The 57,618-nt window shown below is 70.4% G+C and carries 34 protein-coding genes (1 of these 34 only partly in view); 21 read left to right on the forward strand and 13 right to left on the reverse strand.

The features are described 5' to 3' along the window. The 5 genes in view from LX16_RS05130 to LX16_RS05150 are tightly spaced (each overlapping or abutting the next) and all read left to right on the forward strand, a layout consistent with a single transcriptional unit that may run on beyond the window. On the forward strand, positions 1-1,237 hold the 3' portion of the coding sequence (locus LX16_RS05130; RefSeq protein WP_211354292.1) for an extracellular solute-binding protein. Its footprint begins 212 nt before the window's first position; only the last 1,237 of its 1,449 coding nucleotides appear in the window; its start codon lies off the left edge, out of view; the stop codon is at positions 1,235-1,237. Next, positions 1,212-2,183, forward strand: coding sequence for a carbohydrate ABC transporter permease (locus LX16_RS05135; protein WP_147133846.1), 972 nt, complete (start codon positions 1,212-1,214; stop codon positions 2,181-2,183). The genes LX16_RS05130 and LX16_RS05135 overlap by 26 nt, the downstream gene beginning before the upstream one ends. Further along, the gene (locus tag LX16_RS05140) at positions 2,180-3,076 is read left to right on the forward strand and encodes a carbohydrate ABC transporter permease (RefSeq protein ID WP_147133848.1); all 897 of its coding nucleotides are present in this window, start codon (positions 2,180-2,182) and stop codon (positions 3,074-3,076) included. The genes LX16_RS05135 and LX16_RS05140 overlap by 4 nt, the downstream gene beginning before the upstream one ends. Beyond that, a complete protein-coding gene (locus tag LX16_RS05145; protein WP_147133850.1) occupies positions 3,076-4,167 on the forward strand; it encodes an ABC transporter ATP-binding protein in 1,092 nt (363 codons plus the stop codon). The genes LX16_RS05140 and LX16_RS05145 overlap by 1 nt, the downstream gene beginning before the upstream one ends. Then, a complete protein-coding gene (locus LX16_RS05150) occupies positions 4,164-5,375 on the forward strand; it encodes a CehA/McbA family metallohydrolase (protein ID WP_147133852.1) in 1,212 nt (403 codons plus the stop codon). The genes LX16_RS05145 and LX16_RS05150 overlap by 4 nt, the downstream gene beginning before the upstream one ends. Here the strand turns inward: LX16_RS05150 and LX16_RS05155 are convergent, their stop codons facing one another. The 3 genes from LX16_RS05155 to LX16_RS05165 all read right to left on the reverse strand — a co-directional run bounded on the left by LX16_RS05155 (position 5,376) and on the right by LX16_RS05165 (position 7,222). Beyond that, entirely contained in the window at positions 5,376-5,885 is a 510-nt protein-coding gene (locus tag LX16_RS05155; RefSeq protein WP_147133854.1) for an HAD domain-containing protein, read from the reverse strand. It lies immediately after the preceding gene. A gap of 306 nt (positions 5,886-6,191) precedes the next feature. Further along, positions 6,192-6,500, reverse strand: a complete 309-nt coding sequence (locus LX16_RS05160) for an AzlD domain-containing protein (protein WP_147133857.1) — start codon at positions 6,498-6,500, stop codon at positions 6,192-6,194. After that, the gene (locus tag LX16_RS05165) at positions 6,497-7,222 is read right to left on the reverse strand and encodes an AzlC family ABC transporter permease (protein WP_147133859.1); all 726 of its coding nucleotides are present in this window, start codon (positions 7,220-7,222) and stop codon (positions 6,497-6,499) included. The genes LX16_RS05160 and LX16_RS05165 overlap by 4 nt, the downstream gene beginning before the upstream one ends. Positions 7,223-7,288: 66 nt before the next feature. On the opposite strand from LX16_RS05165, the gene LX16_RS05170 reads away from it, so the two are divergent. Then, positions 7,289-7,849 carry a helix-turn-helix domain-containing protein gene (locus tag LX16_RS05170; protein WP_147133862.1) on the forward strand — a complete coding sequence of 187 codons (561 nt, stop codon included), beginning with the start codon at positions 7,289-7,291 and terminating at the stop codon, positions 7,847-7,849. 66 nt (positions 7,850-7,915) lie between these two features. On the opposite strand, the gene LX16_RS05175 is transcribed toward LX16_RS05170, so the two are convergent. Continuing rightward, positions 7,916-9,481 (reverse strand): family 10 glycosylhydrolase, encoded by a 1,566-nt coding sequence (locus LX16_RS05175; RefSeq protein ID WP_147133865.1) that lies wholly within the window; start codon positions 9,479-9,481, stop codon positions 7,916-7,918. 227 nt (positions 9,482-9,708) lie between these two features. Here LX16_RS05175 and LX16_RS05180 point away from each other — a divergent pair, with 227 nt between their 5' ends. The 3 genes from LX16_RS05180 to LX16_RS05190 all read left to right on the forward strand — a co-directional run bounded on the left by LX16_RS05180 (position 9,709) and on the right by LX16_RS05190 (position 12,749). Further along, the gene (locus tag LX16_RS05180) at positions 9,709-11,160 is read left to right on the forward strand and encodes a catalase (RefSeq protein ID WP_147133868.1); all 1,452 of its coding nucleotides are present in this window, start codon (positions 9,709-9,711) and stop codon (positions 11,158-11,160) included. A gap of 147 nt (positions 11,161-11,307) precedes the next feature. Continuing rightward, on the forward strand, positions 11,308-12,303 hold the full coding sequence (locus LX16_RS05185) for a hypothetical protein (protein ID WP_147133871.1): 996 nt from the start codon (positions 11,308-11,310) through the stop codon (positions 12,301-12,303). A gap of 95 nt (positions 12,304-12,398) precedes the next feature. Beyond that, the gene (locus LX16_RS05190; protein WP_147133873.1) at positions 12,399-12,749 is read left to right on the forward strand and encodes a UBP-type zinc finger domain-containing protein; all 351 of its coding nucleotides are present in this window, start codon (positions 12,399-12,401) and stop codon (positions 12,747-12,749) included. A 3-nt stretch (positions 12,750-12,752) separates the two neighbouring features. On the opposite strand, the gene LX16_RS05195 is transcribed toward LX16_RS05190, so the two are convergent. From LX16_RS05195 to LX16_RS05205, 3 genes are read right to left on the reverse strand one after another with little or no spacing between them, the layout of a single operon-like run. Then, positions 12,753-13,262 carry a GNAT family N-acetyltransferase gene (locus tag LX16_RS05195; RefSeq protein ID WP_211354293.1) on the reverse strand — a complete coding sequence of 170 codons (510 nt, stop codon included), beginning with the start codon at positions 13,260-13,262 and terminating at the stop codon, positions 12,753-12,755. 40 nt (positions 13,263-13,302) lie between these two features. Beyond that, complete coding sequence (locus LX16_RS05200) at positions 13,303-13,686, reverse strand: VOC family protein (RefSeq protein WP_147133878.1); 384 nt, start codon at positions 13,684-13,686, stop codon at positions 13,303-13,305. Positions 13,687-13,701: 15 nt separating this feature from the next. Next, entirely contained in the window at positions 13,702-13,959 is a 258-nt protein-coding gene (locus LX16_RS05205) for a DUF6289 family protein (protein ID WP_147133883.1), read from the reverse strand. Positions 13,960-14,138: 179 nt separating this feature from the next. Between LX16_RS05205 and LX16_RS05210 the strand changes: the two genes are divergently transcribed. Next, positions 14,139-15,098, forward strand: coding sequence for a peptidoglycan DD-metalloendopeptidase family protein (locus LX16_RS05210; RefSeq protein WP_147133886.1), 960 nt, complete (start codon positions 14,139-14,141; stop codon positions 15,096-15,098). Here the strand turns inward: LX16_RS05210 and LX16_RS05215 are convergent. Then, positions 15,062-15,415, reverse strand: a complete 354-nt coding sequence (locus tag LX16_RS05215) for a hypothetical protein (RefSeq protein WP_147133888.1) — start codon at positions 15,413-15,415, stop codon at positions 15,062-15,064. The genes LX16_RS05210 and LX16_RS05215 overlap by 37 nt on opposite strands. A 108-nt stretch (positions 15,416-15,523) precedes the next feature. Between LX16_RS05215 and LX16_RS05220 the strand changes: the two genes are divergently transcribed. The 4 genes from LX16_RS05220 (at position 15,524) to LX16_RS05235 (ending at position 18,394) form a co-directional block, all read left to right on the forward strand. Further along, positions 15,524-16,075: a hypothetical protein gene (locus tag LX16_RS05220; RefSeq protein ID WP_147133891.1), complete on the forward strand. Its 552-nt coding sequence runs from the start codon at positions 15,524-15,526 to the stop codon at positions 16,073-16,075. Further along, positions 16,068-16,529, forward strand: coding sequence for a hypothetical protein (locus LX16_RS05225; RefSeq protein WP_147133894.1), 462 nt, complete (start codon positions 16,068-16,070; stop codon positions 16,527-16,529). Before LX16_RS05220 ends, LX16_RS05225 begins: the two co-directional genes overlap by 8 nt. 112 nt (positions 16,530-16,641) lie before the next feature. Continuing rightward, positions 16,642-17,559, forward strand: a complete 918-nt coding sequence (locus tag LX16_RS05230; RefSeq protein ID WP_147133897.1) for a zinc-binding dehydrogenase — start codon at positions 16,642-16,644, stop codon at positions 17,557-17,559. A gap of 142 nt (positions 17,560-17,701) precedes the next feature. Beyond that, a complete protein-coding gene (locus LX16_RS05235) occupies positions 17,702-18,394 on the forward strand; it encodes a hypothetical protein (RefSeq protein ID WP_147133900.1) in 693 nt (230 codons plus the stop codon). A gap of 260 nt (positions 18,395-18,654) precedes the next feature. Here the strand turns inward: LX16_RS05235 and LX16_RS05240 are convergent, their stop codons facing one another. Next, positions 18,655-18,909 (reverse strand): DUF6289 family protein, encoded by a 255-nt coding sequence (locus LX16_RS05240; protein WP_147133903.1) that lies wholly within the window; start codon positions 18,907-18,909, stop codon positions 18,655-18,657. 184 nt (positions 18,910-19,093) lie between these two features. On the opposite strand from LX16_RS05240, the gene LX16_RS05245 reads away from it, so the two are divergent. After that, positions 19,094-20,815 (forward strand): ABC transporter ATP-binding protein, encoded by a 1,722-nt coding sequence (locus tag LX16_RS05245; protein WP_211354294.1) that lies wholly within the window; start codon positions 19,094-19,096, stop codon positions 20,813-20,815. Next, positions 20,812-22,620 carry an ABC transporter ATP-binding protein gene (locus LX16_RS05250; protein WP_147133906.1) on the forward strand — a complete coding sequence of 603 codons (1,809 nt, stop codon included), beginning with the start codon at positions 20,812-20,814 and terminating at the stop codon, positions 22,618-22,620. The genes LX16_RS05245 and LX16_RS05250 overlap by 4 nt, the downstream gene beginning before the upstream one ends. A 46-nt stretch (positions 22,621-22,666) precedes the next feature. Here the strand turns inward: LX16_RS05250 and LX16_RS05255 are convergent, their stop codons facing one another. After that, positions 22,667-23,935 (reverse strand): MFS transporter, encoded by a 1,269-nt coding sequence (locus tag LX16_RS05255; protein WP_147133909.1) that lies wholly within the window; start codon positions 23,933-23,935, stop codon positions 22,667-22,669. Positions 23,936-24,141: 206 nt separating this feature from the next. Here LX16_RS05255 and LX16_RS05260 point away from each other — a divergent pair, with 206 nt between their 5' ends. The 5 genes from LX16_RS05260 to LX16_RS05280 are packed head-to-tail and all read left to right on the forward strand — an operon-like array spanning position 24,142 to position 39,578. Further along, the gene (locus LX16_RS05260) at positions 24,142-24,603 is read left to right on the forward strand and encodes a cobalamin B12-binding domain-containing protein (protein WP_147133911.1); all 462 of its coding nucleotides are present in this window, start codon (positions 24,142-24,144) and stop codon (positions 24,601-24,603) included. Positions 24,604-24,609: 6 nt separating this feature from the next. Beyond that, entirely contained in the window at positions 24,610-25,890 is a 1,281-nt protein-coding gene (locus tag LX16_RS05265) for a methylaspartate mutase (RefSeq protein ID WP_147133918.1), read from the forward strand. After that, a complete protein-coding gene (locus LX16_RS05270) occupies positions 25,887-26,903 on the forward strand; it encodes an asparagine synthetase A (RefSeq protein ID WP_211354295.1) in 1,017 nt (338 codons plus the stop codon). The genes LX16_RS05265 and LX16_RS05270 overlap by 4 nt, the downstream gene beginning before the upstream one ends. Continuing rightward, the gene (locus LX16_RS05275) at positions 26,900-28,129 is read left to right on the forward strand and encodes a glutamate synthase-related protein (protein ID WP_147133920.1); all 1,230 of its coding nucleotides are present in this window, start codon (positions 26,900-26,902) and stop codon (positions 28,127-28,129) included. The genes LX16_RS05270 and LX16_RS05275 overlap by 4 nt, the downstream gene beginning before the upstream one ends. A 43-nt stretch (positions 28,130-28,172) precedes the next feature. Next, the gene (locus LX16_RS05280) at positions 28,173-39,578 is read left to right on the forward strand and encodes a non-ribosomal peptide synthetase (RefSeq protein ID WP_147133922.1); all 11,406 of its coding nucleotides are present in this window, start codon (positions 28,173-28,175) and stop codon (positions 39,576-39,578) included. Between the two features lie 667 nt (positions 39,579-40,245). On the opposite strand, the gene LX16_RS05285 is transcribed toward LX16_RS05280, so the two are convergent. The 3 genes from LX16_RS05285 to LX16_RS05295 form a co-directional block, all read right to left on the reverse strand. After that, positions 40,246-44,214 (reverse strand): non-ribosomal peptide synthetase, encoded by a 3,969-nt coding sequence (locus LX16_RS05285; protein WP_147133924.1) that lies wholly within the window; start codon positions 44,212-44,214, stop codon positions 40,246-40,248. Next, positions 44,211-52,040, reverse strand: coding sequence for a non-ribosomal peptide synthetase (locus LX16_RS05290; protein WP_147133926.1), 7,830 nt, complete (start codon positions 52,038-52,040; stop codon positions 44,211-44,213). Before LX16_RS05290 ends, LX16_RS05285 begins: the two co-directional genes overlap by 4 nt. A 62-nt stretch (positions 52,041-52,102) precedes the next feature. Then, the gene (locus tag LX16_RS05295; RefSeq protein WP_244615686.1) at positions 52,103-57,613 is read right to left on the reverse strand and encodes a non-ribosomal peptide synthetase; all 5,511 of its coding nucleotides are present in this window, start codon (positions 57,611-57,613) and stop codon (positions 52,103-52,105) included. Positions 57,614-57,618 lie beyond the last annotated feature (5 nt).

Raw genomic sequence — 57,618 nt, forward strand, 5'->3', positions numbered from 1 at the left:
CGCCACCTGGATCGAGGACTACGTCATCCCCGAGTTCGAACGCATCCAGGCCGAGAAGGGCGTCACCGCGAACGTCGAGTTCGCGCCGGTGGGGGTCGACGACGCCGACTACAAGAGCAGCCTCGGCCTCGACCTGGAGACCGGCAAGGGCGCCGACATCATCGACATCGACGGGATCTGGGTCGGTGAGTTCGCCGAGTCCGGGTTCATCGCACCGCTGGACGACGTGGTGGGCGTCGAGGCGGTGTCCGCATGGGACGGTTGGGGTCAGATCCAGGAGTCGGTGCAGCAGAACGCCTCCTACAACGGTGAACGCTACGGCGTCCCCACCGGCACCGACGGCCGGGTGATCTTCTACAACAAGGACGTCTTCGAGGCCGCCGGACTGCCCACCGACTGGCAGCCCACGAGCTGGCAGGAGATCCTGGAGGCCGCCGAGACGATCAAGGCCGAGTCGCCCGACGTGATCCCGTTGCAGCTCAACGCGGGCACCGCCATGGGCGAGGCCACCACCATGCAGGGCTTCCTCCCGCTGCTGGCCGGCGCGGGAGCCGAGATCCATGCCGACGACAAGTGGCAGGGCGACACCGAGGCGGTACGGCAGGTACTGGAGGTGTACGAGACGGTGTACGGCACCGGACTGGGCGACCCGACGCTGCAACAGGAGGCCAAGGGACGAGACCGCTCCTTCCAGCTGTTCGCCGAGGGCGAGGTCGGCATGCTGCTGGAGAGCGACTACTTCTGGCGCTCGGTCGTCAACCCCGACCAGGGCGTCGCCCCGATGGAGAACCGGGACGAGGTGGTCGGGTACGCCAAGATCCCCGCCGTGACACCGGGAGCCGGTGTCGGAGGACAGGACTTCGTGTCCATGTCCGGTGGCTCGGCGCGGGTCATCAACCCGAACACCGAGTACCCGCAGCAGGCGTGGGAACTGCTCCAGTTCATGAACTCGGCGGAGGCGACGAAGGAACAGGTCGCCGGTTCGCCCCGCATCACCCACCGCGACGACGTCAACGCCGAGGTCCTGAGCGGTGACCCCATGCTGACGTTCATCGCCGAGGAGGTGGTGCCGTTGACGCTGTTCCGGCCCGGCCGCCTCGAATACGTCGACGTGTCCATCGCCGTCCAGGAGGCCACCTACGCGGTCGTGGAGGGCGCCACCGCCGCCGAGGCGGCGCAGCAGTACCAGGCGGCACTGGAGGACGTGGTGGATGCCGGTGCCATCGCGACGGGATGACGCGCCGGCCACGGCGGTGACCGGACACGCCGACCCCGGTGAGGCGGCGTTCTCCGCCGGAGCGCCCCGCGCGGTCGACTCCGTCGGGCTCGGCAGGGCGCGGGCACTGCTGTTCGTCGCCCCCGCCCTGCTCCTCATCGGCGTGTTCCTGCTGTTCCCCGCGTTGTGGACGCTGTACATCGGGGCGACCAACTTCGAGCGCACCGGCCCCAACCACGTGAACCCGCAGGTCACGTGGTTCGACAACTACGTCGACGTGCTCACCGACCCGTCGTTCTACAACTCACTGTGGTTGACGCTGCTGTTCGTGCTGTTCTCGGCGGTCATCGGGCAGAACGGTCTGGGTTTCTGGCTGGCGTGGTCCACCCGTCGCCTCCACCGCCGGGTCCGGCGGGTCGTGGAGTCACTGGTCCTGTTGGCGTGGATCCTGCCGTCCTCGGTGGTGGCGTTCCTGTGGATCGCCATGCTCGACCAGCGCGGCGGCACCCTCGACGCCCTGCTGGGCAACCCGGGCACCGCCTGGCTGGTGGAGTACCCGATGGTGGCGATCATCGTGTTCAACACCTGGCGGGGCACGGCGTTCTCGATGATGCTGTACAGCGCGGCGCTGTCGTCGGTGCCGCCGTCGCAACTGGAGACCGCCAGGCTCGCCGGGGCGACCGGCGGGCAGACGTTGCGGGACGTCGTCTTCCCCCACATCCGGGGGCACGTCCTCACCAACACCCTGCTGATCACACTGTGGACGTTCAACGACTTCGGGCCGTTCCTCATCACCGGCGGCGGGCCCGGTGACGACACCGAGATAGCGGCCGTCTACCTGTACAACACCGCCATCCGGGACGGCGACCTCGGCTACAGCGGCGCCATCTCGCTGCTGATCCTGGTCGCCAACGTGGTGTTGGCCCTGGCGTACCTGCGGATGCTGCGGAGGCGGGATTCCTCATGAGCCCGAAGCGTTCCACGGCCGCCGCCGACATCGGGGAGGCCGCCGCCCGCAAGACCGCCGTGGCGTTGGCCCGCCGGGTCGGCTTCTACGCCGTCACCTGCCTGATCTCGGTGTTCTTCGCCCTGCCACTGCTGTGGCTGGTGACGGCCCCGTTCGACGCCAGCCCGGCATACGCCATCGAGTTCCCCGAACCGACGTTGCGCAACTTCGAGACCATCCTGTCCAATCCGTACGCGTTGCCGTCACTGCTGAACTCGCTGATCCTGGCGGTCGGGACGGCCCTGTTCGTGGTGACCGGCGCGGCGTTGGCGGCCTACGCGCTGTCGCGGGTGCGGATACCCGGCCGGGACGCACTGCTGTACGTCCTGCTGCTGTTGTCGAGTGTGGTCACCGGTACCGCGGCGATGGTGCCGCTGTTCCTCATGGTCTCGGAGGTCGGCGGCGCGATCCACCCGGTGCTGGGTGTCGACTCGCACTTCTCGGTGACCCTGGTGATGACCGGCGGCCTGCTGCCGGCGGCGATCTTCATGCTCAAGGACTTCGTCGACTCGATCCCGCCGTCGTACGAGGAGTCGGCGCGGGTGTTCGGCGCCTCCCCGTTCCGGGTGCTGAAGGACGTCGTGGTCCCGTTGATCACGCCCGGTCTGGCCACGATCGCGGTGTGGAGCATCGTCAACGTGTGGGGCAACTTCCTCGTGCCGTTCATCCTGCTGCGCGACGCCGACAAACAGCCCGCCGCGGTGCTCATCCGGACGCTGTACACCGAGGCGGGGCAGCCGAATCTGGCCCTGCTGGCGACGTTCTCGCTGTTGTACTCGCTGCCGGTGGTGGCCATGTACCTGTTCGTCTCCAAGAAGTACGGCTTCCGCTTCCACGGAGGGATCAAGAGCTGATGACCCGGATCCGGCTTACCGGCCTGACCAAGGTGTTCGACGGCGGTGTGACGGCACTCGACCGGCTCGACCTGACGGTCGAGCCCGGCGAGTTCTTCGCGCTGCTCGGCCCGTCCGGTTGCGGCAAGACGACGTTGCTGCGCACCATGGCGGGACTGGAACAGGCGACCTCCGGGACGATCCGGTTCGCCGAGCGCGACGTCACCCGGGTGGCGCCCGGTGACCGTGACGTCGCCATGGTCTTCCAGGACTACGCCCTGTTCCCGCACATGACCGTGGTCGACAACATCTCGTATCCGTTGAAGGTGAAGGGCCGGGCGAAACCCGAGCGGACCGCGCGGGCCGAGGAGGTCGGGCGCCAACTGGGTCTGGAGGCGTTGACGGCCCGCAGGCCCTCGGCACTGTCGGGCGGCCAACAGCAACGGGTGGCGCTGGCGCGTGCCGTGGCGTGCCGCCCGGCGCTGTTCCTGTTCGACGAACCCCTGTCCAACCTGGACGCGCGACTGCGGTTGGAGGCGCGGGGCTTCCTGAAGCGGTTGCAGCGGGAACTGGGCGTCACCACCGTCTTCGTCACACACGACCAGGCCGAGGCGCTCGCCCTGGCCGACCGGATCGCCGTCATGGAGTCCGGGCGCGTCCGGCAGCTCGGTACGCCCCGGGAGGTGTTCGCGCGTCCCGCCGACACCTTCGTCGCCAACTTCATCGGTTCCACGCCGATGAACCTGGTTCCCGCCGAGGTCGAGGGCGACCGGCTGCGGGTGGCCGGGGGCGTGTTCGCCGCGCCGCAGGGCGTGGTCGCCGGATCCGCGAAGGTCACCGCCGGGATCCGGCCGGAGTACCTCCGCCTCCACGATGCGGAGCCCACCGACGCGCCGGACGCCCCCACCGGCACTGTGTCCATCCTGGAGAACCTGGGCGCCACCACCCTGGTGACCGTCGACTGCGGCGGTGAGTCCCTATCGGCCGTGGTCCCGGAGGACGCCGAACCGGCGCCCGGATCGCGGGTGTGGTTGACGCCGCAACCCGGCCGTCTCCTGGTGTACGACAACGACTCCGGCGAACTGCTGCCCCGCCGGGACCCGGCCGGATGATCGTCCATACCGGAGAGTGGACTCCGGCCGACCGTGTCGCCTCGCCCTACCGGTACCTTCCGGCGCACGTACCCGACGGGGCGGCGGGGATCCGGGTTCGGCTCGCCTATCCCGCCGACGCGGGCGTCCTCGACCTCGGATGTATCGGACCGGACGGTTTCCGAGGCTGGTCGGGTGGCGCGCGCGACGAGTTCGTCATCACCGCCGGCCACGCGACACCGGGGTACCTGCCGGGACGACCGGAGCCGGGGGAGTGGCACGTGGTGCTCGGCCTGTACCGGGTTCCCGCCCGGTTGCCGTACGAGGTCACCGTCACCGTCCTGTCGGAGGCGCCGGAACCACCGCCGGTGACGGCGCCGCCGGTACCGGACCGCCCGCCGCGCCGGAACCCGCCCGCTCCGCCCGGTCGTAGATGGCTGGCGGGCGACCTCCACTGCCACAGCCACCACTCGGACGGCACGGGGAGTGTCCCGGAGCTGGCCGCCGCCGCCGTCTCGGCGGGCCTGGACTTCCTGGCCGTCACCGATCACAACACCGTCAGCCACCACCGGGAGCTGGACGCGGTCTCCCGTCGCTACGGCGTGCACCTGATCCCGGGGCAGGAGATCACCACCGATCGGGGCCACGCCAACGCCTTCGGCGACATCGGGTGGATCGACTTCCGGGCGTCCGCCGCCGAGTGGTTCGCCGAGGTGGCGAGACGTGGCGGTGTCGTGTCGGTGAACCACCCGATCGCGACCGACTGCGCCTGGCAGTTCCCGCTGGACGCGCCGCCGCCGGCGGCGGAGATCTGGCACAGCACGTGGCACGACACGACCTGGCGCGGCCCGTTGGCGTGGTGGCTGGCCGCCGGTCCCGCGGTGGTACCCGTGGGCGGCTCCGACTACCACTCGCCGGACGGCGCGGCCCCGTTGGGAAGGCCCGTCACCTGGCTGTGCGTACCCGACTCGGCACCGGTCACGACCGAGGCGCTGTTGGACGCCTTGCGGACCGGGGCGGTGGCGGTCGGGGCCGACCGCACCGGACCGGCGATCCTGCCGGGCGACGCGACGGTGAACGTGGCGACGGAGACGCCGGTGGTGCTGGCCGACTTCACCGGGCGGCGCCGAATCGTCCCCGCCGGCACGGTGAGCCTGCCGGCCGAACCGGGGGCGCACTGGATCGAGGACTTCAAGGGGGCCGTCGTCGCACTGTGCCGCGTCGGTTGATCAGTCGTGCGTGCCGGTGGACGGCGCGACGACGAACGCCTCTATGGTCGCCAGGTCGGCGGGCCGCAGTCCGGCCCGGCTGCGCGGCCGGATGGGCAGTACCTCTCCCTGCTCGTGCAAGGCGTCGCGGTCGGCGTCATCGATGGGCACCTCGGTGTCGTCGGTCCAGACCACGCGGTGGCCGGCGCTCAGGTTCTCCCAGACGGCGGCCCACTTCCACATGTCCGCGTGACCGGTCGGCCGCCGTGTGAACGCCCGCGCGAGCCTGGGGAGCCGCCACAGGTCCTCCAGCAGGTGGGCGTCGGGGCACCAGGTGCTGCACCAGACCACGTCCACGGCACCGGACGTGGCCAGGTCGCGGATCCGGTCGACCAGGCGCACCGACCACCGCAGCGGATAGGTGACCCCGGCGGCGGCCACGTCGGCGGTCGCGATCCGGCCGGGCCAGGCGGGACGGGGCGCGTTGATCACACCGTCCACATCGAGCAGCCATACGGTTCTTCGTCTCAAGGGGCACCTCGGAGGAGTCGGATGAGGTCCACCCGGCTCGGTGGCGTCGGGTGAGGACGGCGCACGGGACGGCCGTCCCCGGCGCGGTGGCGGCGGGGGCGGGGGCGGGGTGGAGGGGGAGGTGATGGACATCCTACCGGGGGAGTCGTGGTCCCGCGTCGCGGTGACACGGCGGAGGCCCTCGGCCGTTCACCGGAGGGGAGGCCCGAGTCGACCGTCGGACGAGTGCGAGACGGGCCGCGTGGCGGCACGCGGCCGGTCTGATCGGGGACTACCGGGTGCGCCGCGTGTCCCCGGCGGGTCGACTCAGGGGACGCCGAGCAGTCGGAGCAGGGCGGTCGCCGCGGCGGCGGCGACGACCACGACGACGAACGGCGCCCGCCGCCACGCCAGGAGACCGCCCACTCCCACACCGGCCGGGAGTGCCCAGCCGGCGAACTCCCCGCCGTCCATCACCGCGGCCGTGGCGACCAGGCCCGCCAACAGCACGGTCGCGGCGCGGCGGATCACCGTCTGCACCCGGTCCGACAGGGTGATCCGGTCGCGCAGCAGCGGTCCGGCGAAGCGGAATGCGAAGGTACCCAGGGCCAGCGCGACGATCGCGGTGACGGTCATGCCCTTCCTCCGGTGTCGGCGGGGGTCGCCCGGTCCGGGCCGGTGGCGTGGTCGCGTCGGGGCCATCCGGCGGCGAGTCCGAGCAGCGCCAGCAGGACGTTGACGCCGCCGGGCACGAACGGTGTCGTGACGACGGCGATGACCGCGCCGACCAGTGCCGCCCGCAAGGTGGCGTGTTCCCGCAGTGCCGGCAGCAACAGGGCCAGCAGTGCGGCGGGGAAGGCGGCGTCGAGGCCGAGGGCGTCGGTGTCGCTGACGATCCGGCCCGCGAACGCGCCCGCCACGGTGCCGAGGTTCCAGGTGACGAACATGCCGATGCCGCAGGCCCAGTAGGCGGCCCGGGCCGACCGGGGGTCGTGTGCGCGGCCGAGCGCGAACGCGGCCGATTCGTCTATGAGCAGGTGGCTTCCCACGATCCGCCGCCATGGCCCGGTGCCGAGGACGTCGCCGATCGCGAGCCCGAACGGCAGGTGACGGGCGTTGAGGATCAGGCCGCCGACCACCGCCGCCACCGGGCCGCCGCCGGCGGCGATCACGCCGACGGCGAGGAACTGCGAGGCGCCGGCGAACACCAGGACCGACATCAGGCACGGGACCCACCACGCCATGCCGGTGGACACCGCGATGGCGCCGAAGGACGCGCCGATGAACGCGGCACCGGTCGCCAGCGGGGCGACGTCACGCATGACGGCCGGGTCGAGTGTTCGATGTACCAAACGCACGTATCATGTATAGAACGCCACACCGGCGTTTGTCCAATCGAACGAACCGACTGTCAGGGCGAACACATGGTCAATCCCGCCAAACCGCCGCTGGACGTGATCGCCGCCTCACTCCGCCGGGAACGCGCCCGGCTCGGGCTGTCGCTCAGCGAGGTCGCCAAACGCGCGGGAATCGCCAAGTCGACCCTCTCGCAACTGGAGTCCGGCACCGGCAACCCCAACGTAGAGACGCTGTGGGCACTGGGCGTGGCACTGGACGTCCCCTTCGCCGCGCTGGTCGAACCGCCGGTCCCGGCCGTCAAGGTGATCCGCATGGGCGAGGGACCGGGCGTCGCCGCCGAACGCGCCGACTACATCGCCACCCTGCTGGCCGGGTCGCCCGGCCACACCCGGCGCGACCTCTACCTGATCACCGCCGAGCCCGGGGAGCCGCGCTACTCCGACCCGCACATGCCCGGAGTCGTCGAGCACGTCGTGCTCGCCAGCGGGCTCGCCAGGATCGGCCCCGCCGAGGATCCGGTCGAGCTGTCACCCGGCGACTACGTCAGCTACCCCGGCGACGCGCCGCACATCTTCGACGCGCGAGAGGCGGGCACCATGGCGGTACTCGTATCCGAACACCGCTGACCCTCGGCGCGACGACGGCCGCCCCGGTCCGCGGTGGACCGGGGCGGCCGTGGAACTCCGCCGGGATCAGGGCAGCGGCACGAGCCTGGTGAAGTCGGCGGTGGCGATGTCGCCCGGCCGGACCGTCACGACGGCGAGCGGCTTGCCCACCACACCGTCGGGCAGGTCGATCCGCACGAAGTAGACCCCGGGCGTGACGTTGGCGAACCCGAACCAGCCCGCGCCGTCGGCGGTCTGCCGGCGGTCGTCACCGTGGCCGAGGATCGGATCGAGGGTCATCGTCACCTGGTCGAGCGCCGTGCCGTCCCGCAACGCGACGGTGCCGGTGACGTGCCCGGTGGTCGGCGCGGTCTTCCAGGTCATCTCCGGCACTGCGACGTCCTGCGCGAACGGGGCGTCCGGTCCCTCGGTGAGGGCGGCGATCAACGCGGCGCGTTCGGAGTCCTTGGTGGCGGGGTCGGAGACGGCCGTCATGCTGGCGTTGGCGTAGGAGTAACCGGACCAGCCCGCCATGGTGTTGCCCGCCGCCGAGGGCGTCAGCGTGTCGTGCACCTGGGCGACGCTGTCGGGTATCCCGTTCAGGTACAGCGCGGGACCGTTGACGGTGTGCCGGTCACCCTGCCAGTCGGCCAGGACCTCGTTCCACTCGTCGAACATCCGTGCCTGGTCCGGGTTCCACTCCCGCTTGTAGTTCATCGCCACGACGGTGTCCATGATCCCCTCGTCGAGCCAGCCCTTCCAGTCCTGCAGGACCTCCGCGTAGGTGCGGGTGTTCTCCCAGCCGCCGACCGTCTGCGGGCCGAAGCCGTAGGTGATGGCGTCGTGCGACAACCGCAGCAGCGGGTCCACGTCGTACATCGTCAGGTAGATCTTGCGCACGAGGTTGGTGATCTGGTCGCGACGCCAGTCGTTCCACGCCGGATCGTCGGCGGCGGGCACCTCGCTGGTGCCGGTCAACGCCTGGTAGCGGGCCACCGCGACGTCGTTGTAGCCCCAGTCGCTGTGGGTGAAGGTGGAGCTTCCGTCGGGGTAGCGGATGTAGTCCAGGTTGATGCCGTCGACGTCGTACTCGGTGACGATGCTGCGGATGCCCGCCACGATGTACTCGACGGCGGCGGGGTGACCCGGGTCGATGTAGGTGTTGTTGCCGACCTTCTCGGTCCCGTCGGTCTTCTTGTTGAGCCACCGGTCGGCACCGGTGGCGCCGGGACCGTGCTGGTTGTACACGTGGTCGGGGGAACGGGGCGGGGTGGCCGAGTTCCACAGGGTGTTGACGTTGACCCAGGCGTGCACCTCGATGCCGGCGGCGTGGGCCTGCGCGATGACCTCGTCCAGTGGATCGTAGGGCGCGGGGTCGATCGCGGCGTCGGTGCGGGGGTACAGGGCGCGGTTGCAGAAGCAGTCGTAGCGGCGGGCCACCTGCACGATCAGGGCGTTGGCGTTGAGCGCGGTGGCGTCGGCGACCAACTCGGTGACCTGTGCGGGGGTGTAGATGCCCTCGTTGAAGCCGTCCACCCACATGCTGCGCCAATGTTCGGCGGGGGCGTCCTCGGCGGCGGCGGGCGTGGCGGTCAGCAGGGTGGCGAGTAGGCCGCACAGGGCTAGCAGTGCGGCCGGGAACCGTCGTTTCATCATCGTCCTCCGGTGGGCGGTTCGGAGTGGGCGCGGTCGCGGCCCGGGGTGATCGATACCGACAGAGCTTAGGACCACGTCCATAATTTAGAAGAAATCACATATATAAAAACACCATGGTGACGCTCCGGGGTCGTCCCGGCTCGCGCCATTATGTCCGAAACGCTCCTCGCGGACCGCGCCGACACCTAGCATCGGCACAGGGTCGGTGAGGACGGGGGAGCGGCATGGCTCAGCGGGACTACAGCACCAACAGCGTCGGCAACCCGACGGCCAGTGAGGAGCACTCTCTCACGGTCGGACCGGACGGCCCCATACTGCTGCACGACCACTACCTGATCGAGAAGATGGCCCAGTTCAACCGCGAACGGGTTCCCGAACGGCAACCACACGCCAAGGGCGGCGGCGCGTTCGGCCACTTCGAGGTCACCCACGACGTCAGCGCCTTCACCAAGGCCCGGGTGTTCCAACCCGGACAACGCACCGAGGTCCTGGCGCGCTTCTCCACCGTCGCCGGGGAACGCGGTAGCCCCGACACCTGGCGCGACCCGCGCGGCTTCGCCCTGAAGTTCTACACCGAACACGGCAACTACGACATGGTCGGCAACAACACGCCGGTCTTCTTCGTCCGCGACCCCATGAAGTTCCAGGACTTCATCCGCTCCCAGAAACGCCGCGCCGACAACGACTTCCGCGACCACGACATGCAGTGGGACTTCTGGACCCTGTCGCCCGAATCCGCGCACCAGGTCACCTGGCTCATGGGCGACCGGGGTATCCCCAAGACGTGGCGGCACATGGACGGCTACTCCAGCCACACCTACCTGTGGATGAACGACGCCGGCGAACGCTTCTGGGTCAAGTACCACTTCAAGACCGACCAGGGCAACGACTTCCTCACCCAGGAGGAGGGCGACCGCATCGCCGGCATCGACGGCGACTACCACCGGCGGGACCTGTTCGACGCCATCGGCCGCGGCGAATACCCCACCTGGACGCTCCACATGCAGATCATGCCGTTCGTCGAGGCCGCCGGATACCGGTTCAACCCGTTCGACCTCACCAAGGTGTGGCCGCACGGCGACTACCCGCTGATCCCCGTCGGCAGGCTCACCCTCGACCGCAACCCGACGGACTTCCACACCGAGATCGAACAGGCCGCGTTCGAACCCAGCAACCTCGTGCCCGGGATCGGCCCCAGCCCCGACAAGATGCTGCTGGGCCGGATGTTCTCCTACCCCGACGCACACCGCTACCGCATCGGCGCCAACTACAACGAACTCCCCGTCAACCGGCCGCGCGCCGCCGAGGTGCGGGCCTACAACAAGGACGGACACATGCGGCACCACAACCCCGGCGACCCGGTGTACGTGCCCAACTCCAAGGGCGGGCCGCAGTCCGACACCGACCGGTTCGGCGAACCCGCCGGCTGGCACACCGACGGCGAGATGATGCACGCCGCCTACACGCTCCGCCCGGACGACGACGACTGGGGACAGGCCGGGACCCTGGTGCGCGACGTCCTCGACGACGCTTCCCGGGAACGCCTGGTGAACAACATCGTCGGGCACCTGCTCAAGAACGTGACCGAACCCGTGCTGACACGCGCATTCGAATACTGGCGGAACGTCGACGCGGCCCTGGGGGAGCGGGTCGAGAACGGAGTCCGCGGCGCGTGACCCGGGCCGGTGCCGCGAGCCGCGAACCGGTGGCGTCGTGCATGCTTGAATGACCTTCCACGACCGGAACACCGCCGAGGAACGGCCCCGAGCCCGGGACGTCGGCCGTCACCCGGTCACGACGGACATCGGGCGGCGAGGAGCGACGTGACCGAACGACACCCTGTCAGACTTCCGGTCTGCGACACCGACACCGCACCGGCCGACCTGCTCGCCGACGTCGAGGGCTGGGTCACCTCCGCGCCGCTGCGTGACCTGGTACACCGATTCGGCGGACGCCTCCCGGCGGGCACCCTCGACGACGTCCTCACGTACCTCCTGGACTTCTCCGCCGTGCACTGGGACTTCCGGGGCGGCAGGGAACGCGCCGACGCCCGCCGCGCCGTCTTCGACGCCGAGACCGACGCGGCGATCCTCGACGCCGTCCACCGGCTGGGGCTGCGCGGCCCCACCTCCCCACGCCTCGACCGCTACGACCACGTCCTCGTGCTCGGCGGCCTCATCAGGGCCTGCCTGGCCCGCACCTGGTACGCCGCCGAACTACTGCGGACCGGGATCACCGCGCCGGAGGTCACCGCGGTGGGCGGCTTCCGCGTCATGGCCGAGACCGAACGGCGCCTCGCCGACGCACTCGACGCCCCCGGATGCCACTACGAGACCGACTGCCTCGTCGCGGGGCTGCGGCAGGCGTTCGGCGCGGACACCGGCTCCGACGTGCGTGCCGGCGGCGACCCCGCCGAAGACCCGAACCGGGCGTGGAGCGTCGTCACGTTCCGGCCGCCCGGCGCGCCCGTCCTGCGCGCCGTCGCCGCGCCGTCGAGCGAACCGGAACTGCGCAGGGCGCACACCGGGGACTCCATCAGGTACTGGGCCGACGACGTCGTGGGCCTGCCACGGGGCGCGGCCGTCCTCGTCGTGACCTCACCGACCTTCGTCCCCTTCCAGCACTGCGACGCGATCCGCCACATCGGACTGCCCTACGGCTGCCGCGTCGAGACCGTGGGACTGCGCACCGAGAGCCTGCCGCCCCGGTTGCGGGTGGAACCGCCCGACCCGGACCGCTACCTGCAGGAGGTGCGCTCCACAATCTGGTCGATGCGGCGCCTCGCCACCGCCGCCGCGACGTCCACCACAGCCTCCTGAGCCCCGCCACCACCGGCCGCCCCGGGGATCACGCTCTCCGGCGACCGGCAGCCGGGACGCTTCGTCACTGTTACGGTCGGCGGAGGGAGGCGACCATGACCGAACACATCGACCCGAGTGTGCCGCCCAGCGGCACCGGCTGCCGGGAATGCCTCGCGGGAGAGGGCCCGGGATGGTGGGTGCACCTGCGCCGCTGTGCCGAATGCGGGCACATCGGCTGCTGCGACTCCTCACCCGGGCAGCACTCCACCGGGCACTGGAAGGCGACCGGCCACCGGTACATCACCAGTTTCGAGCCCGGCGAGGAGTGGTTCTACGACTTCCAGACCGGCGACACCGTCACGGGCCCGCAGCTGGCCGCGCCGACCTCGCATCCGGCCGACCAACCCGCGCCCGGACCGGCGGGCAGGGTGCCCTCCGACTGGCGGGACCACATCCACACCTGACACTCAGGTCTCGGAGAGCCGCAGCCGCCAGTCGTTCGACGTCAACGTCGAGCCGGGCGGGTACTCGAACTCCACCGGACCCAGCAACGTGAACCCGGCCTTGCGGCACACCGCGTTCGACGCGACGTGCTCCACGGCCGGGAAGGCGTGCAACCACTCGCGGACCGCGACCGGCCGAAGCTCCGCGAGCATCTCGGTGACCGCGACGGTCGCCAGCCCCCGGCCCTGGAACTCCGGCAGTATCGCCCAACCGGTCTCGTAGACCGTGCCGTCACGCCAGACCTTCTCCCAGTAACCCACGGACCCCACCGGCATGCCCGTGGTGTTCTCCACCCGGAACATCACGCCGCTGCGGCGGTCGGTCATGGAGAGGTACCGGCGATGCCGCGACAACAGTTTGGCGTGCGACTCCGGACCACCGAGGAAACCGGTCATCTCCGGGGAGTTCGCGGCGATCAGTATCGGCAGGTCCGATTCCGACCAGGGGCGTAGTCGCAGCGTGTCGGCGGTCATGACCGCCATGGTGCCACGGGCGTCCGACAGCCGGTGCGGTTCACCGCATCAGGCAGAACTCGTTTCCCTCCGGGTCGGCCAGCACGGTCCACTCCGGCAGCTCCGCGAGCACCCCCGCCCCGAGCGCGGTCAACCGGTCGAGTTCGGCGACCGGGTCGGCGGCGACCAGATCGAGGTGGAGCCGGTTCTTGCCCCGCCTCGGCTCGGGCACCGCCTGGAACCACAACCGCGGGCCGCCGCCGTCGGTGCGTTCCACCAGTACCGTCGGATCGCCCTCGGGGGAGCCGATCCCCAGCGACCGCAACCGGGCCAGCTCGGCCTCGTCGTAGGGAGCGACCCGGTGATCGTCCAGGGCCGCCGCCCAGAAGCGCGCGAGCGAGGCGGGATGGACCGAGTCGACCACGACGTCACGCAGTTGCGCCATCCCTCGACGGTACCGTCAGCAGCGGTGGCGGCTGTGGGTCATGTAGGGGCCGCGCTCTCCCCAGTCGACGGTGTAGCCGTAACAGTCGGTCCACTCGCCGCCGACCGCCTGGGTCTTGGCCGAATCGGAGTACCACGTGGTCTGGCAGTCGTAACCGAGTGGACAGGCGTTGGCGGCGGCGGGTGTGGCGGTGGTGCCGATCACGACGGCCGCGGCGGTCACGCCGGCCACCGCGAGAACCTGGATCCGCCTCAGGACGGGGGATGTGGACATCTGTGACTCCTAGGGGAGTGGGGCGCCACCAGTATGACCGGTAGCGGGGCCGGCACGCAACCATGCGTCACCGGCGGATCCACCTCCGATGAGGAATTCGTGTCCATAAGAACCTGGCGCGCCCCGGTTAGGCTCCGCATGACTCACGCCCCGAGTCATGCCCACTGGAAAGGAACCTCATGAACCGGCACGAGAACACCGGCGGCATCGGCCGCCGACGGCTGCTGATCGGACTGGGAGCCGGACTCGCGGCGACGGCACTGCCCGGTGTCGCCACCGCGGAACCGACCCTGCTCGCGGGTGCCTGGAGCAACCCCGCGTACGGCACCATCACCTCCGGATTCCGGACGCCCAGCCGACCCACCCACAGCGGCACCGACGTCGCCAACTCGCAGGGAACGGCGATCTGGGCCGCCAACGGCGGCACCGTCGTGGGGGTGCGCACCAACTCCTACCCCGGCGACACCCGGCCCGGACTGCTGCCCGGCAGGACCGGAAACGCGGTGCTCATCGAACACCACAACGGATACCGCACCTACTACGGGCACCTGTACAGCGCGTCCGTGGTCCGCGGGCAGGTCGTGACGGCCGGCCAGACCATCGCCAAGATGGGCACCACCGGCAACTCCACCGGACCGCACCTGCACTTCGAGGTGCTGGCCAACGGCTCCCCGATCAACCCGTACACCTTCCTGGCCAACCGGGGGATCACCCTGGGCCGGACCCGGCCCGCCGGCGGCGGAGGCGGCTGGCCCTCCGTCGAGAACGGGGAACGCAGCGAGGTCGCCCGAGTCGTCCAACACCTGCTGACCGCGCACGGCCACTCCGCGGTCGCCGACGGATACTTCGGATCGGCGTCGGTCGCGGCGGCCAAGGCGTTCCAACGCGCCGAGGGACTGGTCGCCGACGGCGTCATCGGCCCGGTCAGCTGGCCGCACCTGATCATCGACGTGAAGCAGGGTTCGCGTGGCTCGTCGGCCAAGGCCGCGCAGGTCGCGTTGAACCGGCACGGCGCCGGCCTCGTCGTCGACGGTGACTTCGGTTCCGTCAGCGTCCGGGCGGCCCGGAACTTCCAGTCCGCCAAGGGCCTCGTGGTCGACGGCTACGTCGGCCCCCTCACCTGGCGCACCCTGGTCTGAGCCGGCGGTGACGGCTGGGCGGTGGCCGCCCAGCCGTCACCGAACAGCGTCGGTTGCACCGCCGTCCCCGACCACGCCCGTGCGTCACGTGCGAGGCACCGGGGACAGTCGACCGGGGAGTCCGTGGGTTCCATCGTCGCCAGTTCGCCGCCCGGCTCGGCGGAGTGGCACGCGGCCGTGGGGATGCGGATCCCGGCCCGCCATACGACCACACCGACCGTGTGCACCACGCCACCACGGCGGGCGTTGCGACCGTCGAAGCGCGCGACGCGCGCGGCGGCGAACGACCGCCACTGCCGCAGCAGACCGTCGTCCATGTTCCACAGTCTGCCGCAGACCGCCGCCGGGTCACGGTAACGCCACCACGCGACCGGCGCGGTTGGCCCGGCGGCCCACCGGGTAACCCCTCCACGAAGGAGGAACCCATGACACCGACACAGATCTTGGCAATCGCGCTCATCGCGGTCGTCGTGGTGGCGATCCTGGCCGGTGGCTGGTATCTGGTCCGCAGCCACCGGCTGCGCCGCAGGTTCGGCCCCGAGTACGACCGAGTGGTCGCCGAAAGCCCCGGCAGACTCGCCGCCGAGCGGGAACTGCGCGAGCGGGAACGGCGGCACGCCGGGCTCCACCTGCGTGACCTCACCCCCGCCGAGCGGGAACGCTACGAACAGGAGTGGCGCGAACTCCAGGCGCGGTTCGTCGACGAACCGGCCCGGGCCGTCGTCGAGGCGGACGCGCTGGCCACCCGACTCATCGCCGAACGCGGCTACCCCATCGAGAACCGGGACGCCGGTCTCGCCGTGCTGTCGGTGGACCACGCCCGCGCCGTCTCCGGGTACCGGGACGCGCACGCGGTCTCCGGTAAGGCGGAACGGGGAGAGGCGGACACCGAGGAACTGCGGATGGCGGTCGTCCGCTACCGCGCGCTCGTCGCCGACCTGCTCGGCCGCCGGAAGGGCGGTGTCGTCCATGCGTGACACGAGAGAAGGCGACGACACGGTCGTCCACGGCGTCACACCCCCGTCCGACGACCACCGCCACCGGGACGAACCGCACGAACGCCCTGAAGGCTCCGTCGTCGACACACCGCTCGACGTCGACGACCTCCGGCATCACCCCGAACCGGACGACGACGACTCCCCGGCGACCGGATACACCGACGCCGTCGTCCGGTCCGACCCCGAAACGGCCGACCCCGAGGAGGTCGCGAACCGATGGCGCGACATCCAGCTCACCTTCGTCGACCGTCCGCAACAGGCGGCCGAGATGGCCCGTGAACTGGTGGACGAGGCGGTACGGTCCCGCATCGCCGCGATCACGACCCGGCAGGCCGAACTGGACGGGTGGAGCCTCACCACCGCCGACACCGAACTGATGCGTCAGGCGGTCCAGCGCTACCGGGACTTCTTCCACCGGATGCTGACCCACTGAACGCACGACCGTGCCCCGGGCCCAGGCCCGGGGCACGGTCGTGCGCGGGGCCGATTGCGGTGAATTTCGCCAAACCGGAATCCGATTCCGGCGTAGCCGGTTGCATGGGGGCATGAAAGCGATGACACTTTCCGAATACGGGGCGGCACTGCGGTTGACCGAGGTCCCCGACCCCAAGGTGGGACCGAGCGAGGTACGGATCCGCGTCAAGGCGGCGGGAGTGAACCCGGTCGACTGGAAGCTGGCCTCGGGTGGGCTGGATCCGGTGATGGAGGTCGGTTTCCCGCTGATCTCGGGTTGGGACGTCGCGGGGATCGTCAGCGACGTCGGCGCGGACGTACCCGAGTTCGACGTCGGCGACGAGGTCTTCGGGTACATCCGCAAGGACTGGGCCCAGTTCGGCGCGTACGCCGAGCTGGTGACCGCCAACGTGCGGATGCTGGCGCGTAAACCGGCGGCGCTGGACTGGAGGCAGGCGGCGGGACTGCCGTTGGCCGGCCTGACCGCGCACCGTTCACTGCGGCTGGCGCGGGTGTCCGAAGGGGACACCGTTCTCATCCACGCCGCCGCCGGTGGAGTCGGGTCACTCGGCACCCAGATCGCGGTCGCCGCCGGTGCCAAGGTGATCGGCACCGCCAGTCCCGCCAACCACGAGTTCCTCGCCGACCTCGGCGCCACACCGGTGGAGTACGGCGACGGCCTGGTCGAACGGGTGCGGGGACTCGCCCCCGGCGGGATCGACGCGGTCCTCGACTTCGTGGGCGGCGGTGTGGCCGCCGACTCCGTCGGGCTGCTCTCCGACCCGTCGAGGCTGGTGTCCATCGCCGACCCGCAGGCGGCCGAACTCGGTGGCCACTGGGCGTGGGTGCGCCCCGACGCCGACGGCCTGACCGAACTCGCGGCATTGGCGGAGTCGGGGGACCTGACCGTGCACGTCGCCGAGTCCTATCCGCTCGCCGAGGCGGGTAAGGCGTGGGAGGCCAGCCGGACGGGCCACACCAGGGGCAAGATCGTCCTCACCGTCGATTGAGGCGTGTGCCCGGTCCCGCTCCGCGCGGGGCCGGGCGACCGGTCGGGAGACCGCTTGCCGTCGTGCGCGCCGACATGGGTAACATCCTGCATTTCGTACCCCCCAACGGAAGCGAGCACGGCGCCCCATGTATCCGCACTGGATGATCGCTGACCTCGAGTTCCCCGCCGGTGGACTGACCGTGCAGTTGGCGGAAGCCCGTGCGATGCTGCCGGACGGCCTCCTGGAGGAGTCCGGTTGGGCCGACGAGCTCGCCCAGTGCATGGAGTCCGAGTACCGCCACCTCACCATGGACGCCCTGCAGATGATCGGCGTCCACGCCGAGGCCGAGGGACGCGACTCCGAACTGCCCGCCGAATACTGGCTGAGGATCGCGCAGGCCGCCCATCAGATGGACTTCCCGGCCTTCGTCCCGTACTGCCTGGGCAAGGCCCGCCGGCTCCCCCGCCAGGACCCCGCCGACGTCATGGCCGCCTACGCCACGATGCCGCGGGTGATCGACGTCGACGACGCCCTGAGGAAGCCCTGTGCGGTGGCGGCCGAGACGATCCGCCGAGACGACCCGGCGGCGGAGGAGTGGCTGGAGACGCCCGACTTGACGGCACTGGCCCGTCACCTGCGGGACGGGGCGTTCGACCGGATGGGGCGGGAACTCAGTGAGTCCTTCTCCGGGGTCTTCGACGACCTGTTCGCCGCCGTCTGCGACCCCGACTTCCCGGCCGACCGCTCCGGTCACGGGTGGGCCGTCATCGGCGCCAACCCGTTCCGGGTCGTGTTCTCCGACGGGCTGCTGCCCGTGTCGGAGGCCGAGGTGTGGTGGCGGGCGCGAGACTGAGGCTCCGATGTGGTCTCGGCGCCCGCGTGTGTGGGGGGGCCGCCACTCCTCCTCCCCATGGCGTCGAGCCTATGGGTGCCGGTGCGGTCGGGGCAAGGCGCGCCGGACGCGCCTGTGGACAACCGGGGTGTTGTGGACGACGGGGATCGTGGGCGAGGTGGAGCCACGCAGCCGTTCGGGTGGTTCGGCCTCCTCGTCCGGAAGGCCGGCCTGGTCGGCGCGCCCGGTGGCGGCGGCCGGGCGCGCGGTGATGCGGTGATTCAGCCGCACTGTACGGTGTGGAACGCCAGGTAGGACGTCTGGCGGCCGAAACGGTCGGAGGTGCCGTCGCAGAACAGTGTCATGCCGCCGGCGACGGTGTCCCGGTCGGCGTCGGTGTACCAGGTGTAGGTGCACTGGTAGTCGTAACGGCACGCCGGGATCGCGGCGGCGGGTGTGGCGGCGGCGATGGCGACGGTCGTGGTGCACGCGGCGACGGCGGCGGTGGCGATGAGGCGTCGGGCTAGGGTGGGCATGACGGGCTCCGTTCGAAGTGGTGCCGACGACGGACGACACCGCAAAACGTTTGGCGGATTCAGTATCGCGCCGGACGCGACGATGCGCAATGCCTTCTCCACCCGAACGCCGCCCGGCCGGGTTGTGACCCGGAGCATGAGTTAGGTTGACCTAACCTCTACCCTGCGTCCGGAAGCCGATCACGTGCGAGACGACTCCACCACCGCGCGCCGCCCCGTGGCCGCCCTGCTCACCGGCATGATCTGGCGCCGCCGCGGCCGCCTGGCGGTCAGTTGGCTGTTGATGTCCCTGCACCAGGCGTGCGAGGCGGCGGTGCCCGTCGCCATCGGCGTCACGATCGACGTCGCCGTCGCGACCGGAGACTGGACGGCCCTCGCCTGGTGTGCCGCCGGAATCATCGTGCTGTTCACCGTCCTGGCGCTGGCGTGGCGCTTCGGTTCCCAGCAGGGCGTCATCGCGCAGCAACGGGAACTCCACGACCTGCGGGTCGCCGTCGCGCGGCGCGCGCTGGACCCGCGTGGCACCGACAGTTCGCTGAGCACCGGCGAGACCCTCACCGTCGCCACCTCCGACGCCGAGAAGTCGTCGCTGATCCTGCGGGCGGTGTCGATGGGGATCGCCGCGGTCGCGGGCATCGTGGTCTCGGCGGTGACGCTGTTGCTCATCGACGTGCCGCTGGGCCTGGGAGTCCTGCTCGGCGTCCCACTGCTGCTGGGCGCGCTGCAACTCATCGCGCCGCGGTTGAGTCGCCGCAGTGGTGCCGCGCAGGCCGCCACCGCCACCGCCACCGGCCTGGCCACCGACTTCGTCACGGGGTTGCGCACTCTGCGGGGCATCGGCGCCACCGGTCGTGCGGCCGAACGCTACCGGCGCGCCAGCGACGACGCGTTGCAGGTGTCGCTGCGGGCGGCCTCGGTGACCGGCGTGTACCAGGCCGTGACCACCGTGCTCGGTGGACTGTTCCTCGCCGCGGTCGCCGGAGTCGCCGGTTGGTTCGCGCTCAGCGGACGACTGACGGTCGGTGAACTCATCACCGTCGTCGGCCTCGCCCAGTTCATCGCCGAGCCCATGCGTACCCTCGGCTACTGTGGACAGATCGCGGCAGTCGCGCGCGGTTCCGCCAAGCGGGTCGCCGAACTGCTGGGCACGGCACCGCTGACCCGCGACGCGGGAGAACGGTCCCGGCAGGACACCACTCCCCGGCTCACCCTCACGGGCATCGGATACCGGGGCCTCACCGAGGTGGACGTGACCGTCGCACCCGGTGAGTCCGTCGGCGTCGTCTGCCACGACCCCGCCGACGCCGACGCCCTGCTGGCGATACTGAGCCGCCGCGTACCCGAATCCGACTACCTGGGCACCGTGACGTGCGACGACGTACCGGCCGCCGAGATCCGGCTCGCCGAGTACCGGCGCGTGGTCCACGTGGAACCGCACGACACCACGCTGTTCGAGGGCGACATCTCCGAGAACCTGACCGCCGGGATGCCCGCCTCGGCACGCGCCGGAATCGAAGCGGCCGTCGCCGCCGCCGCCGCGACGGACGTCGTCGCCTCCCACCCCGACGGCATGAACCGTCACATCAGCGACCGGGGCCGGAGCCTGTCGGGTGGGCAACGGCAACGGCTCGGCCTGGCCCGGGCCCTGGCGGCCGATCCACCGATCCTCGTTTTGCACGATCCGACCACCGCCGTCGACGCCGCGACCGAGGAACTGGCCGCCCAAGGACTGGCGGCCTTCCGGTCGGCGCCCGACCGTTCCACCCTGCTCGTAACGAGTTCCCCGGCGTTGCTGGGCAAGACCGATCGCGTGATCGTGCTGGAGTCGGGACGGGTCACCCGTACCGGCAGCCACACCGACCTGCTCGACTCCGACCCGGCCTACCGTAAGGCGGTCCTGCGATGAGCCTCGCCACCGAATCGGTGACCGACTCCTCCGTCACTCGTCAACTCCTGCCGGTGGCCGGCCCCGGCGAGACGTGGCGGCTGCTGTGGGGGGAGCTGAGGAGCCACCGGGCCGCGCTGGTCGCCACGCTCGTCGTGTCGGTGCTCGCCGCCTCGGCCGCCCTCGTCGCCCCGTGGATGCTGGGCGTCCTCGTCGACGAGGTCGACCGCGCCGGCACCGGCGCCGACGTCTGGACCGTCGTCGGCGTCCTGGTGGTGTCGGCCGTCGCCGCCGCCGTGCTCACCGGGTGGAGCGCGGTCCTGTTGGCGCGACTGGGTAACACCGTGCTGGCGAGACTGCGGGAGCGGGTCCTGGAGAAGACGCTGCGACTGCCCACCGCCACCGCGGAACGGGTCGGAAGCGGCGACCTGTTGTCCCGCGTCGGCGACGACGTGTCGGTGGTGTCGGAGGCCGTCATCACCACCGGACCTCAGGTGGTGTCGTCACTGTTGACGGTGGTCCTCACCGGTGCCGGCCTGTTCGCGCTCGACTGGCGGCTCGGTGTCGCCGGGTTGCTGGCGGTGCCCGGTTACGCCCTGTCCCTGCGTTGGTACCTGCCGAAGGCGGCGCCGTTCTACGCGCGGGAACGCGAGGCGATGGCGGAACGCTCCCACGTCCTCGTCGGGTCGCTGCACGGCGTCGAGACGGTGCGCAGTTACCGGTGGGAGAGCACGCACGAGGAGCTCATCGCGCGGCGTTCGGCGGCGGCCATGGACCTGACGGTCGGGGTGTTCAAGTTCTTCACCCGGTTCGCCTCCCGCAACAACCGGGCGGAGTGCATCGGCCTGCTCGCGGTGCTGGTGGTCGGTTTCCTGCTCGTGGACGCCGACGCCGTCACCGTGGGGGCCGTGACCGCGGCCGCCCTGTACTTCCACCGGCTGTTCAACCCGTTGGGCGCGTTGGTGACCGTGTTCGACGACATCCAGTCGGCGGGTGCCAGCCTGGCCCGGCTCGCCGGTGTGGCGTCGCTTCCCGACCCCGTCGAGCCCGCCGACCCGCCCGCGCCCGCCGACACCGGACTGACCCTGACCGGGGTCGCGCACCGCTACGACGGCGGCCCCGAGGTGCTGTCGGACGTGTCGTTGTCGGTGGCGCCGGGTGAGCACGTGGCCCTGGTGGGCACCAGCGGCGCGGGCAAGACGACGCTGGCCGGGGTGGCGGCGGGCGTCATCGAACCGGTCGCCGGGAGCGTCCGGCTGGGCGGCGTGGAACTGTCCACCCTGGGGGACGCGGTGGTGCGGGGCCGGATCACGTTGTTGAGCCAGGAGGTCCACGTCTTCACCGGCAGCCTCGCCGACGACCTGCGGTTGGCGGCGCCCGACGCCGACGACGCGCGCCTGACCGCCGCGCTCGCCACCGTCTCTGCGGACGGCTGGGTGCGTGCGCTGCCCGACGGCCTGGACACGAAGGTCGGTGAACACGCCCACCCGTTGACCGCCGCCCAGTCGCAACAGCTCGCGCTCGCCAGGGTGGTGCTCGCCGATCCCGACGTGGTCATCCTGGACGAGGCGACCGCCGAGGCGGGCAGCGCGGGCGCGCGGCGGCTGGAGGAGGCGGCGGCCGCCGCCACCGAGGGACGCACCACGATCATCGTGGCGCACCGGCTCACCCAGGCACAACAGGCCGACCGTGTCGTCGTGATGGAACACGGCCGGATCGTGGAACAGGGCTCGCACACCGCACTGCTGGCGGCGGGCGGCCGGTACCGGCAACTGTGGGACAGCTGGACCGGCCTGACCGACGCCGGCGCAACGGGAGGGCGGTAGTCCGCGTTCCCTCCCGCCCGCCCGGCGGCGTGACCGGTCATGACCGTCAGGCGGAGACACCGGAGGGTTCCGGCGTGGGCGCCACCGGCAGCCTTCGCATGGTGCGAAGCGGTGACAGCAGGGTGGGTACGAACGACAGGCTCGCCAACGCCGCGGTGATGAGGAGGGTCTGAGGCGCCCCCAGCCAGCCTCCCAGCACTCCGCCGAGGACGCCGCCCAACGGCAGGGTGCTCCAGTTCAACACCCGCATGGTGGCGTTGACCCTGCCCAGCAGGTGGTCGGCCGTCATCAGTTGCCGAGCGCTGGTCTGAGCGACGTTGACGACCACCATGGCCGCCGACGACAACGAGAGGGCGACCGCCGCCGGCCACACTCCCCAGTCCGGGGCCAGCAGCGGCAGTCCCAGGTAGAGCGGGGTCCCGACGAGCCGCAGGATCCACAGGCACCTCCCCTCGCCGAGCAGCCCCATGACCCGGCGCGACCAGAACGCGCCGACCAGGCCACCCACGCCGCACACGCTGAGGAACATCCCGATACCGCCGGCCGAGAGGTCGGCGACCCGGGCGAGATAGACCAGCATCATCGCGCTGTAGGCGGCGATCCACAGGTTGGCCCAGCCGGCGCTGGCGGCCATCGCGCGTAGGATCGGATGCCGCGCCACGTAACGCAGCCCCTCGGCGATGTCGGCGCGCAGCGTGGCCGGCGCGGCGGCCCGTTCGGGGAGGCGATCGAGTCCGTCGAGTCGGCGCAGGAACAGGGCCGACGCCCCCAGCGCGACGGTGCTGATCAACACCGACACCGGTGCGCTCAACCAGCCGATCAGCTGGCCGCCCACGGCCGGGCCCACCAGGCGGGACGACTCGCCGACGCCCCCGATCTTGGAGTTCGCCTCTACCAGGTTGTCCCGGCCCACCAGCCTGGGCAGGCAGGTCTGTGAGGCCATGTCGAAGAAGACGGTGCACACGCCGACCGCGAGCACCACCAGGTAGAGCTGCCACATCGACAGCGCGTCGAACCACCAGGCCACCGGCAGTGTCGCCAGCAGGGCCGCCCGCGCCAGATCGCACACGACGAGGACCCGACGCAGCCGCATCCGGTCGATCAACGCGCCGGCCGGCAGGCCGACGAGCAGGAAGGCCGCGGTCGACAACGCGGAGACGACCCCGACCTCGAACTCGCTCGCCGCCAACGACTCGAGGGCGATCAAGGGCATCGCCAGCTGCAGTACCTGTGTACCGCCCGCACTGACCACGTAGGAGGTGAAGAGGTTGCGGTAGTTGCCGTCCCGGAGCAGCCCGAGGGAGAACTTCGACATGGCGTCCAGCCTAGGAGTGCCGCCGAGACGCGGACAGTGGCACAAAGTGCCGCCGGGCGGCCGGGGGCACAACTGTCCAGTTACCGCCACGGCCCGGGCTCGGCAGCATGGTGCCACCGGGCGTGTCCGGTGGATCACCCGCCGGGCACGCCACCGCCCGAACCCCTCCGCGCCGCGCGAAGGCAGCGGTCGAGAAAGCGACAGGTATGAGCCACATCCAGCCTTCGACGCCGGAAGGGCCGGCGCCGCACGCGATCCTCAGCAGCATCCCGTCCGACTCCCACACCTGGAACCTGCTGTTCATGCAGTTGCTCCTGAGTGAACAGAACTGGTCGGTCACCAACCTCGGTCCCTGTGTTCCCGTGGAGGTCCTGCGGGACGAGGCCGTCGCCCGGCAGCCCCGTCTCATCGTGATCAGCACCGTCAACGGACACGGTTGCCAGGACGGCGTCCGGCTGGCACGCACCCTGCGTGCCGTTCCGGCACTGGCCACGGTACCGATGGTGCTGGGCGGCAAGCTCGACGTCGACGGTTCCAAGGCCGCCACGATGACGGGCGAGCTGCGTGACGCCGGATTCGACGAGGTGTTCGTGGGCGGCTCGGCGGTGACCGACTTCCTGGGCTACCTGCGCCGCATGGCACCCGCGACCGCCACAGAGCGGACGTGACGGGCGATGACGATTCGTCCGAACGCCCGCACCGGCCGGTTCCACGACTTCATGGTCGCGGCCCGACGCGACCGGAGACTCGTCGTGCAGCCGAGGATGGGATTCGACCATCCCGCCGTCATGCGTTCCGGCCTGATCGCGACCCGTGGCGCCCGAGCCACCACCGTCGGCACCCTCACGTTGGACAGTTTCACCCGGGTCGGTGACTTCGCCGCGGTGGACCGGGCACTGGACGCCGGTACCCGCCTCAACGGCTACCCGATCGTGAACTACGGCCCGGCCTTCACCCGGGCGATGCTCGACGGCGTCCTGGGGGCCGACTTCCCGATCCAGGTGCGACACGGGTCGTCGCTTCCCGGCCGGATCTTCGAGGCGTTGATCGCCTCGGGCATCGACGCCAGTGAGGGTGGCCCGGTCTCGTACTGCCTGCCGTACGGCCGTACTCCGCTCCGGCGGACCGTGGCCGCGTGGCGTGCGGCGGGCCGAGGCTTCGCCGCACTCCGCGAGCAGGGCGTCGAACCGCACATCGAGACGTTCGGCGGTTGCATGCTCGGGCAGCTCTGTCCGCCCGCCATGCTCGTCGCCATCAGCGTCCTGGAGGGCCTGTTCTTCGCTCGGCTCGGTATCGCCAGCGTGTCACTCAGCTACGCCCAGCAGACGCACCCGGGGCAGGACGCCGAGGCGATCGCCGCACTGGGTTCGTTGGCCGCCGAACTGTTGCCCGGTGTGGAGTGGCACATCGTCCTGTACACGTACATGGGCATGTACCCCGAGACCCGGCACGGCGCACTGGGACTGGTCGCCGACGCCGCCCGGCTCGCCGCAGGCACCGGCTGCTCGCGACTGATCGTGAAGACGGCCGCCGAGGCCGACCGGATACCCACCATCGCGGAGAACGTCGAGGCACTGGAGGTGGCCGCCCGCGCCGCCGAAGGGGCTCCGCCGATCCCGTCCGGTACCGACACCGGAATCCTCGACCAGGCGCGACGCCTGGTCGATGCGGTCCTCGGCCTGTCGGGGGACGTAGGTGCCGCGCTCATCGAGGCGTTCGCCAAGGGCTACCTGGACATCCCGTACTGCCTGCACCCCGACAACGCCGGCGACACCGCCAGTCTCATCACCGGGGACGGGCGGCTCGAGTGGTCGCGAACCGGCGCCCTGCCCATTCCCCGCCCCGGTCCGGCCCGGCGCGACCGACTCACCTCTCGGGGACTTCTCGACGCACTGTCCCACGTCAAACGTCGTTACGACGCGCGAATCCCACCCCAGCCCAAGGAGATCCCATGACGATGCAATCCGTACTGTCCCGTGTGGATACGGAGACGCACCCGCTGCCCACTCCCCGTGATCACATCACCTCCGAACGCACCCGGTCGATGATCCGCATCCAGCAGGCGCTGTTGGCCGGAGCCCGCGAGGCACTGGCCCGTGAGGGGGCCGTCGAGCTGCTGCACCCGGTCATAGGGCCGGTCACGGACCCCGGTTCACGTGGTGCCAAACAGGTCGACGTCGACTACTACGGCAACCGTTACAAGCTCATGACGAGCTCCATCCTGTACAAGCAGACCTCCCTGCTGGCCTTCGACCGGATCTTCCTCATCGCTCCCAACGTCCGGCTGGAACCGATCGAGACCAGCTCGACCCGGCGCCACCTCACCGAGTTCCACCAGATCGACGTCGAACTCGCCGGCGCCACCCGGGACGACGCCATGGCGGTCGCCGAACGGCTGGTGCGCCATGCCGTCGCCACGGTCGTCGACCGGCACTCCGGTCTGCTGGAGAGCCTCGGGCGAGACCCGGAGGTGCTGTCGGCCTTCGCGGCGCGACCGTTCGGGCGCGTCACACACGCCGAGGTGGTGACGGAGCTTCATCGGATCGGCCACTCGCAGTCCACCGGCACCGAGATCGAATGGGACGCCGAGGAACTGATCTCCAGCACCGCGAACGGCCCCTTCTTCGTCACCGACTATCCGAAGGGGTCGCGCGGGTTCTACGACCGGGAGAACCCCGAGGAGGCGTCCCGGCTGCTCAACTTCGACCTGATCGCCCCCGAGGGCTGCGGTGAACTGTGCAGCGGCAGCGAACGCGAGTACGAGTACGCCAAGATCGTCACCCGGATGCGGGAGACCGGTGAGAACCCCGCCAAGTACGCCTGGTATCTGGACGTGATCAGGCAGGGTATACCCGCCAGCGCCGGATTCGGCATCGGGCTGGAGCGGCTGACCCGCTGGGTCGCGGGTCTGGACTCGGTGTGGGAGGCCAACGCCTACCCCAAACTGCCCGGTGTGGTGTCGCCGTGAACACGTTGCACGCCCCCGGATTCCCCGAGGCGGAGGTCCGCGACCGGGCCGCACGCGGTGCCGCCGCGGTCTTCCCGCCGACGAACCGGTACGGCACCGCCGTATTCGGTGAGGACCCCGACGACCGTTACGGCGGCGACGCTTTGGACGCGATGCGGCTCGTGCCGCCGGTGTTCATGCCCCACCGGTTGGCCCGGCTGATCGAACTCGGCCGTGAGCCGCTGTTCTCCGACGTGAGCCTGGAGTGCCGGTTCGGCGGGATGCGTTCGCCCGTTCCGGTATACGTGTCGGCGCTGGGGTCCACCCGGGTCGCCGCCGACGGCGTCGACCTCGCCCGGCAGGCCGGGCGGATCGGGCTGCCGATGGTGATCGGCGAGAACGTCGCGCCGATGAACGGCTTCCGGCCCGAGCGCGACGCGCAGCACAAGACGCTGTCGGCGCGCATCCAGGCGTACACCGAGGAGCTTCCCGACGGGGTGGGCGGCGTATGCGTCCAGCAGAGCACCGAGGACGCTGACACCGAGGTGTGGAACTTCCTCTACAGCGACCCGGTCGTCGAGCCGTTGCTGTCATCCGGGAGGCTGGCCTTCGAACTGAAGACCGGCCAGGGCGCCAAGCCCGGTCTCGGGGGACTCACCCTGGTCGACGACGCCACCGCGGAACGCCTGGGGGGCCGGTTCGCCGTGGAGTCCCTGGGGGAGGACGGTCCCCTGTTGCGCTGTGCGAGCCCCGGGACGTTCACCGAGGAGATTTTGCGGCAACAGGTCCACCTGATCCGCAACAACTATCCGCGGGCCCACTGCTGGGTCAAACTGCCGCCGGCGCGGGACGTCGCCGAGGCCGCCGAAGTCGCCTGGCGCGCGGGTGCCGCCGCAGTCACCGTCGACGGCGCCGAAGGCGGCACGGGTTGGGCGCCTTCGGGGTTCCTCCGGCACGTGGGCCTGCCGTTGGCGCAGGTCCTCCGGCGGATCGGCACACCCGCGGGCGATCTGCTCGCCAGCGGACGCGTGTGGGAGGGAACCCGGACGGCCAAGCTCCTGGCGTCGGGGGCCGCCGCGGCCGGGCTCGGTAGGGCCGCCCTCCTCGCGGTGTCCGAAGACCCGGAGGCCGGGTTGTGCCGCCTCATCGACGCCCTGGCACTGGAACTGCGGATGCTCACCAGCGCCGTGGGCCACTACGACGTCACCCGACTGTCATCCGACGACCTGTGGTCACCCCACGACTGACCGGTCGCCCTCGAACCGCCTTCTTCCGACGAGGAGCCACACCATGAACCACGACATCTCCACCGCGTCCGGTGCGGCCACCCACGGTCGACGGCGGATGTCCGACACCCACACCCCCGGGCCGGCGTCGCACCACCACCACGACGGCGGCGCCGGCCCGGACCTCACCGCCTCGACCGTTCACCGGCTGGTGGAGGAACGCGCCCGTGCCGTGCCCGACGCGATCGCCGTCGTCCACGGCGACCTGACGCTCACCTATCGGCAACTGGACGCCCGCGCCGACGGGCTCGCCCGCCGGTTGCGCGACACCGGTGTCGGGCGCGGCACCCGTGTCGCGGTGTGCCTGGACCACCGCCCTCACACGGTGGTGGCGTTGCTGGCCGTCCTGAAGGCCGGTGGTGCGTTCGTTCCGCTCGATCCGGCGTATCCGGCGGCGCGCAAGGAGTTCGTGCTGGCCGACACCGCGGCACCGGTGGTGGTGTCCAGTGACGACCTCGCGGACCGGATACCCGCCGGTGACGCCGTCCTGATCTCCGTCGACGACGCGACCGAAGCCGGCTCCGCGCCGCTGCCGGAGGTCTCCGCCGACGATCCCGCCTACGTCATCTACACCTCCGGGTCCACCGGTGAGCCGAAGGGCGTCGTGTTGCGCCACGGGGGCGCCGTCAACTACCTCCGCTGGTGTGCCGACGCGTACCCCGCGCATCCGGGGGTCACCGGCACGTTCCTGTACTCGGCACTCACCTTCGACCTCACGATCACCGCCCTCTTCCTTCCGTTGGTGCAGGGGTCGTCCATCACGATCCCCGTGGTGCCTCCCGGCGGCAACCCCTTCCAGTCCACCGTCGAGGCACTTGTGGAGGGTGCCGCGGCGTCCTTCTTGAAGGCCACCCCGTCCCACCTGGAACTGCTGGTGGCGCAGGCGGAACAGGCGGGCCGACGACTGCGCGTCCACACCCATGTGGTCGGCGGTGAGGAACTGACCGGTGCCCTCACGGCCCGGCTGCTGGCCGTCTCCGATGTGCCGACGACGGTGGTCAACGAGTACGGGCCGACCGAGGCGACCGTCGGATGCGCGAATCACCGGATCGACGCCGACACGCGGTTCGAGCCCGGCGGACTACCCATCGGTACGCCGATCGCGAACACCGAGATGTACGTCGTGGATGCCGACGACCGCCTCGTTCCGGACGGCACCCCGGGCGAACTCCTGATCGGAGGCGTCGGCGTGGCCGCCGGATACCTCAACCGGCCGGAGTTGACCGCCGAGCGGTTCGTGGACAACCCCTTCGGTCCCGGACGGCTCTACCGCAGTGGTGACCTGGCCATACGACGCCCCGACGGCCTGTTCGGATTCCTGGGCCGCATCGACGACCAGATCAAGCTTCGCGGGCACCGCATCGAACCCGGCGAGATCGAGGCGGCGTTGCTGACCCACCCGGCGGTCACGTCCGCGACCGTGACGGTACGAGAGGACGTTCCGGGAGACCGCCGGTTGACGGCGTACCTGGTCGCACCCGCCGGTTTCGACACCTCCGGTCTTCGTGCCGCGCTCGCGGCGACGTTGCCCTCCCACATGCTTCCCGCCGCCTTCGTGGTGGTCGACGCGATACCCCTCAACGCCAACGGCAAGGTCGACCGCGACGCCCTGCCGGCCCCCACGGCGGACGCCGGTGCCACGACGCCCGGGACCGTCTCGGACGACCCGATCGAGGCCGGCATCGCCGAGATCTGGCGCCAGGTGCTGGGGGTCGCCGAGGTCGGCGTCCACGACGACTTCTTCGAACTGGGAGGCCACTCCCTGCTTGCAACCCGTGTCGTGTCCCGGATCCGGGACGAGTTCGGCGTGGAGGTGCCGATCGGGGCGTTGTTCACCTCGCCCACGGTGGCCCGCCTCGCCGGACTGGTGTCGGCCGCCGGTGACTCGGAAGGGGGCCGGATCCCCACCGTGCCGCGTGACGGCGGACTGCCCTTGTCGTTCGCGCAACAGCGACTGTGGTTCCTGGACCAGCTCGAACCCGGTGGCCGCGAATACCTGATCCCGTTCGCGTTCCGGGTCTCCGGTGACTTCGACGTGGCCGCCATGGAGTCCGCCGTGTCGGCGTTGACGGCGAGGCATGAGGTACTGCGCACCCGTTACGTCGCTGGTGACGACGGCGACCCCCTCCAGGTGGTCGATCCGGCCACGCAGGTGACGGCCGCTCACATCGACGCGCCGGACGCCGCGGCCGACACCGACACCGACCGGCGGCACATCACAGAGCTTCTGGCCGGGCAGCCGCCGTTCGACCTCGCCGCCGATCGCCTGTTGCGGCTGACGGTGCTCCGCTACTCCGACACCGAGCACCTGGTGCTGATCGTCATGCACCACATCGTCTCGGACGGCTGGTCGGCGGGCATCCTGGCCGCCGAGCTGGGCGAGTTGTACCGCGCCGCTGTCACCGGCACCGCCCCCCACCTTCCCGTCCTTCCCGTCCAGTACGGCGACTACGCGGTATGGCAGCGTGCGCGGTTGACCGACGACGTGGTCGGGCGGCAGCTCGAATACTGGACCGAGCGGCTGGCCGGCCTGGAACCACTCGAACTGCCCACAGACCGCTCTCGGCCCCCGGTCCGTTCCGGCCGCGGCGGTGCCGTGCGCGTCACCCTGCCGCCGGAGGTGGTGGCGGGACTTCGTCGTACGGGCGCGCGGCGGGGTGCGTCGTTGTTCATGACGGGCCTGGCGGTGTTCCAGCTGTTGATGTCGCGGTACACCCGGCAGACCGACATCGCCGTGGGAACCCCCATCGCCGGACGCAACCACACCGACGTGGAGAACCTGATCGGATTCTTCGTCAACACCCTCGTCATGCGCACCGACCTGTCGGACGACCCCACCGTCGGACAGCTCATCGACCGGGTCAGGGAGCACGCACTGGCGGCGTACCGCCATCAGGACGTGCCGTTCGAACAGGTCGTGGCCGCGTTGGCGCCCGAACGCGACCGCTCCCGCAATCCGCTGGCGCAGGTGGTGTTCGCGTTCCAGAACACCGAGCAACCCACACTGCGGCGGATCCCGGGGGCCACCGTGTCGCCGTCACCGGTGGGCAACGAGCACACCAAGTTCGACCTGACCGTGTTCGCGACCGAACGGGACGGCGGCCTGGAGGTGGAGTTCGTCTACGCCGCCGACCTCTTCGACGAGTCCACGGTGGAACGCATGGCGGGGCACTTCGCGCGGCTCGCCGCCGGCGTCGCGCACGGCGACGAGACGCCGACCGCCGAGTTGGACATGACGTCGCCGTCCGAACGCCGACGGCTGCTGGCGTGGAGCGGCACGCACACCGACTTCCCCGCCGACGCCGTCGTGGACGAACTCGTGGCGAGGCGGGCGGCGACCCGGCCGGACGCGGTTGCCCTCGTCGACGGCGACGTCACGTGGACGTACCGGGACCTCGACACGCGCGCCAACCGTCTGGCGCACCTGTTGAGGCGGGCGGGATGCGGGCATGAGACCCCGGTCGGCGTGCAACTGCCCCCGGGCGGCGACCTGGTCGTCACCGTGCTCGCGATCCTGAAGGCCGGCGGGGCCTATGTCCCATTGGACATGGGGTACCCGCCCGCCCGGCTGGAATTCATGATTCGCGACACCGGCGCGCCACTCGTCGTCACCGGGACCGCCGCCCCGGTGAGCGGCCTGTCGGACATCCCGGCGCGGTTGTTGTCGTGGGAGGCCGTCGAGGCGGAACTCGCGGCTCAACCCGAGACACCTCCTGACCGTGTCACCACGGCGGAGAGCCTGGCCTACGTCATCTACACCTCCGGTTCCACCGGTACCCCCAAGGGCGTCCAGGTCACACACCGCAACATCAACCGCCTCACACACGGTGACTACGCGCCGCTGGCACCCGGCGACACGGTCGCGCAGATCTCCAACACCGCGTTCGACGCGTTCACCTGGGAGTGTTGGGCGACCCTCACCCACGGCGCGACCCTGGCGATCCTGCCGAGGGAGACCGTGCTCAGCGCCGCCGCCCTGGCGACGGAACTGCGACGCCGACGCGTCACCGCCCTGTTCATGACCGCGGCCCTCTTCCACCAACACCTGCTGGAGCGGCCGGACCTGTTCGACGGAGTGCGTACCGTCATGTTCGGCGGTGAGACCGTCGAGCGGTCGGTCGTCGACCGGCTGGTCGCGCGGGAGCATGGTCCCGGCGCGGTCGTCAACGGATACGGCCCCACCGAGACGACGACGTTCGCCCTGACCCACACCGTGGTGCCGGGCCGGCACGCCGACGCCAGGACGATCCCGATCGGACGGCCGATCGCCGACACGGACGTGTACATCGTGGACGCCACGGGACGCCCGGTCCCGGTGGGTGTCCCCGGTGAGTTGTGGATCGGCGGTGCCGGGGTCGCGCGCGGCTACCACGGCAGGCCGGAGTTGACCGCCGAGCGGTTCGTCGACTCTCCGTTCGGTAGGGGGCGGGTGTACCGCACCGGTGATCTCGTCAAATGGCTCCCGGACGGTCACGTCGAGTTCCTCGGCCGTATCGACGGGCAGGTGAAACTTCGCGGGCACCGCATCGAACCCGGTGAGATCGAGGCTGCGATCCTGAGAGACCGTGGGGTGTCGGCCTGCACCGTCGTGGTCAGGGAGGACACTCCGGGGGACAGGCGACTGGTGGCCTATCTGGTGTCGGACGAGGGCGTCGACACGGCGGTCCTGCGTGACGCCCTCAGAGCCCGGATCCCGGAGTACATGGTGCCGGGTGCCTTCGTCACGGTCCCGGCGATCCCGTTGACACCCAACGGGAAGGTCGACCGTCGCGCACTGCCGGCACCTCCCGCCCGGCACGAGGCCGCCGACGGGTTCGTGGCCCCGCGCACTCCCACCGAGGAGGCCGTCGCGGCGGCGTGGCGCGACGTACTACACGTGACCGACGTCGGCGTACACGACGACTTCTTCGCCTCGGGTGGTCATTCGCTGTCGGCCACCCGGCTGGTGTCGCGGTTGAACCGCGACCTGGCGGCGGGCATGACCGTGGCGGAGGTGTTCGCCGCGCCGACGGTGGCCGGACTCGCCGCCGCCGTAGACGGCCGCGCCGGCATGAACGAGAGGACGAACGGCGGCATCCCGGTGTCGCCACGTCACGACGCCATGCCGTTGTCGTTCGCGCAGCAGCGGTTGTGGTTCCTCGACCAGTTGGAGCCCGACGACGCGGAGTACCTGGTCCCGTTCGGGATGCGGGTGTCGGGCGTCCTCGACGTCGCCGCCCTGGAGAAGGCCGTGACGGCGCTGGTGGCGCGGCATGAGGTGTTGCGTACCCGCTTCGCCGCCGACGCCAACGGAGACCCGGTCCAGGTGATCGACCCGCCCACCCCGGTGACGGCGGTGCGGGTTACGGCGCGCGACGCGGACCACGCACTGGACATCCTGACCGACCACTCCCACCGGCCGTTCGACCTGTCGGCGGATCCGATGTTGCGTCTCACGGTGGTCCAGTCGTCGGAAACCGAGTACCTGGTGCTGATCGTCATGCACCACATCGCCGCCGACGGCTGGTCGGCGGGCGTCCTGGCCACCGAACTGGGACGGCTCTACGCCGCCGGCACGACGGGCGCCCGCCCGGACCTTCCGACGCTTCCGGTGCAGTACGCGGACTTCGCGGCCTGGCAACGTGACCACCTCACCGGTGACCTGCTCGACCGGCAACTGTCCTACTGGACCGAGCGGCTCAGGGGCCTGGAACCACTCGAACTGCCCACCGACCGGCCACGCCCGGTGGTGCGCTCGGGAAACGGCGATGCCGTCTCCTTCCGGCTTCCGCATTCCACCGTCGAAGGACTGCGGCGGTTGACGGCGACACACGGCACGTCGTTGTTCATGACCACCCTCGCCGCGTTCCAGTTGTTGTTGGCGCGGTATACCCGGCAGACCGACATCGCCGTGGGCACCCCCATGGCCGGACGCAATCACGCCGACGTCGAGGAACTCGTCGGGTTCTTCGTCAACACCCTCGTCATGCGCACCGACCTGTCAGACCGCCTCACCGTCGCCGGGTTGCTCGAACAGGTCAGGCGACACGCCCTCGACGCCCACACCCACCAGGACCTTCCCTTCGAGCGACTCGTCGACGAACTCGCGCCGCGCCGCGATCCCTCCCGCAACCCGCTGGTACAGGTCCTGTTCGCATTGCAGAACGTGGCCGACCTGGAGAACTGGTCACTTCCGGGGCTCGACGTGGAGGCGATACCGACACTCAACCACCGCACCCGGTTCGACCTGACCATGACCATGGCGGAACAGGACGACGGAACCGTCGTGGGTGACCTGGTGTACGCGACCGACCTGTTCGACCGGTCCACGGTGGAGCGTATGGCGGGCCACTACGTGAACCTGGTCGCGTCGATGGTGCGGGACGTGGACGCGCACGTCGACGACCTGGACATGCTGTCGAAGACGGAGCGGCGGCTCGTCCGGACGGTGTGGAACGACACGGGCCTCGCGATCCCCGAGGATGCCACCGTGGACGGTCTCGTGACCGCGCGGGCGGCCGCCGCCCCCGCCGCCGTCGCCGTCGTCGACGGGGACCGCCGGGTCACGTACGGCGAGCTCGAGACGCGGGCCAACCGGCTCGCGCACCTCCTGCGGGATCACGGGGCCGGCCCGGAGACCTTGGTGGGGGTGTGCCTCGACCGGAGCGCCGACATGGTCGTCTCGCTGCTGGCCATCCTGAAGGCGGGGGCCGCGTACCTGCCGTTGGACCGCGACTATCCGGCCGCCCGGATCGAGTTCATGGTCGCGGACACGGCCGCGCCGCTCGTCATCACCGACACCGCACTGGCGTCCCGGCTTCCCGACACGGCCGCGCGGTTGCTCCTACTGGACACCCTGGGAGACGAGCTGGCGGAACACCCCGAGACGCCACCGGACACAATGTCCACGACAGACGGACTGGCCTATGTCATCTACACGTCCGGTTCCACCGGGACGCCGAAGGGCGTCCAGGTCACGCATCGCAACATCAATCGCCTCGTCCACAACCGGTACGCCGACGTCACGGCGTCCGACGTGGTCGCCCAGGTGTCGAACTGCTCCTTCGACGCCTACACCTTCGAGTGCTGGGGCGCGTTGGTGAACGGGGCCACCATGGCGGTCATCGGCAAGGACACCACTTTGCACGCGCCGGCGCTGCGCGGCGCCCTGGAACGGCACGGCGTGTCCACCATGTTCCTGACGTCGGCGCTGTTCCACCAGCACCTGCTGGAGGATCCGGCGATCTTCTCGGGGTTGAAGACGGTCCTGTACGGCGGCGAGGCCATCGACCGTTCCACCGCGGACCGCCTGGTCTCCGGTGACGACGGCCCGTCCGTCCTCATGCACGTCTACGGTCCGACCGAGACCACCACCTTCGCCACCGCGCACCGGGTGACCCGTGACCGGCACACCGCGACGCCGACCCTGCCGATCGGTGCGCCGATAGCCAACACGACCGCCCACGTCGTCGACGCGGCGTTCCGGCCGGTCGGTATCGGTGTCCCCGGTGAGTTGTTGATCGGCGGCCCCGGCGTGGCGCGCGGATACCACGGCAGGCCCGAGCTGACCGCGGAGAAGTTCGTCGACGACCCGTTCGGCGACGGCAGGGTGTACCGCACCGGTGACCTCGTGAAGTGGCTTCCCGACGGACAGATCGAGTTCCTCGGACGCATCGACAAACAGGTCAAACTGCGTGGGTTCCGCATCGAACTGGGCGAGGTCGAGACGGCGATCCTGACCGACCCGACGGTCGACACCTGCACCGTCGTTCTGCGCGAGGACACCCCCGGCGACAAGCGGCTGGTGGCCTACCTGGTATCCGACCGCGACGTGGACACCGCCGCGCTCCGCGTCGCCCTGAAGGACCGGCTGCCCGAATACATGATCCCCTCGGCACTGGTGACGCTGCCCGCCCTGCCGCTCAACGCCAACGGGAAGATCGACACGGCCGCGCTCCCGGCGGCCGACCCCGACCGCCCCGACCCCTCCGTGGCGTACGTCGAGCCGGACGGCCCCACCGAGAACACGGTCGCCGCGATCTGGCGGGAGGTGCTTCGCGCCGACCGGATCGGCGCCCACGACGACTTCTTCGCCCTGGGCGGGCATTCGTTGTCGGCCACCCGGGTCACCTCCCGGTTGCGGACCGGGCACGGCGTCGACCTGCCCGTCAGGACGCTGTTCACGTCGCCGACGTTGCGGGAGTTCGCCGCCGCCGTGGACGCCGCCGACAGCGTGGTGGCCGCGCGGATACGCCGCACCGGGCGCGACACACCGCCACCGGCGTCCTTCGCGCAGCAGCGGTTGTGGTTCCTGGACCAGCTCGGCGCCGGAGGTGGCGACTGGCTGGTGCCGTTCGCCATGCGGGTGACCGGGCCGCTGGACGTCGGCGCGTTGGAGGCCGCCGTCACGGAACTGGTCACCCGGCACGAGATACTGCGGACGAGGTTCGTCGCCGACGACCGTGGTGAACCGGTCCAGATCATCGATCCGCCCGCCCAGGTCGTCGCGGAGACGACCGACGTGTCCGGCCTTCCCGCCGACGTGGCCGCCGAAGCGGCCCGGCGCGCCGTCGACGAGTGCGCGGCACGTCCGTTCGACCTGGCCGCCGACCGGCTGTTGCGCCTGGCGGTGGCCCGGGTGACCCGCGACGAGCACCTGGTGCTGATCGTCATGCACCACATCGTGTCGGACGGCTGGTCGGCCGGGATCCTGGCCGACGAACTCGACCGGTGCTACGCGGCGGCCCTGGACGGCCGCCCGGTGTCCCTGCCGCCGTTGCGGGTCCAGTACGCGGATTTCGCCGCCTGGCAACGTCGACGGCGAGACGGAGACGACGCCGCCCGCCGGGAGGAGTACTGGACACGGCGGTTGGCCGACCTGGAACCCCTCGAACTCCCCACCGACCGGGCGAGGCCCGCCGAACGCAGTGGCCGCGGCGACGCGGTGACGTTCTCGCTGCCCGCCACCACGGTCGCCGGCCTGCGGAGAATGGCGGGTGAATACCGGGCTTCCCTGTTCATGACGGCCTTGGCGGCGTTCCAACTCCTGTTGTCCCACTACAGTGGGCAGACCGACGTGGCGGTGGGGACGCCCATCGCCGGACGCAACCACGCGGACGTGGAACGCTTGGTCGGGATCTTCATCAACACTTTGGTCATGCGCGGCGACCTCGCCGGCGACCCGACGGTGGGTGAACTGGTCACGGCCACCCGGGACGCGGCGCTGGACGCATACGCACATCAGGACATGCCGTTCGAGCGCCTGGTCGACCGGCTGGCGCCCGACCGCGACCTGTCGCGAAACCCGTTGGTCCAGGTGCTGTTCGCGGTGCAGAACGTGGCGAACCTGGAGAACTGGCGGCTGCGGGGGACCACCGTCACCGCGCTGCCTCCGACCGTCACCACCGCCAAACTCGACATGTCGGTCTTCCTTACCGAGCGTGACGACGGCTCCGCCTCGGGCACGATCGTGTACGCCACCGACCTGTTCGACAGGTCCACCGTGGAGTCGTTCGCGACCCGGTACCGGGCCCTGGCCGCGTCGCTGGCAGAGGCCGGTCCCGAAACCCCGGTCAGCCGCCTGGCCCTGACCGAAGACTCCGAACGGCCGCTCGTGCCCGCCGACGCTGGCACCGGGGCCGACCATCCCGGCACCCACACGCTGCACCGGTTGGTGGAGGAGACCGCCGTGGTACACCCCGACCGGATCGCGGTGCGTTGTGGTGGGGTGTCACTGACGTATGCCGAACTCGACCGGGACGCGAACCGCCTCGCCCACCTGCTCCGCGAACGGGGCGCCCGCCCCGGGCGCCTGGTCGGGGTGTGCCTGGAACGCGGAGTCGAGGTGATCACGGCGATCCTCGGCGTGTTGAAGTCCGGCGCCGCGTACCTGCCGTTGGACCCCGACTACCCCGACGCCCGCCTGGCGTTCATGGTGTCGGACGCGTCGCCGTCGTTGTTGGTGACCACGTCCGGCATCGTGGAACGGTTCGCCGGAGTGGTGCCCACCGTGACCCTGGACGGTGACGCGGCGGAGATCGCGACACGGCCCGCCACGGCTCTCGACACCGCTGTCGGGCCCCACGACCTGGCGTACGTCGTCTACACCTCCGGTTCCACGGGGACCCCGAAGGGCGTCCTGATCGAGCACCTGGGCGTCGTAAACCACATCGCACACCTGCGGGACCACGTCCTCTCGGACCGGCGCCCCGAAGTGGTACTCCAGGCCGTCTCGCCGGCTTACGACGCCTCGGTCCGGGAGATCTTCTACCCGTTGAGTGTCGGCGCGACCGTGCAGGTCGTCCCGACCGGGATGGCCGACGTCGCGGAGTACGTGGCGGCGTTGGACCGATACGGGGTGCGGGTCGTCGTCAGCTGTGTGCCGAGCGTCCTCGGTGAGATCCTGCGCACCGCGCAGGGCGCGGGTGTCGGACTCGCCCTGGAGACGGTGCTCCTCAGTGGTGAGAGTCCCACGGTCCTGACCGGTCGTGCCGACGCCGTGCGGGCGGCCGTCACCGAGGTCGTCAACCAGTACGGTCCCACGGAGACGACCCTGACCACCGTGTACCGGCGAGACCATCACATCGAGGACGGGAACCGGATCGGACGGCCGCTGGCGAACACCTCGGCGTACGTCGTCGACCGCTTCGGGAACCCGCTGCCCGCCGGAGTCCCCGGTGAACTGTTGATCGGTGGTGCCGGAGTGGCACGCGGTTATCTCAACCGGCCGGAACTCACCGCGGAGAGATTCGTCCCCAACCCGTTCGGGCCCGGAAGGCTGTACCGGACCGGTGATCGGGCCCGGTGGCTGCCGGACGGGGAGCTGGAGTTCCTCGGCCGTTTCGACGACCAGGTGAAGCTGCGCGGCAAGCGCGTCGAACCGGGCGAGATCGAGACGGTCATGCACGACCACCCGGCCGTGGCGAGGTCCGTCGTGGTCGTCCGCGAGGACACCCCCGGTGACCAGCGGCTCGTCGCCTACGTCGTGCCGGCACCGGGTGGCGACCTGACCGGACTCCGCGGTTTCCTGTCGGGCCGATTGCCGGAGTACCTGGTTCCGAACGTCTTCGTGGAGTTGGCCGAGTTGCCGACCACGGTGAGCCGCAAGGTGGACAGGGCCGCGTTGCCGGCTCCCGCGTACCGGCCGACCGACGGCGGTCGGCGCACGCCGCCGAGTTCACCCGCCGAGCGCATGATCGCCGGTATCTGGCGGCAGGTGCTCGAGGTGGACGACGTCGGGGTCCACGACGACTTCTTCGCCCTGGGAGGGCATTCGTTGTCGGCGACTCGCGTGGTGTCCCGGCTGCGGCAGGACCTGGGCGTGGCCGTACCGGTCCGGACGTTGTTCGCCGCCCCGACCGTCGCCGAACTGGCGAAGGCCGTCGCCGAGCTGTTGCTGGCCCAGGTGAGTGAGAGGTTCGCCCGACACTGACCACGAACGAACCCACGTTACCGCCGCCGAGCGCGCCAGTGCTCGGTGGCGGTCGCGTTCCGCCATGGAACGGCGCGCCCGTGACGCCCCGGCGGTGGCGCGGCCCGACGGGTTCGCGGTCACCGCGGCCATGACCCGCCACCCGACCCCTCGGCGATCTGCGGGTCTCCCGTCGGTCGCCGTGGGCGCAGTCGATCAGCCATAGTGGATGCGAGTCGGACTCCACCGCCGGTGTCATCACCGGCGCAGCGCCGGGCCGGTCGATCGGCCGCCGGCCAACGGATGGTGGCCGTCGCCTGAGGAGTCGTCGGCATGGAACGCCTGCCGACTCCACGCGGCGGTTCCGGAACCTGTTACGCGGACTCACGGCCCTGCGGCGTGACGATGACGCCACCGCCGTCCGTCGCCTCGCAGCCACCGCGCGGGGACGCGGTGCGACGCGCCTCCCCACGTTCGATGGACACCGGAGGACCCGCCTCGCCGTCCACGACCGGTATGGGGAGCCATCGGCCGCCACCGTCCGGCGGCACCGGCCGGGTCGGCGCCACCCGCTCGTCGCCGCCGGGGCCGATCGGCGCACTGTGGACGGCCGTTGTGAGCGCTCGCACATCCGGGGCCGGGCACGACGACGGGGACCGGCGATCGGCCGGTCCCCGAGGAGATGTGGTCAGGCGGGGACGGGTTGTCGCCGCAACGCGGTGACGACCCGCGCCACCGACTCCGGATCGGTCACCATCCCCATGTGCCCGGCGGGCACGTCGAGCAGGTCCAGGCCGCCGGGACAGTGCGCCCGCCAGTGGGCCACGTACCCGTCGTGATCGCCGCCGCCGGAGGTCGGGACGACGGTGGGATCGCGATAGTCCCCGCCGACGACGAGCGTGGTGCGTGCCCGCGAGACCGCCGCCGAATACGTCTCCAGCGAACGTAGTTCGGCGGCCAGCACCCCGAACGGCAGGAACTCGTCGAGGTTCATCGCGGCCGGGTCGATCTCGGCGGCCACGGCCAGTTCCCGGAGCCGCCGCTCGATGTCCGCCCGTTCCGGTCCCCGTGCCCGTCGCCCACGACGCCACAACGCGTCCGCGGCCTCCCGGTTCCGGGCGTGGCCGGCGAAACGATCCCGCTCGGAGGGACCGGTCACGGCCGGTTCCAGGATCACGACCGTGGCCACGTCGTCGGGGCGGCGAGCCGCCATCTCGTGAACCACCACGCCTCCGGTGGACCAGCCCAGCAGGTGATAGGGGCCCTCGGGCTGTACCGCCTCGACCTCACGCCAGTACCGCCCGGCCATCGCCTCGATGCCGGTGATCGGGTCCTCGGTGCCGTCCAGGCCGGCGGCCTGGATCCCGTAGACGCGGTGTGTGTCGGCCAGTTCCCGGGCCAGCGTCCGGTACGGGTGCACCCCTCCGCCGCCCGGGTGGACGCAGAACAGTATCGGCCGCTGGTCGCCGGAGTGCTCCGCCGACAGCGGTATCGCCAGTCCGGTGGGCGTCTGGCCGGCCCCGTCCAGCACGCGTGCCAGATCGGCCAGTACGGGATGCCGCATGACCGACTGCACGGTGGCGGGGAGGCCGCTCGCCTTCAGGCGCCCCGCCGTCGTGATGGCGGTGATGGAGTGGCCGCCGAGCGCGAAGAAGTCGTCTTCGGCGCCGACTCGGTCGACACCGAGCACGTCCGCCCACACCCGCGCCACGGTCCGTTCAGTATCGGTGCGGGGCGGACGGTGCACCGGACCCGGGCCGGTGCGGCGTCCGCTGGGCGCCGGCAGCGCCGCACGGTCGACCTTCCCGTTGGTGGTCAACGGAAGCACGTCGACGACGACGAAGTCAGACGGGATCATGTGACCGGGCAGCCGCTCGGCGAGCCGCCCCCGGATCACGCCGGTGTCGGTGTCGCCGACCAGATACGCGACGATCCGCTTGTCACCGGGGACGTCTTCGCGCAGCATCGTGACGGCCGACGTCACACCAGGCTGGTCACGCAGGGCGGCGTCGATCTCGCCGAGTTCGATGCGGTATCCCCGCAGCTTCACCTGGTCGTCCATGCGGCCGATGAACTCGATGCGGCCACCGGGGAGCCACCGCACGAGGTCACCGGTGTGGTAGACCCGGCCGGGGCCGAACGGATTCGGTGTGAAGCGTTCCCGGTTCAGTGCCGGGCGCCGGTGGTAACCGCGGGCGACGCAGACACCACCGAGCAGGGCCTCACCCGGCACTCCCACCGGTACGGGCCGGCCGGTCGGATCCACCACGTACACGGAGGTGTTGTCGACGGCGCGGCCGCAGTCGACGGCGTGTCGGTTCAGGGACGTGTCGGCGGTGGTGGCGCTCATGACGTTGGCGACCGAGCCCTCGGTGGCACCGTATTCGTTGGTGATGGTCACGTCGACGTCGCTGACGGCGATGATCCGGCGCGCGAGCGCCGACGTCAGCTCCTCGCCGCCGGCCACGATCGAGTGGATGCGCAGCCGTCGTCCCGTCTGTTCCGCCGCGGTCGTCAACAACTCCAGATGCGACGGCGTCGCCTTCAGGAAACTGGTGTCCGCGCCGTCGAGAAGTGCGTCCACCGTGGAGTCGAAGACGCCGTGGTGCCCGTCGTCGACGACCGGCACGACGATGGGAAGTCCCTGGATCAGGGGGAGGAAGAGTGCCGTGATGGTCAGGTCGAAGGTGATCGACGAGTACAGGAAGGTGCCGACGTCGCCCCGGGCCGGGTACGCGGTGTCGCACCAGTGTAGGTAGTTGACGACGCCGTGGTGTTCGAGCATGACGCCTTTGGGCCGTCCCGTGGAACCCGACGTGTAGATCACGTACGCCAGGTCGTGGGGCGAGGCGACGTCGCGGGGCGCGATATCGGGTTCTCCGGCGAGGATACCCGGCCAGTCGACGTCCAGCCGGATCTGCTCCGCCGCGGTGGCGGGAAGACGTTCGGCCACGTCCGTGGTGGTGATCAGCAGGGGTGCCTCGGTGTCGTCGAGCATGAACTCCAGCCGCGACGCCGGATACGCCGGATCCAACGGTACGAACGCGGCACCCGACTTCAACACCGCGAGCAGGCTGACGACCGCGTCGAGGCCGTGGTCCAGGCACACTCCGATCAGGACGCCGGGCCGGGCGCCCGACGTTCGGAGCCGGTGGGCGAGCCGGTCGGCCCGGTCGTCGAGCTCCCGGAAGGTCAGCGAGGCGTTCCCGTGGCGGACGGCGACGGCGTCGGGTACGGCCCGGGCACGTTCCTCTATCAGCCGGTGGATCGTCTTGTCGCCGGGGAAGTCCGCCACCGCCGTGTTCCAGTCGTGCAGGACCCGCCGCCGCTCGGCCGCGTCCAGCATCGACACGTCGCCGATCCGGTCGCCGTCGTCGGTGCCGACGATCGCCGCCAGCAGGTTGCGGAGGTGGCCCGCGATGCCCTCCACGGTAGACCGGTGGAACCGGCTGCGGTCGTAGACGAGCTTGCCGGCCAGCCGGCGACCCGACCAGGCGACGACCGTCAACGGGTACCCGGTGCGTTCCTCACAGTGGACGAGCCTGCGGCGCAGGCCGTCGGGAGGGCCGGACTCCTCGCCCGACTCGGGGTAGTTCTCGAACACCAGGATGGATTCGAACAACGGTTCGCCTCTCGGTATCCCGCTCCACCGGTGGACGTCGACCAGGGCACTGTACTCGTACTGGCGCAGCTCCGCCTGTTGTCGCTGGATCTCCCGCAACCAGTCCGCCACCGGTGCGTCCTCGGCGACGTCGACCCTGACCGGGAGCGTGTTGATGAACAGGCCGACCATCGACTCGATGTCGGGAAGTGCCGGAGTCCGACCGGAGACGGTCGATCCGAAGATGACACTCGGTTGCCGGGTGTACCGGCTGGTCAACAGTGCCCACGCGCCCTGTACCAGGGTGTTGACCGTGATCCGGTGGGCCTTGGCGAACGCGCGCGCCCGTTCCGACACCACGTCGTCGCAGTCGAAGCGCACGACGTCGACGCCGGTCTGCCCGGTGTCGTCGCCGCCAGGGGTGGTGGCGGCACCGATCCCGTCGAGGTGCCTGCGCCAGAAGTCGCGGGCGTCGTCCCGTGACTGCGCCTCCAACCACTCGGCGTACCGCACGAAGGGCGCCGCCGGAGGCTCCGCCGGCGACTCGCCGGCCAGTTCGGCCCGGTAGAACCGGAACAGGTCGGCCAGCACCTGTTGGACGCTCCAGCCGTCCAACAGGAGGTGGTGGAAGGACCACAGGACGATCCGTCGCTCCTCGGCCGTGCGGATCACGGTGACCCGCAGCAGCGGTGCCGCCGTCAGGTCGAACCCGCGGTTCCAGTCCGCCTCGATCAGCGCGTCGAGCCGGTCGCGTTGTTCCGCGTCGGTCAGGTCACGCCAGTCGTGGCGGGCGAAGGGGAGCCGGGCACGACGCTGCACCACCTGCACGGGCCGGGAGACCCCCTCCCACACGAACGCGGTGCGCAGCACGGTGTGGCGGTCGATCACACGCTGCCAGGCGGTGCGGAAGTGCTCCTCGTGGAGGGGGCCGGTGAACTCCTCGACCATCTGCACGGTGTAGGGCCGTATGTCGTCGGTGTCCTCAAGTGAATGGAACAACATCCCGGTCTGTAGTGGCGTGAGCCGGTAGATGTCCTCGATGTTGGGTGCGCTCACTGTGAAAACCTCTCTAGGATCGCGGCCAGATCGTCGTCGTCGATCCGGGCGAGGGGGAAGTCCTGGGGGGTCGGGGCGATGCCGGCGGTGATCTCGGTGGCCCCGGCGATCACGTCGCGCAGGACCGCCAGCATCCGGTCGGCGAGCCGCCTGATCGTCGACTCGTCGTGCAGTTCGGCCGAGTACGCGAAGTCGACGCCGAACCGGCCGTCCCGGATGTCGGAGTTGACCTCCAGGACGTGCCCGCGACGGCCCAACGGGCTCATCGCGCCGCCGCGTGACTCACCCGGGTCGGCGTAACGGCCCATCCCCGGCACGTGGGGGGCGAACTGTCCCAGGTAGTTGAAGATGATCTGTGGTTCCGGAACCGCCGCGAGGGCCTCCCGGGTGCTCTCGTCACCGAGATGGCGCAGCAGGCCGTACCCGATTCCGTGGTTGGGGATCTCGGCGAGCCGGTCGCCGATCGAGATGAGGGTCTCCGGAAGGTCGGCAGCCGGGTCGGTGCGCAACTCGACCGGGAACATGCTCGTGAACCAGCCCACCGTCCGCGACAGGTCCACGTCCGCGAACAGGTCCTCCCGGCCGTGCCCCTCCAGACTGACCGACAGGGCGTCGTCGCCGGTCCATTCCCGGACCGTCACGGCCAGCGCCGTCAACAACGCGTCGTTGATCTGGGAACCGAACGCCCGGGGCACATCGCGCAGCAGCGCGTCGGTCTCCGAAGGCGTCAGGTTCGCAGTGACCACGCGCCGCGACTGCAGGGTGTTCTCGCCGTCCCGGTCGCGGGGCAGCCGACCGGACGCCCGGGGCCGCGCCCAGTAGCCGAGTTCCTCGACGGCCTTGGGAGAGGTCGCGAGTTCGCGCAGCCGTAGACTCCACTCCCGGAACGAGGTGGTCTTGACCGGGAACACCGGCCGGACGCCGCGGGCCGACTGAGAGTAGGCGAACCCCAGATCCTCCAGCAGGATTCGCCAGGAGACGCCGTCGACGACCAGATGATGGACCGTCAGCAGGAGACGTTGTCCGCGTGCCCCCACGTCCACCAGGACCGCCCGCACGAGCGGACCGTCGAGGAGCCGGAGGCCGCGCTGGGCCCCGGCGAACTCCTCGGTGATGGCGGCCGTAGTCGCCGCCACGTCGAGACCGGAGAGGTCTCGGTGGATCACCACCGCGTCCCCCACGTCGTCCGCGTGGAACTGGCGCACCCCGTCCCGCCCCGACTGGAACCGCATCCGCAGCACGTCATGGTGGTCGGCGACGCTCCGCAGCGCCCGTTCCAGGACGTCCGGTTCGAGTCCGTCGGTCTCCAGGAGTACGGACTGGTTGAAGTGGTGGGGTTCGGCGCGGTCGGTGTCGAAGAACCAGTGCTGCACCGGTGTCAGCGGCACGTCCCCGGTGACCCTGCCCTGTTCGGCGCGGATGGTACCGGCCGGCAGTGCGTTCGCGGCGAGGGCGGCCACAGTCTGGTGTTGGAACACCATGCGAGGCGTCAGGTGCAGTCCGTACCGCTTCGCCCGTGCGATGACCTGGATGCTCAGGATCGAGTCGCCACCCAGTTCGAAGAAGTTGTCGTGGACCCCGACCCGTTCGACCCGCAGCAGTTCACCCCAGATCTGCGCGATGGCGATCTCCGCGGGGGTGGTGGGGGGTTCGTGGTCGTCACCCGGGCGTTCGAGTGCACCCTTCGGTGCGGGAAGCGCCTTCGTGTCGACCTTCCCGTTGGGTGTCAACGGGAGTGAGTCGAGCCGCACCAGCGCGGTCGGGACCATGTACTCGGGCAGCCGTCGCGTCAGCGCGGCGTGCAGGGTCGTGGTGTCGGGGGCGTCGGTGCCGGTGACGTAACCGACCAGGCGCTTCTCGCCGGGGGAGTCCTGCCGGACGACCACGGCCGCCGCCGTGACGCCGGGCCGGTCCCGCAGCGCCGCCTCGATCTCACCGAGTTCGATGCGATATCCGCGCAGCTTCACCTGGTCGTCGATGCGGCCCACGAATTCGAGGTGGCCGTCCGGCAGCCACACGGCCAGGTCACCGGTGCGGTACACGCGTCCGGGGCCGAACGGATCCGGCGTGAAGCGCCGCGAGGTGAGGTCGGGCCGGCGGTGGTATCCCCGGGCCACGCAGACTCCGCCCAGCAGGGCCTCACCGGGCACGCCCGGCGGCACCGGCCGGTCGTACTCGTCGACGATGTAGACCTTCGTGTTCTGGATCGCCCGTCCGCAGTGGACGGCCTTGCGGTCGAGCGGCGTCCGGATCGTGGTGGCGCTCATGACGTTGGCGACCGAGCCCTCGGTGGCACCGTATTCGTTGGTGATGGTCACGTCGACGTCGCTGACGGCGATGATCCGGCGCGCGAGCGCCGACGTCAGCTCCTCGCCGCCGGCCACGATCGAGTGGATGCGCAGCCGTCGTCCCGTCTGTTCCGCCGCGGTCGTCAACAACTCCAGATGCGACGGCGTCGCCTTCAGGAAACTGGTGTCCGCGCCGTCGAGAAGTGCGTCCACCGTGGAGTCGAAGACGCCGTGGTGCCCGTCGTCGACGACCGGCACGACGATGGGAAGTCCCTGGATCAGGGGGAGGAAGAGTGCCGTGATGGTCAGGTCGAAGGTGATCGACGAGTACAGGAAGGTGCCGACGTCGCCCCGGGCCGGGTACGCGGTGTCGCACCAGTGTAGGTAGTTGACGACGCCGTGGTGTTCGAGCATGACGCCTTTGGGCCGTCCCGTGGAACCCGACGTGTAGATCACGTACGCCAGGTCGGCGGGACCGGCCGTCGCGGGCGGGTCGTCGGTGGAGACCTCCCGCAGGCGCGGCCACTCGGTGTCCAGCGTGATGACGTCCGCGCCCGTGGCGGGCAGCCCGCGCGCGATGTCACAGGTCGTGATGACGACGGGAGCCTCGGTGTCGGCCAGCATGAACTCCAGTCGCGCCATTGGGTACGAGGGGTCCAACGGGACGAAGGCGGCTCCGGCCTTCAAGACCGCCAGCAGGCTGATCACCGCGTCGGGGCTGTGTTCCAGGCACACCGCGACCAAATCACCCGGTCCGGCGCCCCCCTCGCGCAGCCGGTGGGCGAGTTGGTTGGCGCGCGCGTTCAGTTCCCGGTAGGTCCACTCCTCGTCTCCGTACCGGACGGCGACGGCGTCGGGTACGGCCCGGGCACGTTCCTCTATCAGCCGGTGGATCGTCTTGTCGGCGGGGAAGTCGGCCTCGGCGCGGTTCCACTCCGACACCACCGCGGCCCGTTCGTCGGCGTCGATCATGGTCAGCCGCCCGACACGTCGGTGTGCGGGGGCGGAGCCGAGCGCGGCGGCGAGATTGCCCAGGTGCCGCGCCATCCGCTCCACGGTGGACCGGTCGAACAGGTCGGTGGCATACGCGAACTGACCGGTGAGCCGGTCGCCGTCGTCCGACATGGTGAGTGTCAGATCGAACTTGGTCTTCCCACTGTGGGGCGAGAACGGTTCGACGTCGCAACCGGGCAGCCGCCAACCGGTTCCCGATCCGCCGTTGTGTAGTACGAACATGGTTTGGAAGAGGGGGTTGCGGGAGAGGTCGCGGTCGGGGGTGAGTTGTTCGACGAGTTTTTCGAAGGGGAGGTCCTGGTGGGTGTAGGCGTCGAGTGAGTGGTCTCGGATTCGGGTGACGAGTTGTTCGACGGTGGGGTCGTCCGACAGGTCGGTGCGCATGACGAGGGTGTTGACGAAGAATCCGACGAGGTTTTCTATGTCGGTGTGGTTGCGTCCGGCGATGGGGGTTCCCACGGCGATGTCGGTCTGTCGGGTGTACCGCGACAGGAGGACCTGGAACGCGGCGAGTCCCGTCATGAACAACGACGCGCCGTGGCGTGCCGCGAGTCGTCGAAGACCCGTCACCGTCTCCGGCGGCAGCACCGTGTCGACCCTGCAGCCGTCTCCGGTGCGGGTCGCGGGGCGGGGCCGGTCGGTGGGCAGTTCGAGTGGTTCCAGGCCGGCCAGTCGCTCGGTCCAGTAGGACAGTTGCCGGTCCAGGAGGTCACCGGTGAGGTGATCGCGCTGCCAGGCGGCGAAGTCGGCGTACTGCACCGGCAGGGCCGGCAAGCCGGCCTCGTCACCCGACGACACGGCGCGATACGCCGCCTCCAGTTCGGTGGCGAGGACTCCCACCGACCAGCCGTCGGACACGATGTGGTGCATCACCAGCAGGACCAGGTGTTCACCGTCCGACACTCGCACGACGGACAGGCGGAGCGGTGGTTCACCGGCCAGATCGAACCCGGTCCGCGCCCGGTCGGCGATGACCTGCTCGGCCCGCCGTCGGCCGTCCGGCTCCGCCGACAGGTCGGTGAACTCCGCGGTGACCCTGGCCGGCGGATCGATCACCTGTGCCGGCCTGCCGTGCTCGTCGGCGACGAACCGGGTGCGCAGCACCTCGTGCCGCGCCACGATCGTCGACACGGCCGCCTCCAGCGCCGCGACGTCCAGGTCCCCCGACACCCGCATGGCGAACGGCACCAGGTACTCCGCGCCGCCCGGATACAGCTGGTCGAGGAACCACAACCGCTGCTGCGCGAACGACAACGGCAGACCGTCGCCGCGGTCGGCGGTGGGGATGGCCGAGGTCGTGGCGGACCCGGCGGCGTCCAGCACGGCGGCGAGGGACGCCACGGTCGGATTCCCGAACAGGTCTCGAACGGTGACCTCGGTCCCCAGTGTCCGGCGCAACCGGGACACCGCCTGTGTCGCGAGGAGCGAGTGGCCCCCCAGTGTGAAGAAGTCGTCGTACGCACCGATCTCGTCGCGGCGCAACACCTCCGACCACACGCGGGCGACGAGCGCCTGGGTCGGCGTGGCCGGTGGCACGTGGCGGTCCGCGTCGCCGTCACGGCCGGCCTCCGGGGCCGGCAACCGGCCGCGATCGATCTTCCCATTGGGGGTCAACGGGATCGACTCGATCCGGACGAAGGCGGCCGGGATCATGTAGTCCGGTAGGGAATTCCGCAACCGTGCGCGCACCGTCGTGGTGTCCGGTGGGGCGTCGGTGACCAGGTAGGCGACCAGCCGCTTGTCGCCGGGATCGTCCTCGCGGACGACCACCGTGGCGGCCGAGATCGCGGGATCGGCGAGGAGCGCGGTCTCGATCTCGCCCGGTTCGATCCGGTGGCCACGCAGTTTGACCTGTTGGTCCATCCTGCCGAGGAACTCGATCTCGCCGTCGGGCAGTCGTTTCACGAGGTCGCCGGTGCGATAGAGGACACCCGGCCCGAACGGGTTGTCGACGAACCGCTCGGCGGTCAGCTCCGGCCGGCCACGGTAACCACGGGCGACCCCCGGCCCGCCGATGAGCAGTTCGCCGGCCACGCCGGTCCCGGTCGGCCGCATCCGCGAATCCACCACGTAGGCCGTCGTGTTCCGGATGGGGCTGCCGATGGGTTGCGTCGCGGTCGTCTCGTGGCGTCCCGGCGTGACCCGGTACGCCGTGGCGAAGGTGGTGGTCTCGGTCGGTCCGTACACGTGGACGACGGTGGGGGCCGAGCCGCCGCGCGCGGCCAGTCGGTCCGCGGTGCCGCGGTCCACGGCCTCGCCGCCGTACAGGACGGTGTTCAGGCCGTCGAACACGCCCGGGTCGTCCGACAGGTGTTGGTGGAACAGCGCGGCCGTCAGGAACATCGCGGTCACGCCGTGCCCGCGCAGTGCCGCCTTGAGCGCCGGGGTGTCCACCACGGTGTCCTTGTCTATGACGGCGATGGTCGCACCGTGGACCAGCGCCGCCCAGCACTCCCACGTGAAGGCGTCGAACGCGCCGTTGGACGCCTGCGCGACCACGTCACCGGGACCGATCTCGGCGTAGTCGTTGTGTACCAGGCGGTTGACCGCGCGATGCGGGATCTGCACACCCTTGGGTGTTCCGGTTGACCCGGAGGTGTACACGATGTACGCCAGGGTGTCCGGGGCCGCGACCGCCGGAGGCGGCGTGGCTGGACCGTCGTCCGTGGGTAGGGCGTCGAGGACGACCGGGGTCGCGGTCGTGGCGGGTAGGGCGTCGACCAGGCCGCTGGTGGTCACCACCACGGGAGCTCCGGAGTCGTCGAGCATGTGCGCGAGCCGGTCGGGGGGATAGTCCAGGTCGAGCGGCACGTAAGCGCCGCCGGTCTTGAGGACGGCCAGCACGGTGGTGATGAAGTCGGCCCCACGTGGCAGATGGACCCCCACCGGAACCTCATGGCCGGCGCCCGCCTGTACCAGGTGGTGGGCGAGTCGGTCGGCGGACTCGTCGAGGGCGGCGTAAGTCAGCGAGGTGTCGCCGTCCACCACGGCCACGGCGTCCGGCTGTTCGGTGGCCCGCTGTTTGACCAGCCGGTCGATCGAGAGGTGTTCGGGATGCGCGAACACGGTGTCGTTCCAGGTGTCCAGGAGCAGTTCCCGCTCGTCGGCCGAGCACATGTCCAGTGCGTCCGTCCTCGTCGACGGACTGGAACCGAACGCGCGGGCCAGGTTGCGGAAGTGCTCGGCCATACGGGCGATCGTGGCGGCCTCGAAGAGGTCGGTCGCGTACGCGAAGTGACCGGTGAGCCCGTCCCCGTCCTCCACCAGGGTCAGGGTGAGGTCGAACTTCGTGGTTCCGGTGGAGACCGGAATGGGCGTCAGTTCGCAGCCGGTGAGCCGCCATGTCTCGTTCCCGGTGCCGCCGACGTCGCCGCCGCCGGTGGCGGCGCTCTGTAGTACGAACATGGTTTGGAAGAGGGGGTTGCGGGAGAGGTCGCGGTCGGGGGTGAGTTGTTCGACGAGTTTTTCGAAGGGGAGGTCCTGGTGGGTGTAGGCGTCGAGTGAGTGGTCTCGGATTCGGGTGACGAGTTGTTCGACGGTGGGGTCGTCGGTCAGGTCGGTGCGCATGACGAGGGTGTTGACGAAGAATCCGACGAGGTTTTCTATGTCGGTGTGGTTGCGTCCGGCGATGGGGGTTCCCACGGCGATGTCGGTCTGTCGGGTGTACCGCGACAGGAGGACCTGGAACACCGCCAGGCAGGCCATGAAGAGCGAACCACCCTGCGCGGCGGCGACGGCTCGCAGGCCCGCGGTCACCTCCGGCGACAGCGCGAACGAGACCCCGCCGCCGTCTCCGGTGCGGGTCGCGGGGCGGGGCCGGTCGGTGGGCAGTTCGAGTGGTTCCAGGCCGGCCAGTCGCTCGGTCCAGTAGGACAGTTGTGAGTCCAGTGCCGCCCCGGACAGCCGTTCGCGCTGCCAGACCGCGAAATCGGCGTACTGCACGCCCACGTCGGGCAGCGCAGGGTCCTCACCGGTCGTCGCGGCGGTGTAGCAGCGGTCGAGTTCGCCCGCCAGGATCCCCGCCGACCAGCCGTCGGCCGCGATGTGGTGCAGGACGACGAGCAGTACGTGGCGACCGGGGGACTGACGCAGGACCGTGACACGCAGCGGATGCTCTGCGGCCAGGTCGAAGGGGCGACCGACCTCGGCCGCGACGACGGCGCGAAGCGACTCGGGGTCGGTCGGCGCGTCCAGCCGGCTCAGTGTGAACGGACGGGCGGGGTCGGCCACCTGGATCGGCCGGCCCTCCTCGTCGGCGATGAATCGGGTGCGCAACACCTCGTGCCGCGCCACGAGCATCGTCACCGCCGTCTCCAGCGCCGCCACGTCCAGGTGGCCCGTGACCTGGAACCCGAACGGGATCACGTACTCGGTGGCGTCGGGTTCCAGCTGGTCTAGGAACCACAACCTCTGCTGCGCGAACGACAACGGCGCACGACCGTCGCGGGACACGACCGGGATGCGGTGGGGAAGGTTCCCGTCCCGCATCCGGGCGAGTAGACGGGACTCTATGGACTGTTTCATGACTTGACCCTCACTACCGGGATGGGACGGGACGGGACGACGTTGCCGGAGGACACGCCGGTTCAGATCGCGCCGGCCTCCTCGAACCGTCGCAGCAGTTCCACTCTGAGGTCGGCTATCGTGGGAGACAGGAAGACGTTGCGGAGGCCGACCCGGACCCCGGTCAGCATCTCCAGCTGGTTGACCATCTGCGTCGCGAGCAGCGAATGCCCCCCGAGCTCGAAGAAGTCGTCGTGTACCCCGACGGCCTCCACGCCGAGCACGTCCGACCAGACGCCGGCCAGGATCTCCTCCATCTCGTTGCGAGGAGCGACGTACCGGGAGTCGTCCCGGTCGTTGCCCGGTGAGGGGACCGGGAGCGCGGCACGGTCGATCTTCCCGTTGGCGTTCACCGGTACCTCGTCGAGCGCCACGAAGGCGGCCGGCACCATGTAGTCGGGCAACCGACGTTTGAGGAAGGTCCGCAGCGTCGCCGGTTCCGGTGCGTCGTCGCAGACGACGTACGCCACCAACCGCCGGTCGCCGGGTACGTCCTCCCTGAGAACCACGACGGCGGAGGACACCTGTGGGTGCGCCGTCAGCGCGGCCTCGATCTCACCGAGTTCGATGCGGAGACCTCGCAACTTGACCTGCCCGTCGAGCCTTCCGATGAAGTCGAGCCGTCCGTCGGGCAGCCACCGCACCACGTCACCGGTGCGGTACACCCGCCCCGGCCCGAACGGGTCGTCGACGAACCGCTCCGCCGTCAACTCCGGACGGTTGAGGTAGCCGCGCGCCAGACCGACTCCGCCGATCCACAACTCGCCCGGCACTCCCACCGGCACGGGGTTGTGGTGCCGGTCCACCACGTAGACCCGGGTGTTCTCGATCGGCCGGCCGATCGGCACGGCACCGGACACCGGGCCGTGCAGGATGTTCGCCGTCGAGGTGACGGTGGCCTCGGTGGGACCGTAGCTGTTGGCCAACGGGACCGACGTCGCACGGAACCAGCGGTCGACGGCGGTCGGCGAGACCGCCTCGCCGCCGACGATCATCAGCCGGAACCGCTCTCCGAGACCGCCCTGCCGCGCCTCGATGTGGGGCAGCATCGCCTCCCACACCATGGGCGTGATCTCGGTGAGCGTCACGTCGTGCTCGCGGATGAGTTCGACCAGGCCGAGCGGTGACCAGTCGTCACCGCGCAGCACCAGTCTCGCCCCGGTCGCCAGCGTCGCGAAGGTGTGCTCCACCGACACGTCGAACACGACCGAGGCCGTCAACAGCACCACGTCGTCCTCGGTGAGTCCGTTGTGGCGCCCGTGGAGGAGACTCACGACTCCGCCGTGTTCCAGGAGTACCCCCTTCGGGGTGCCGGTGGAGCCGGAGGTGTAGATGACGTACGCCAGGTTCTCCGGCGTGGCCGTGGCGGGCGGGTCTTCGACGCGCCCGGAGGGCGGCTCCGAGTCGTCGTCGAGGACGAGGAGGCGTGCCGCCGTCTCCGGCAGGCGGTCGCGCAGCCCGGTGCAGGTGACCAGGACCGGCGCGGCCGTGTCGGTGAGCATGAACTCCAGTCGCGCGGTGGGGGAGTCGGGGTCCAAGGGCAGGTAGGCGGCACCGGACTTGAGGATGCCGAGCATCGCCACGATCATGTCCAGGCCACGTGGCAGGCACAGTCCCACGATCGTGTCCGGCCCGGCTCCCAGATCCCGCAGCCGGTGGGCGAGCCGGTTGGCGGACTCGTTCAGCCGCCCGTACGTCAACGACTCGTCGCCCGCGACAACCGCGATCCGGTCGGGATGGCGGGCCACCCGTTCCTCCACCAGCCGGTGGATCGTCTTGTCGGTGGGACGGTCGTGAGCGGTGTCGTTCCACTCCACCAACAGTGTGTGGCGCTCGGCGTCGGTCATGAGCGGCAGCCGGCTCACCGGGGTGTCCGGATCACAGGTCGCGATCGCGGAGGCCAGGGTCGTGAAGTGCCGGGCCATCCGTTCGGCGGTCGATCTGTCGAACAGTTCCGTCGCGTAGTCGAGGTGACCCTCGATCACGTCGCCCCTCTCCACCATGGTGAGGTTGAGATCGAACTTGATGGTCCCGGTACCGAGCGGAAGTCGCTCCACCTCGCAACCCCGCAGGCGCCAGGCGGTGCCCGATTCCTGGGCGGTCTGGAGCACGAACATCGTCTGGAACAGGGGGTTGCGGGACAGGTCGCGGTCGGGGGCCAGTTCTTCGACCAGCCGGTCGAACGGCAGGTCCTGATGGGTGTACGCGTCCAGCGCGTGCCGCCGGACCTGGTCCAACACCTCGGCCAGCGTCGGGTCGCCGGCGAAGTCGGTGCGCATCACCAGCGTGTTGACGAAGAACCCGATCAGATCCTCGATGTCGGCGTGGTGTCGCCCGGCGATGGGCGTTCCCACGGCGATGTCCGTCTGCGGTGTGTAACGCGACAACAGGATCTGGAAGGCCGCCAGTCCGGTCATGAACAACGACGTACGGTGTGAGGCCGTCAGGGTCCGGAGTCCGTTGACGGTCTCGGCGGGCAGGGTGAACCTCACCGAGTCCCCGGCGCCGTCGCGGACCTCGGGCCGTGGCCGGTCACACGGCAACTCCAGGGGCTCCAGGCCGCCGAGCCGCTCCCGCCAGTAGGCCAGTTGTTCACCGAGCGCGTCGCCGGTCAGGCGGTCGCGTTGCCAGGCGGCGAAGTCGGCGTACTGCACCGGCAGCGGCGGGAGCGTCGCCTCGGTGTCGTCCAGGGCGGCGGCGTACAGCCGTTCCAGTTCGCGGGCCATGACACCGGACGACCAGCCGTCGGACGCGATGTGATGCACCGATATCAGGACCAGTGTGTCCTCATCGGACGAACGGACGACGGTGAGTCGCAGGGGTGTCTCGTTCGCCAGGTCGAAGGGGCGGCGGACATGCGCTGCCAACAGTTCCCGTGCCGCCTCCGGATCGTCCCCGGGTGCCTCGACCAGGTGCGCCGCCACGCGAGTCGGTGGATCGACGATCTGCCGGGCGAGCCCGTCGGGGCCGGCCGTGAACCGGGTGCGCAGTACCTCGTGGCGGGCCACCAGGTTGGACACCGCGGTCTCCAGCGCGGCGACGTCCAGGGGACCGGTGACTCGGAACCCCATCGGTACGAGATATTCGGGACTGCCGGGGTCGAGCTGGTCGAGGAACCACAGGCGTTGCTGTGCGAACGACAACGGCAGTTCGCCGTCGCGGGGAACCACCGGAACGGTTCCCCGCGTGCTGAAGGCGGCACCCCGGACGGTCTCGGCGAAACCCGCGAGGGTGGGCGTGGTGAACACCGCTCCCACGGGGATCTCGATGCCGAGATCGCGGCGAAGCCGCGACACCATCCGGGTGGCGGAGAGCGAGTGGCCGCCCAACCGGAAGAAGTCGTCGTGCACGCCGACACGTGTGGTTCCCAGCAGCTCCGACCAGATCGCGGCCACGGAGTCCTCCACCGCGTCACGTGGCGCCACGTACTCGGCGTCGGCGTGGTCGCGTTCTCCGGTGGGGGCCGGAAGGGCCTTGCGGTCGATCTTCCCGTTGCCGGTGTACGGCAGTTCGTCCAGCACGGTGAAGACCGTGGGGATCATGTAGTCGGGGAGCCGTTCCGCCAACTCCGTTCGCATGCGGGAGGGGGCGATGCGCCGATCGGCGGCGGGTACCAGGTAGGCGACCAGCCTCCGGTCACCCGGTGAGTCCTCCCGCACCACGACCGCGCAGCCGGCGACGTCGTCGTGGGCGAGCAGCGCCGCCTCCACCTCGCCGAGTTCGATCCGGTACCCGCGGAGCTTGACCTGATGATCGATTCGCCCCAACGCCTCCAGCCGGCCGTCGGGCAGCCACTTCACCAGGTCGCCGGTGCGGTACACCCGACCGGGGCCGAACGGGTCGGGGACGAACCGCTCGGCGGTGAGTTCGGGGCGGTTGAGGTAGCCGCGCGCCAGTACGTCACCGCCGATGAGCAGTTCTCCCGGAACACCGACCGGCACTGGCCGGTCCGCCTCGTCCACCACGTACATCCGTGCGTTCGTGATGGGAAGCCCGATGGGGATGCTGCCGGGCCCGACGACGGGCGGTACGACGTGCTGCGCGGTGACGGCCACGGTCGTCTCGGTGGGGCCGTACTCGTTGACGATGGTCGCGTGCGGGCCGAGCAGGGGTGCGACCTCGCGGGCCAGCCGCCGGTCGAACAGCTCACCACCGACCACGACGGTGCCGACGTCCAACGATGTCCCGGTCGCCTCGAAGGTCTCGCGAAGGATCTCCAGGTGGGAGGGTGTCACCTTGAGTGTGCTGAAGCGATGCCCATCGGCGAACAGTCGGCGCACCTCCTGCGGATCCCAGGGCTCCATGTGGGGCAGTGCCTCCACCGGCTGGCCCTGCAGTAGCGGAAGGAAGAGGTTCGGCACCTCGAAGTCGAACGCGATCGAGGAGTGCATGACCGCACCCCGCGCGTCGGGCAGCCGCGGGAAGGCGGTGTCGGCCCAGGTGAGGAAGTTGACGACACTGCGATGTTCCAGCTGGACACCCTTGGGGCGGCCGGTGGAGCCGGAGGTGTAGATGACGTAGGCCAGACTGTCGAGAGTGGCGCATGGCGCCGGATCGGTGTCGGGCTCACGGCGTAGCCGCGCCTGGTCGGCGTCGATGAGGAGACGATGCGCAGGGCCCTCCGGCAGCAGCGGAGCCAGGGCGGTGTCGGTGATGACGACGGGGGCGGCGCTGTCGGTGAGCATGAAGCCGGTGCGCTCGGAGGGTGAACCCGGGTCGACCGGGATGTAGCCGGCTCCCGCCTTCAATACGGCCAGGACGGCCGTGATGAGGTCGAACCCACGCTTCAGGAAGATCGCCACCATGGAGTCCGGTGCGACTCCCATACCGCGCAGCAGATGGGCGAGGCGGTTGGCACGCCGGTTCAGCTCCGCGAACGTCAGGGTCTCGTCGCCGTGGACGACGGCGGGAGCGTTGGGATGCCTCGCCACGCTCTCCTCGAACAGGTGATGCACCGGTGCCTGCGGGATGGGCGCCCGCGGCCCGTTCCAGGCGTGCACGAGCTGGTTGAACTCGGCGGGCGCGAGCATGGCCAGCTCACCTACACGGGTGTCGTCACCGGCGTGCCCCAGAGCGGCGGCGAGGTTCCCGAGGTGTCCGGCCATTCGTTCCACGGTGGACCGGTCGAACAGGTCGGTCGCGTAGACGAGGCTGACCTCCACCGCCCCGTCGGGCCGCTCCATGAGGTACACCGAGATGTCGAACCGGGCGGCCCCCCGGTCGATGTCCAGCGTCTCCACGGTGAGGTCCGCCAGACTCCTCCTGTCGACGTCCTTGATGTTCTGCAGCGCGAACATCGTCTGGAACACCGGGTTCCGGGAGGGATCCCGGTCGGGGGCGAGTTCTTCGACGAGTCGTTCGAAGGGGAGATCCTGGTGACCGTAGGCGTCGAGTGAGTGGTCCCGGATGCGGCCGATGAGCTGTCCGACGGTGGGGTCGTCCGACAGGTCGGTGCGCATGACGAGGGTGTTGACGAAGAATCCGACGAGGTTTTCTATGTCGGTGTGGTTGCGTCCGGCGATGGGGGTTCCCACGGCGA

Source organism: Stackebrandtia albiflava (assembly GCF_007994225.1).
Taxonomy (GTDB): Bacteria; Actinomycetota; Actinomycetes; order Mycobacteriales; family Micromonosporaceae; genus Stackebrandtia; species Stackebrandtia albiflava.

What these genes read in the sequence shown, in the direction of transcription:
- LX16_RS05190 (WP_147133873.1), top strand. Translation starts at nt 12,399, where the DNA reads ATGACCGAACACATCGACCCGAGTGTGCCGCCCAGCGGCACCGGCTGC.
- LX16_RS05200 (WP_147133878.1), bottom strand. Translation starts at nt 13,686, where the DNA reads ATGGCGCAACTGCGTGACGTCGTGGTCGACTCGGTCCATCCCGCCTCG.
- LX16_RS05280 (WP_147133922.1), top strand. Translation starts at nt 28,173, where the DNA reads ATGAACCACGACATCTCCACCGCGTCCGGTGCGGCCACCCACGGTCGA.
- LX16_RS05290 (WP_147133926.1), bottom strand. Translation starts at nt 52,040, where the DNA reads ATGAAACAGTCCATAGAGTCCCGTCTACTCGCCCGGATGCGGGACGGG.
- LX16_RS05175 (WP_147133865.1), bottom strand. Translation starts at nt 9,481, where the DNA reads ATGAAACGACGGTTCCCGGCCGCACTGCTAGCCCTGTGCGGCCTACTC.
- LX16_RS05220 (WP_147133891.1), top strand. Translation starts at nt 15,524, where the DNA reads ATGACACCGACACAGATCTTGGCAATCGCGCTCATCGCGGTCGTCGTG.
- LX16_RS05160 (WP_147133857.1), bottom strand. Translation starts at nt 6,500, where the DNA reads ATGACCGTCACCGCGATCGTCGCGCTGGCCCTGGGTACCTTCGCATTC.
- LX16_RS05265 (WP_147133918.1), top strand. Translation starts at nt 24,610, where the DNA reads ATGACGATTCGTCCGAACGCCCGCACCGGCCGGTTCCACGACTTCATG.
- LX16_RS05180 (WP_147133868.1), top strand. Translation starts at nt 9,709, where the DNA reads ATGGCTCAGCGGGACTACAGCACCAACAGCGTCGGCAACCCGACGGCC.
- LX16_RS05135 (WP_147133846.1), top strand. Translation starts at nt 1,212, where the DNA reads ATGCCGGTGCCATCGCGACGGGATGACGCGCCGGCCACGGCGGTGACC.
- LX16_RS05205 (WP_147133883.1), bottom strand. Translation starts at nt 13,959, where the DNA reads ATGTCCACATCCCCCGTCCTGAGGCGGATCCAGGTTCTCGCGGTGGCC.
- LX16_RS05170 (WP_147133862.1), top strand. Translation starts at nt 7,289, where the DNA reads ATGGTCAATCCCGCCAAACCGCCGCTGGACGTGATCGCCGCCTCACTC.
- LX16_RS05255 (WP_147133909.1), bottom strand. Translation starts at nt 23,935, where the DNA reads ATGTCGAAGTTCTCCCTCGGGCTGCTCCGGGACGGCAACTACCGCAAC.
- LX16_RS05250 (WP_147133906.1), top strand. Translation starts at nt 20,812, where the DNA reads ATGAGCCTCGCCACCGAATCGGTGACCGACTCCTCCGTCACTCGTCAA.
- LX16_RS05240 (WP_147133903.1), bottom strand. Translation starts at nt 18,909, where the DNA reads ATGCCCACCCTAGCCCGACGCCTCATCGCCACCGCCGCCGTCGCCGCG.
- LX16_RS05195 (WP_211354293.1), bottom strand. Translation starts at nt 13,262, where the DNA reads ATGACCGCCGACACGCTGCGACTACGCCCCTGGTCGGAATCGGACCTG.
- LX16_RS05260 (WP_147133911.1), top strand. Translation starts at nt 24,142, where the DNA reads ATGAGCCACATCCAGCCTTCGACGCCGGAAGGGCCGGCGCCGCACGCG.
- LX16_RS05145 (WP_147133850.1), top strand. Translation starts at nt 3,076, where the DNA reads ATGACCCGGATCCGGCTTACCGGCCTGACCAAGGTGTTCGACGGCGGT.
- LX16_RS05230 (WP_147133897.1), top strand. Translation starts at nt 16,642, where the DNA reads ATGAAAGCGATGACACTTTCCGAATACGGGGCGGCACTGCGGTTGACC.
- LX16_RS05270 (WP_211354295.1), top strand. Translation starts at nt 25,887, where the DNA reads ATGACGATGCAATCCGTACTGTCCCGTGTGGATACGGAGACGCACCCG.
- LX16_RS05140 (WP_147133848.1), top strand. Translation starts at nt 2,180, where the DNA reads ATGAGCCCGAAGCGTTCCACGGCCGCCGCCGACATCGGGGAGGCCGCC.
- LX16_RS05235 (WP_147133900.1), top strand. Translation starts at nt 17,702, where the DNA reads ATGATCGCTGACCTCGAGTTCCCCGCCGGTGGACTGACCGTGCAGTTG.
- LX16_RS05210 (WP_147133886.1), top strand. Translation starts at nt 14,139, where the DNA reads ATGAACCGGCACGAGAACACCGGCGGCATCGGCCGCCGACGGCTGCTG.
- LX16_RS05225 (WP_147133894.1), top strand. Translation starts at nt 16,068, where the DNA reads ATGCGTGACACGAGAGAAGGCGACGACACGGTCGTCCACGGCGTCACA.
- LX16_RS05215 (WP_147133888.1), bottom strand. Translation starts at nt 15,415, where the DNA reads ATGGACGACGGTCTGCTGCGGCAGTGGCGGTCGTTCGCCGCCGCGCGC.
- LX16_RS05150 (WP_147133852.1), top strand. Translation starts at nt 4,164, where the DNA reads ATGATCGTCCATACCGGAGAGTGGACTCCGGCCGACCGTGTCGCCTCG.